At 34.5% G+C, this 53431-nt stretch carries 48 protein-coding genes and 2 tRNA genes; 29 read left to right on the top strand and 21 right to left on the bottom strand.

What is annotated here, in order from left to right; genetic code table 11:
• Nucleotides 1-152: 152 nt before the first annotated feature.
• The 7 genes from K8B81_RS18880 to K8B81_RS18910 form a co-directional block, all read right to left on the bottom strand.
• Complete coding sequence (locus K8B81_RS18880) at nucleotides 153-656, bottom strand: OmpH family outer membrane protein (protein WP_223683104.1); 504 nt, start codon at nucleotides 654-656, stop codon at nucleotides 153-155.
• A gap of 13 nt (nucleotides 657-669) precedes the next feature.
• Nucleotides 670-1662, bottom strand: a complete 993-nt coding sequence (locus K8B81_RS18885) for an OmpH family outer membrane protein (RefSeq protein WP_223683105.1) — start codon at nucleotides 1660-1662, stop codon at nucleotides 670-672.
• 39 nt (nucleotides 1663-1701) lie between these two features.
• The gene (locus K8B81_RS18890) at nucleotides 1702-4416 is read right to left on the bottom strand and encodes a BamA/OMP85 family outer membrane protein (RefSeq protein ID WP_223683106.1); all 2715 of its coding nucleotides are present in this window, start codon (nucleotides 4414-4416) and stop codon (nucleotides 1702-1704) included.
• Nucleotides 4349-5089 (bottom strand): isoprenyl transferase, encoded by a 741-nt coding sequence (locus K8B81_RS18895; RefSeq protein ID WP_223683150.1) that lies wholly within the window; start codon nucleotides 5087-5089, stop codon nucleotides 4349-4351. Before K8B81_RS18895 ends, K8B81_RS18890 begins: the two co-directional genes overlap by 68 nt.
• A 1-nt stretch (nucleotide 5090) precedes the next feature.
• Complete coding sequence (gene porG / locus K8B81_RS18900; RefSeq protein ID WP_223683107.1) at nucleotides 5091-5774, bottom strand: type IX secretion system protein PorG; 684 nt, start codon at nucleotides 5772-5774, stop codon at nucleotides 5091-5093.
• 172 nt (nucleotides 5775-5946) lie between these two features.
• Complete coding sequence (locus K8B81_RS18905) at nucleotides 5947-6834, bottom strand: NAD kinase (RefSeq protein WP_223683108.1); 888 nt, start codon at nucleotides 6832-6834, stop codon at nucleotides 5947-5949.
• Between the two features lie 85 nt (nucleotides 6835-6919).
• Complete coding sequence (locus K8B81_RS18910; RefSeq protein WP_223683109.1) at nucleotides 6920-7579, bottom strand: CBS domain-containing protein; 660 nt, start codon at nucleotides 7577-7579, stop codon at nucleotides 6920-6922.
• A 115-nt stretch (nucleotides 7580-7694) separates the two neighbouring features.
• On the opposite strand from K8B81_RS18910, the gene K8B81_RS18915 reads away from it, so the two are divergent.
• The 6 genes from K8B81_RS18915 to clpX all read left to right on the top strand — a co-directional run bounded on the left by K8B81_RS18915 (nucleotide 7695) and on the right by clpX (nucleotide 13475).
• Nucleotides 7695-8408 (top strand): pyridoxine 5'-phosphate synthase, encoded by a 714-nt coding sequence (locus K8B81_RS18915; protein ID WP_223683110.1) that lies wholly within the window; start codon nucleotides 7695-7697, stop codon nucleotides 8406-8408.
• 24 nt (nucleotides 8409-8432) lie between these two features.
• Nucleotides 8433-9197, top strand: coding sequence for an alpha/beta fold hydrolase (locus tag K8B81_RS18920; RefSeq protein WP_223683111.1), 765 nt, complete (start codon nucleotides 8433-8435; stop codon nucleotides 9195-9197).
• Nucleotides 9198-9243: 46 nt separating this feature from the next.
• Complete coding sequence (locus K8B81_RS18925; protein ID WP_223683112.1) at nucleotides 9244-9591, top strand: phage holin family protein; 348 nt, start codon at nucleotides 9244-9246, stop codon at nucleotides 9589-9591.
• A 111-nt stretch (nucleotides 9592-9702) separates the two neighbouring features.
• Nucleotides 9703-11028, top strand: coding sequence for a trigger factor (locus K8B81_RS18930; RefSeq protein ID WP_223683113.1), 1326 nt, complete (start codon nucleotides 9703-9705; stop codon nucleotides 11026-11028).
• A 362-nt stretch (nucleotides 11029-11390) separates the two neighbouring features.
• A complete protein-coding gene (gene clpP, locus K8B81_RS18935; RefSeq protein ID WP_223683114.1) occupies nucleotides 11391-12065 on the top strand; it encodes an ATP-dependent Clp endopeptidase proteolytic subunit ClpP in 675 nt (224 codons plus the stop codon).
• Between the two features lie 177 nt (nucleotides 12066-12242).
• Nucleotides 12243-13475, top strand: coding sequence for an ATP-dependent Clp protease ATP-binding subunit ClpX (gene clpX / locus K8B81_RS18940; RefSeq protein ID WP_031454477.1), 1233 nt, complete (start codon nucleotides 12243-12245; stop codon nucleotides 13473-13475).
• A gap of 238 nt (nucleotides 13476-13713) precedes the next feature.
• Here clpX and K8B81_RS18945 read toward each other — a convergent pair whose 3' ends face one another.
• Nucleotides 13714-14679 carry a GlxA family transcriptional regulator gene (locus K8B81_RS18945; protein ID WP_223683115.1) on the bottom strand — a complete coding sequence of 322 codons (966 nt, stop codon included), beginning with the start codon at nucleotides 14677-14679 and terminating at the stop codon, nucleotides 13714-13716.
• A 159-nt stretch (nucleotides 14680-14838) separates the two neighbouring features.
• Here K8B81_RS18945 and K8B81_RS18950 point away from each other — a divergent pair, with 159 nt between their 5' ends.
• The 5 genes from K8B81_RS18950 to serB all read left to right on the top strand — a co-directional run bounded on the left by K8B81_RS18950 (nucleotide 14839) and on the right by serB (nucleotide 18092).
• Nucleotides 14839-15243 carry an SRPBCC family protein gene (locus tag K8B81_RS18950; RefSeq protein ID WP_223683116.1) on the top strand — a complete coding sequence of 135 codons (405 nt, stop codon included), beginning with the start codon at nucleotides 14839-14841 and terminating at the stop codon, nucleotides 15241-15243.
• Nucleotides 15244-15357: 114 nt separating this feature from the next.
• Complete coding sequence (locus K8B81_RS18955) at nucleotides 15358-15765, top strand: VOC family protein (protein WP_223683117.1); 408 nt, start codon at nucleotides 15358-15360, stop codon at nucleotides 15763-15765.
• A gap of 2 nt (nucleotides 15766-15767) precedes the next feature.
• Nucleotides 15768-16205 (top strand): SRPBCC domain-containing protein, encoded by a 438-nt coding sequence (locus tag K8B81_RS18960; RefSeq protein WP_223683118.1) that lies wholly within the window; start codon nucleotides 15768-15770, stop codon nucleotides 16203-16205.
• 63 nt (nucleotides 16206-16268) lie between these two features.
• Nucleotides 16269-16715 (top strand): VOC family protein, encoded by a 447-nt coding sequence (locus K8B81_RS18965; RefSeq protein ID WP_223683119.1) that lies wholly within the window; start codon nucleotides 16269-16271, stop codon nucleotides 16713-16715.
• A gap of 147 nt (nucleotides 16716-16862) precedes the next feature.
• The gene (gene serB / locus K8B81_RS18970; RefSeq protein WP_223683120.1) at nucleotides 16863-18092 is read left to right on the top strand and encodes a phosphoserine phosphatase SerB; all 1230 of its coding nucleotides are present in this window, start codon (nucleotides 16863-16865) and stop codon (nucleotides 18090-18092) included.
• Between the two features lie 239 nt (nucleotides 18093-18331).
• Here serB and K8B81_RS18975 read toward each other — a convergent pair whose 3' ends face one another.
• The 3 genes from K8B81_RS18975 to K8B81_RS18985 form a co-directional block, all read right to left on the bottom strand.
• A complete protein-coding gene (locus tag K8B81_RS18975) occupies nucleotides 18332-19291 on the bottom strand; it encodes a Fic family protein (protein WP_223683121.1) in 960 nt (319 codons plus the stop codon).
• 298 nt (nucleotides 19292-19589) lie between these two features.
• Entirely contained in the window at nucleotides 19590-20483 is an 894-nt protein-coding gene (locus K8B81_RS18980; protein ID WP_223683122.1) for a restriction endonuclease, read from the bottom strand.
• Between the two features lie 52 nt (nucleotides 20484-20535).
• Nucleotides 20536-22044 (bottom strand): GH3 auxin-responsive promoter family protein, encoded by a 1509-nt coding sequence (locus K8B81_RS18985; protein WP_223683123.1) that lies wholly within the window; start codon nucleotides 22042-22044, stop codon nucleotides 20536-20538.
• A gap of 238 nt (nucleotides 22045-22282) precedes the next feature.
• Here K8B81_RS18985 and K8B81_RS18990 point away from each other — a divergent pair, with 238 nt between their 5' ends.
• Together K8B81_RS18990 and K8B81_RS18995 are read left to right on the top strand one after the other, a co-directional pair.
• Entirely contained in the window at nucleotides 22283-23077 is a 795-nt protein-coding gene (locus tag K8B81_RS18990; RefSeq protein ID WP_223683124.1) for a DUF2797 domain-containing protein, read from the top strand.
• A gap of 241 nt (nucleotides 23078-23318) precedes the next feature.
• Nucleotides 23319-24401, top strand: coding sequence for a glycosyltransferase family 9 protein (locus K8B81_RS18995; RefSeq protein ID WP_223683125.1), 1083 nt, complete (start codon nucleotides 23319-23321; stop codon nucleotides 24399-24401).
• A gap of 46 nt (nucleotides 24402-24447) precedes the next feature.
• Here the strand turns inward: K8B81_RS18995 and K8B81_RS19000 are convergent, their stop codons facing one another.
• From K8B81_RS19000 to sppA, 3 genes are all read right to left on the bottom strand, one after another.
• Nucleotides 24448-27075, bottom strand: coding sequence for an AsmA-like C-terminal region-containing protein (locus K8B81_RS19000; protein ID WP_223683126.1), 2628 nt, complete (start codon nucleotides 27073-27075; stop codon nucleotides 24448-24450).
• A 158-nt stretch (nucleotides 27076-27233) separates the two neighbouring features.
• Nucleotides 27234-28181 carry an alpha/beta hydrolase family protein gene (locus tag K8B81_RS19005; protein WP_223683127.1) on the bottom strand — a complete coding sequence of 316 codons (948 nt, stop codon included), beginning with the start codon at nucleotides 28179-28181 and terminating at the stop codon, nucleotides 27234-27236.
• A gap of 9 nt (nucleotides 28182-28190) precedes the next feature.
• On the bottom strand, nucleotides 28191-29948 hold the full coding sequence (gene sppA, locus K8B81_RS19010; RefSeq protein ID WP_223683128.1) for a signal peptide peptidase SppA: 1758 nt from the start codon (nucleotides 29946-29948) through the stop codon (nucleotides 28191-28193).
• A 137-nt stretch (nucleotides 29949-30085) separates the two neighbouring features.
• Here sppA and folK point away from each other — a divergent pair, with 137 nt between their 5' ends.
• Nucleotides 30086-31219 (top strand): 2-amino-4-hydroxy-6-hydroxymethyldihydropteridine diphosphokinase, encoded by a 1134-nt coding sequence (folK, locus tag K8B81_RS19015; protein ID WP_223683129.1) that lies wholly within the window; start codon nucleotides 30086-30088, stop codon nucleotides 31217-31219.
• Between the two features lie 35 nt (nucleotides 31220-31254).
• Here the strand turns inward: folK and K8B81_RS19020 are convergent, their stop codons facing one another.
• Both K8B81_RS19020 and K8B81_RS19025 read right to left on the bottom strand, forming a co-directional pair.
• Nucleotides 31255-31788: an RNA methyltransferase gene (locus K8B81_RS19020; protein WP_223683130.1), complete on the bottom strand. Its 534-nt coding sequence runs from the start codon at nucleotides 31786-31788 to the stop codon at nucleotides 31255-31257.
• Nucleotides 31789-31859: 71 nt separating this feature from the next.
• Entirely contained in the window at nucleotides 31860-32291 is a 432-nt protein-coding gene (locus K8B81_RS19025) for a DUF1573 domain-containing protein (RefSeq protein ID WP_223683131.1), read from the bottom strand.
• 161 nt (nucleotides 32292-32452) lie between these two features.
• Here K8B81_RS19025 and mutS point away from each other — a divergent pair, with 161 nt between their 5' ends.
• The 4 genes from mutS to K8B81_RS19045 all read left to right on the top strand — a co-directional run bounded on the left by mutS (nucleotide 32453) and on the right by K8B81_RS19045 (nucleotide 35945).
• On the top strand, nucleotides 32453-35059 hold the full coding sequence (gene mutS / locus K8B81_RS19030; protein WP_223683132.1) for a DNA mismatch repair protein MutS: 2607 nt from the start codon (nucleotides 32453-32455) through the stop codon (nucleotides 35057-35059).
• Between the two features lie 144 nt (nucleotides 35060-35203).
• A tRNA-Gly gene (locus K8B81_RS19035) sits at nucleotides 35204-35276 on the top strand.
• An 84-nt stretch (nucleotides 35277-35360) separates the two neighbouring features.
• A tRNA-Leu gene (locus K8B81_RS19040) sits at nucleotides 35361-35446 on the top strand.
• Nucleotides 35447-35567: 121 nt separating this feature from the next.
• Nucleotides 35568-35945 carry a DUF1508 domain-containing protein gene (locus K8B81_RS19045; protein WP_223683133.1) on the top strand — a complete coding sequence of 126 codons (378 nt, stop codon included), beginning with the start codon at nucleotides 35568-35570 and terminating at the stop codon, nucleotides 35943-35945.
• Nucleotides 35946-36056: 111 nt separating this feature from the next.
• On the opposite strand, the gene K8B81_RS19050 is transcribed toward K8B81_RS19045, so the two are convergent.
• Both K8B81_RS19050 and K8B81_RS19055 read right to left on the bottom strand, forming a co-directional pair.
• Nucleotides 36057-36284, bottom strand: coding sequence for a PG1828 family lipoprotein (locus K8B81_RS19050; protein WP_223683134.1), 228 nt, complete (start codon nucleotides 36282-36284; stop codon nucleotides 36057-36059).
• A gap of 329 nt (nucleotides 36285-36613) precedes the next feature.
• A complete protein-coding gene (locus K8B81_RS19055; RefSeq protein WP_223683135.1) occupies nucleotides 36614-37843 on the bottom strand; it encodes a 3-deoxy-D-manno-octulosonic acid transferase in 1230 nt (409 codons plus the stop codon).
• Between the two features lie 133 nt (nucleotides 37844-37976).
• Between K8B81_RS19055 and K8B81_RS19060 the strand changes: the two genes are divergently transcribed.
• Nucleotides 37977-39110, top strand: coding sequence for a DegT/DnrJ/EryC1/StrS family aminotransferase (locus K8B81_RS19060; protein WP_223683136.1), 1134 nt, complete (start codon nucleotides 37977-37979; stop codon nucleotides 39108-39110).
• Between the two features lie 63 nt (nucleotides 39111-39173).
• Here K8B81_RS19060 and K8B81_RS19065 read toward each other — a convergent pair whose 3' ends face one another.
• Nucleotides 39174-39953 (bottom strand): META domain-containing protein, encoded by a 780-nt coding sequence (locus tag K8B81_RS19065; protein WP_223683137.1) that lies wholly within the window; start codon nucleotides 39951-39953, stop codon nucleotides 39174-39176.
• A 264-nt stretch (nucleotides 39954-40217) separates the two neighbouring features.
• Here K8B81_RS19065 and nirB point away from each other — a divergent pair, with 264 nt between their 5' ends.
• From nirB to K8B81_RS19110, 9 genes are all read left to right on the top strand, one after another.
• Nucleotides 40218-42734, top strand: a complete 2517-nt coding sequence (gene nirB, locus K8B81_RS19070) for a nitrite reductase large subunit NirB (protein ID WP_223683138.1) — start codon at nucleotides 40218-40220, stop codon at nucleotides 42732-42734.
• Between the two features lie 249 nt (nucleotides 42735-42983).
• Nucleotides 42984-43361: a nitrite reductase small subunit NirD gene (gene nirD / locus K8B81_RS19075; RefSeq protein WP_223683139.1), complete on the top strand. Its 378-nt coding sequence runs from the start codon at nucleotides 42984-42986 to the stop codon at nucleotides 43359-43361.
• A gap of 34 nt (nucleotides 43362-43395) precedes the next feature.
• Nucleotides 43396-43980 (top strand): DUF4202 domain-containing protein, encoded by a 585-nt coding sequence (locus tag K8B81_RS19080; protein ID WP_223683140.1) that lies wholly within the window; start codon nucleotides 43396-43398, stop codon nucleotides 43978-43980.
• A 64-nt stretch (nucleotides 43981-44044) separates the two neighbouring features.
• Nucleotides 44045-45865 carry a sensor histidine kinase gene (locus K8B81_RS19085; RefSeq protein WP_223683141.1) on the top strand — a complete coding sequence of 607 codons (1821 nt, stop codon included), beginning with the start codon at nucleotides 44045-44047 and terminating at the stop codon, nucleotides 45863-45865.
• A gap of 634 nt (nucleotides 45866-46499) precedes the next feature.
• Nucleotides 46500-47660, top strand: coding sequence for a formate-dependent phosphoribosylglycinamide formyltransferase (gene purT / locus K8B81_RS19090; protein ID WP_394370727.1), 1161 nt, complete (start codon nucleotides 46500-46502; stop codon nucleotides 47658-47660).
• 2 nt (nucleotides 47661-47662) lie between these two features.
• Nucleotides 47663-47983, top strand: a complete 321-nt coding sequence (locus K8B81_RS19095; protein WP_223683143.1) for a DUF6370 family protein — start codon at nucleotides 47663-47665, stop codon at nucleotides 47981-47983.
• Nucleotides 47983-48558, top strand: a complete 576-nt coding sequence (locus K8B81_RS19100; RefSeq protein ID WP_223683144.1) for a Crp/Fnr family transcriptional regulator — start codon at nucleotides 47983-47985, stop codon at nucleotides 48556-48558. The genes K8B81_RS19095 and K8B81_RS19100 overlap by 1 nt, the downstream gene beginning before the upstream one ends.
• A 796-nt stretch (nucleotides 48559-49354) precedes the next feature.
• Nucleotides 49355-50071: a pirin family protein gene (locus K8B81_RS19105; RefSeq protein ID WP_223683145.1), complete on the top strand. Its 717-nt coding sequence runs from the start codon at nucleotides 49355-49357 to the stop codon at nucleotides 50069-50071.
• 228 nt (nucleotides 50072-50299) lie between these two features.
• The gene (locus K8B81_RS19110; protein WP_223683146.1) at nucleotides 50300-50833 is read left to right on the top strand and encodes a YceI family protein; all 534 of its coding nucleotides are present in this window, start codon (nucleotides 50300-50302) and stop codon (nucleotides 50831-50833) included.
• Between the two features lie 128 nt (nucleotides 50834-50961).
• Here K8B81_RS19110 and fabD read toward each other — a convergent pair whose 3' ends face one another.
• Both fabD and K8B81_RS19120 read right to left on the bottom strand, forming a co-directional pair.
• Nucleotides 50962-51837 (bottom strand): ACP S-malonyltransferase, encoded by an 876-nt coding sequence (gene fabD / locus K8B81_RS19115; RefSeq protein ID WP_223683147.1) that lies wholly within the window; start codon nucleotides 51835-51837, stop codon nucleotides 50962-50964.
• 71 nt (nucleotides 51838-51908) lie between these two features.
• Nucleotides 51909-52271, bottom strand: a complete 363-nt coding sequence (locus K8B81_RS19120) for a DUF983 domain-containing protein (protein WP_223683148.1) — start codon at nucleotides 52269-52271, stop codon at nucleotides 51909-51911.
• A gap of 170 nt (nucleotides 52272-52441) precedes the next feature.
• Between K8B81_RS19120 and K8B81_RS19125 the strand changes: the two genes are divergently transcribed.
• Nucleotides 52442-53296, top strand: coding sequence for an AraC family transcriptional regulator (locus tag K8B81_RS19125; RefSeq protein WP_223683149.1), 855 nt, complete (start codon nucleotides 52442-52444; stop codon nucleotides 53294-53296).
• Nucleotides 53297-53431: the final 135 nt, after the last annotated feature.

A 53431-nucleotide genomic window follows, 5' to 3' on the forward strand; every position in this document is an offset into this window, starting at 1 on the left:
ATCTTTAAAGACTACTTTTGAAGCTATACACACACCGCAATTTAATTAAATTGCAAGAATTAGGAAAGCGAAAACTTTCCTTTTTTTTATGCCACAAAAAAAGCTGCCTCACTTTTGAGACAGCCTCATTTTTGTAATAAGAAATTTGTTTCTTAGAATCCTAAATCTTTTTTCACATCAGCAGTAATGTTTGGGCCATCAGCTAATAAAAGAGTTGAACCGTCTAGTACGTATTGGAAACCTTTAGCTTTTCCAATTTTTTGGATAGAAGCTTTTACTTTTTCCATTAAAGGTTTTACTAAATCAGTTTCTTTTTGCTGCAACTCTTTTTGAGCATTATCTCTGTAGTCGCCAATTCTTTTTTGCATATCCTGAACTTCCTTAGCACGCTCAGTATTTACTGCTTCAGTTGCTGTGGTAGATTCAGCGTCATACTTTTTGATTTTTGTTTGATATTCCTCAATCATTTTTTTGTATTCCGCATCATATGTTCCGCTTAATTTTTGTAATTGAGTTTGAGCATCAAGCATAGCAGGCATCTTCGACATAATCTCGCTAACATCAACATGAGCTGTTTTAGCCTGCGCATTCATTGTATTGTTTGCAGTTAAAATAAGCACTGCAGCAATTACTAAAGTTTTGATTTGTTTCATCATTTTAAAATATTAATTAATTATTGGTCGTATTTGATTTTTCTGTTTCGGCTTCCTTAGCTTTTTTAGCCGCTTCTCTTTCTTCTAAAATTTTCTTCTTTTTTTCTTCTAACTCTTTTTTACGCTGTTCATAAAGTTTTTGTCTTTCTTCGGCTTTATTAACTGCAGGTTCAGTTGCTGGGGTTACTATAGTTGGAGCTGTTGTCTCAGTTTTTGTAGCTTCAGCTGGTTTTGCAGTTTCAGAAACCGTGCCATTTTTTTTGGCTGCTTTTTCAGCGGCTATAGCGTTCCTTTTATCTTCGTATTCTTTTCGTTTAGCTTCCTGTTCTAATTTTCTATCAGCAACTAATTTTTCTCTTGCCGCCTTTCTTGCATCAAGTGCTTTTTGCCTGTCTGCCATAGCCGGATTTTCGTCAATCTCGTTTTCAAGATTTTCCTTGGCCTCTTGTTCTTTTAATTGCTTTTTATTGAGCTGCTGTCTCTTTTCTGTTCTGTTTAGGATACGAATAACCTGATCACTTATGTCAAATCTTTTAGCCGAAAAAAGCATCGTCAAATCAGATGATTTATCAAAAATAAAATCATAGTTTTTGGCTTCTGCTATATCTTGTACAGCAGTAAAAACCTGATCTTGTATTGGTTTTGCCAAAGCTGCTTTTTGATGCATCAAATTTCCGTCAACTCCAAATTGTTTCTGCTGGTATTCCAGCATCTCATTTTCAAGGAACTTAATTTCTGTTTCTCTTTCCTCAATAAGTTCTTTTGTAAGCAGAGCCTTTTCCGTTTTAAGGTTTTCTTTTAATTTATTTATTTCTAACTTTTTGGTTTCTATTTCCTGCTTCCATTTAGTAGCTTTTAAATCTAACTGAGATTTTGCCTCTTTGTAATCAGAAACATTTTCTAAAATATATTCCATGTCGATGTAGCCAATTCTGGTCGACCTTGTCTGTGCCTCACTTGTATTTGCTACAATCAAGGCTAAAAATATAAATAAAAATTGTTTTCTCATACATTAACTTTATTTCAGATTTTTAACCAAATATATCTTTTAAAATTGCTGTCCAATAATAAAGTGTATTTCCTGACCATGTGCTTTGGTTTCGAGTCGCTGAGGATCAAATCCATAGCCAAAATCAATACCCAATAAGCCAAATGCAGGCATGAATACACGTAAACCAAAACCAGCAGAACGATAGAGATCGAAAGGGTTATAATTTTTAAACCCGTTATAAGATGCACCCGCTTCTAAAAACGTAAGGGCATAAATAGATGCAGATGGCTTAAGGGTAATCGGATAACGCAATTCCATAGAAAATTTATTATAAATTGTTGCTCCAACCTGCTGCTCTGCACTATTTACAGGAGTCAAAGAGTTATTTTCATATCCTCTTAATCCAATGGTTTCTCTTCCGTCCATAGAGTAGTTCGCCATACCATCTCCACCTAGATAAAAACGTTCAAAAGGAACAATTCCTCTATCCTGATTGTAAGCACCCATGAAACCAAATTCGGTTAATGTTCTTAAAACTAATTTTCCATATATTTTATTATACCAGTCTGCTCTAAATTTGATTTTATAATATTCTAACCAGTTGTATTTTTCCTGATCTACTTTTGCAGGATCTGCAGCAGCTTCCTGGTAAGTACTTACGGGATTATCGTTGGCGTCTAAATAAGTGTTTTTAGGAATTGTGTATCCGTTAACTGTTTGGTCTTGAGTAGTTTTTTTCTTATATTCTTCTTTTTCTCCTAAAGTAGCATAATCAATTCCATTAAACAGTGAATAAGGTGGTGTTACTTTTGCAGAAACACTAAATTCAGAACCGTAAGTTGGGAATATTGGGTTAAGACCTTTGTTGCTTCTGGTTAATCCAACCGTATAAGCTAAGTTTCTGGATGCTCCGTTTCCAAAGGTAAATAATCCGGTAAAATAATTATTCAAATCATAATGCTGGTAACTTACAGACTGAGATAACACGAAATAATCATCCGGGACAGTTAATCTTTTAGCAAGTCCAACTTGTACTGTAAAAATATTGAAGCTTTGACTTTTATCTACATTACGTCCATAACTATAATTGAACTGCTTACTGTAAGAGATAGAGGAACTAAATTGTACCGGTTTTTTACCTCCAAACCATGGCTCAGAGAATGACACGCTATACGTTTGGAAATAGGTACTTCCTTGTAAACGCAGGGATACTTTTTGACCATCTCCCATAGGCAATGGTTTATAGGCCTCTTTTTTAAACATATTCCTTGCCGAAAAATTATTGAAGGATAATCCTAAAGTTCCTATGAAGCCTCCGCCGCCATATCCACCTTGTAATTCTACCTGGCTGGAACCTTTTTCAACTAAATTGTATTCGATATCTACTGTTCCGGCTGCAGCATCTACATTTTTAAATTTAGGATCAATCGCTTCAGGGTCGAAAAAACCTAATTGTCCAATCTCACGAATAGTTCTCACCAATAATTCTTTACTGTATTTTTCACCCGGTTTAGTTCTTAATTCGCGATAGATGACATGGTCATTGGTTTTGTCGTTTCCTACTACCGATATTTTATTAAAATAAGCAATTGGGCCTTCAGTTATTCTAATTTCAAAGTCAATAGTGTCATTTACGGTTCTTGTTTCTACGGCATTAATGTTAGAAAATAGATAGCCGTTATTCTGATAAAGGTTTGTAATATCTTCCCCGTCAGGTTTAGTTTTGTCTGCAATACGTTTTTCAAGCATTACACCATTATAAGTTTCCCCCTTTTTTATTCCTAAATACCGATTTAGCTGTTGATCTGAATAAACCGTATTCCCTAAAAATTTAATATTTCCAAAGTAATATTTGTTTCCTTCTTCCAGATTAATTTTGATGGCCAACATGTTTTTTTTCTTGTTATAAGTGACTGAGTCATATATGATACGGGCATCACGATATCCTTTTTCTTTATATGCTGCAATAACTTTTTCTAAGTCGGTTTTGTATTTTTCAGGAATAAATTTTGAAGCTTTCAGGACACGGAGTACGTTTTTTTGTTTGGTGTCTTTCATGGCTCTTCTCAATTGGGTGTCCGTTAGTTGTTTGTTCCCTATGAAGTCAATGCTGCTTATTTTTACTTTGTCTCCCTTATCTACACGGACAAGCATGTTTACATTGTTCCCTGCAGTAGTATCTGGAGTGGTTGTAATGGTAACTTTGGTATTGTAAAAACCTTCTTTTTTGTATTTGTTTTCGATGTAGTTTTTTGTTGTAGTGATTAGATTTTCGTTTACGATCTTGCTTTTCGTCAGATTATTATCTTTTATTAACCCTTCAACTTTACTTTTCTTAATGCCAACAAATTTTACTTCGTTTAATTTAGGAAGTTCTACTATATTTAAGTCTAAATAAATGCTGTCATTTTCAACTTTATTTACATAAAAAGCAATTTCATCAAAAAGGCCAAGCTTTCCTAATTTCTTAATTGCCCCGCTAATTTCTTCGCCCGGGACAGTAATTTCCTGACCTTTTTGTAAGCCTGAAAATGTTACAACAGTTTGTTCATTGAAGCTTATTTTACCAACAACAGAAACTTTTGCAAGAATGTATTTTTTTCCCTGGTCAAAAGGAATTCTTTCTTGTGCTTTGATTTGAGAAAAACTACCCAAAAGAAGTAGGGTAAGTATTATTTGTATTCTATTTTGCAACACTAAAATATTATTTAATTTGTTCACTGGTTTTTCCAAATCTACGTTCTCTTTTTTGATAACTAATGATAGCCTCATATAAATCTTGTTCTTTAAAGTCAGGCCAGAGCACATCAGTAAAATATAATTCTGAATAGGCTATTTGCCAGAGCAGGAAATTACTTATTCTGTGTTCTCCACTTGTTCGTATTAATAAATCTACGTCAGGTAAATTTTGCGTGTAAAGATGCTCATTTATAATTGAATCGTCAATACTGTCTAATGAAATTATATTATTTTTAACTTTATCACTGATGAGTCTGACAGCGTTCACCAATTCTTCTCTGGATCCGTAACTTAAGGCCAGTGTCAGCGTTAAATGAGTGTTGTTTTTTGTTTTTTCGATAACATCCAACAACTCTTTTTGAGCAGATTTTGGCAGCCTGTCCAGATTTCCAATTGCATTCAGTCTTATGTTGTTCTCCTGTAAAGTCACAAGTTCTTTTCTTAATGAATTTATAAGAATTTTCATTAATGCCTGAACCTCTAATTTTGGACGATTCCAGTTTTCTGTAGAAAAAGCATATAATGTTAAGTATTCAATGCCAAGTTTAGCACAAATTTTAATGGTTTCTTTAACTGATTTGGTTCCATTTTCATGTCCAAAAGCACGAAGAAAGCCTTGTTGTTTTGCCCAACGCCCATTCCCGTCCATAATAATGGCAAGATGTTTAGGTAAATTTGTCTTATCTATAGATTCTAATAAATTCATTTTATTCTGCGCAATAGCAAGGTTTTTGTCCAAAGGTATATGTTAAGGTTACTCCGGTAAAAACATACCAATCGTTATTATTTAAATTCCCAAAACGATTATTCGCAAACGAATCATCTTTAGGGTTGCTTCCATCTATATTATCTGTAAAGGTATATCGTGCACCTATTTCGGCAGCTAAGATAAAATCACGACTAATATTTGATTTTATTCCTAATATTATAGGTATGGCAAATGAATTTCCTCCTTTGTCTTTTTTTGTCACTCCGTTTACTACATGTAATTCATCATATCGAAAATAACTTAAACCGGAAAATACATAGGGAGTTATTTTTAGATCTTCATCATGCAAATTAAAATCAAAGAAGTTAAATTCTAAACCGGCAGAAAGTTCTCTTACGTTATTTTTAAAACTAAATCCTCTTTTATATCTTGATGGTTCTTCTGATTGTCGGTCATTTCCTGTGATTTTGGATTGTGTGTATGAAAAACGATAAGAATGGCGTGGACTTTTATTCCATTTATACAAAATACCAATAGCAGGCTTTTCAGGAGCAATATATGTAGTGCTCCCAACATCTCCTATAAAGTTACTTCCGCCAAGAAAAACACCAATCTCGTTTATTTGAGCATTAAGTGTGATAAAGGGAAAAAAACATAACAATAAATTAAAAATTTTCTTCATTTAATTCAAAATTGCGTGCAAATATAATAATTATCGATACGAATCAACGTTCCTTTAGATAAATGTGTCTTTTTTTAAATTTACCGTATGATTTTGAGACATTTAATGAAGATTCGATATATGCAAAACGAGAAAGAGTATTAATATCGTATAGTTTAATCTGTAAAAAAATTTAATTCCTTTTATCTTCTCCCCAAAGCAATTTTTTTCTAAGTGTTTTTAAGAAAGTTTCGCCTGGAATTTCAACCATTTTAATTTTAAAATCTGTTTTTTTTATAGTTAAGACCGATTCATTTTTAATAGAAGCAATTCGTGAATCAAGTGATACTAAATATTGGTCTTCTCTTCCGGATACACGAAGTTTTATTTCGGTATCGTCAGGTATAACCAATGGTCTTGCGTTTAAGTTATGAGGCGCAATAGGGGTAACTACCAAGCTTTTTACATCCGGAGTCAATATTGGTCCGCCACAGCTTAATGAATATCCGGTAGAGCCTGTTGGCGTAGAAAGAATAAGTCCGTCAGCCCAATATGAGTTCAGGTATTCATTATTCAAATAAGTTTCAACAGTAATCATCGACGTTGTATCTTTTCTGCTAACAGTAACTTCGTTCATTGCAAAATTTAAATCGTCTTCGATAGCATCATTTTTTGGGTCACAGGTCAGGCTCAGCAGTGTTCTTTCAGAAATGGTGTAGTTTTTATCAATTACAAACTGCAAAAAACCATCAATGCCTTCTTTTGGGACAGTTGCCAAAAAACCTAATCTTCCGGCATTGATTCCTAAAATGGGTACACCGGAATTGCGAACTAAACTGGCGGCTCTTAAAATAGTTCCGTCGCCTCCAATACTTAGCAACATTTCAAAACTATTGTCAAGTTTTGTTTTTCCTGAGAAGGTTTTATATTCTTTTTTAATTAATTGTTTCTCGTAAAGCATTTTCAGAAAGTTTTCTTCAATGACCATTTCGACATTATTGTTGTTGAAAAACACAAAAATATCTTTGATAATGGGTTCGGTACTGTTTTGGTAATACTGTCCGTAAATGGCTACTTTCATTTTATTAAGTTAGATAATGAGAAAATTTGATAATGTGCCAATGTTTAATCATGTTGTTGACTCATTTTCTAATTGCTTATTATAATTATATGTTAAGGTATTTGTCTAAATAATCAGAACGTTCTTTTAGGCTGTTAATGTAAGTATCTTCCTGATGTTCTGAGATAATTTCGTAATTGTATCTTCTGAAGGTCTGGATAATTTCATTCATTGGTCCAACTCCAATTTTTACTGTAATGTGAACATTTTCTAAATCGGCTTCGGATACAAAACAACCCAGGATTTTACCATTATTGCTCTCAACGATTTGAGCTATCTGTGCCATAGAATAATCTAAAAGTCCTTTTTGAACGATAATAATACCGCCCTGTTCTTTTAAAAATGGAGTTTCCTGAAAAAATTTCATTATATCTTCCATTTCATAATATCCGATATAAGAATTGTTTTCGTCAAGAACCGGAATTACATTCGTATGGTTTTTGGCAAAAATTTCCAGAACGTCGAGCCAAATCATTGATTTTCTGGCAAAAAAACGTTCTAATGTGTATTTGTAATCAATTATTTTTTTATTCGTATCAAATGTTTCAATATCATCCGAAGCAATGCTTCCAATGAAAATTTCGTTTTCCACAACAGGAAAATGAGAAAAACTTAAATCAGCAAAAAAGTCCTGAACAGATGCTATCGTTTCCTGACTGTCGATTGCTCTAAAATCGTTGGTGATATAGTTGGTGATTTCTGTCATAAGTAGTTTGAAGATATTTGATGCAAAATAATCAAAAAATAGCAAAAAATGCTAGATTTTACTTTGTATTTTTGCTCTTACAAATATAATGCTACAGAATTAATAATCTATTTTTATGACGAAATTAAGTGTAAATATCAATAAAATAGCAACTTTACGTAATGCCCGTGGAGGAAATGTTCCTGATTTATTAAAAGTAGCCGCCGATATTGAAAAATTTGGAGGTCAGGGGATTACAATTCACCCGCGTCCGGATGAACGCCATATCCGGTATCAGGATGCCCGCGATTTAAAAGCGATTGTTACTACCGAATATAATATTGAAGGAAATCCTCAGCATAATTTTATTGATTTGGTCTTAGAATGTAAACCTGATCAGGTTACATTGGTTCCGGATGCAATTGGTGCAATTACTTCTTCTGCAGGTTGGGATACTATAGATAATCAGTCTTATTTGGCTGAGGTTATTCAGGAATTTCAAAGAAACGGAATCAGGACTTCAATTTTTGTTGATCCTGTTTTAGAAATGATCGAAGGTGCAAAAAAAACAGGGACTGACAGAATTGAGTTATACACAGAAGCCTTTGCCCATCAATATGATTTAGGGAATAAAAAAGGAATCGATCCTTATGTGAAAGCTGCAGAATTGGCAAATAAATTAGGTTTGGGCATCAACGCAGGACACGATTTAAGTCTGGATAATATTCAGTTTTTCAAACAAAACATTCCCGGATTATTAGAAGTTTCTATTGGTCACGCCTTAATTTCAGAAGCGCTTTATCTTGGTTTGGATAACGTGGTTAATATGTATTTAAATAAGTTGAAATAATTCTTCCGAATAAAAAATATAAATATGCTTTACTCAAAAATAGAAGGCGAAGGTAAACCATTCGTTATTATGCATGGTTTTCTTGGAATGTCTGATAACTGGAAAACCCTTGCCGGACAATATGTAGAAGCCGGATTTCAGGTTCATATTTTAGATTTGCGAAATCACGGCCGTAGTTTTCATTCGGATGAATGGAGTTATGAAGCCATGGTTCAGGATGTCTTTGAATACTGTCAGGCAAATAATTTAGACAAAATCGATTTGCTTGGGCATTCGATGGGCGGAAAAGTAGCAATGCTCTTCGCAGCAACACATCCCGAAATTGTAGATAAATTAATTGTAGCAGATATAGGCCCGAAATTCTATAAACAGCATCATCAGGATATTTTGGCTGGTTTGAATGCAGTCGATTTTTCAGTGAAACCAAGCCGTGCGGATGTTGAAGAAATTCTAGCCAAATATGTGCCTGATTTTGGAACCCGTCAGTTTCTTTTGAAAAATTTATATTGGGCAACCCCAGGGCAATTGGCTTTCAGGTTTAATCTGGAAGTTTTTAATAACAATCTCGATGCAATTGGGAAACCTTTGGCAGAAGGTTTGGTTTTCGATAAACCAACTTTGTTTATCCGTGGCGGAAATTCAAATTATATTTTGGATTCGGATGTCGATGCAATAAAACAGCATTTTCCGGATTTGCAATTAGAAACTATTCCAAATGCAGGACACTGGCTTCATGCTGAAAATCCAAAAATGTTTTTTGATCTCACAACTGCTTTTTTGAAATCGTAATTGAAAAATATACTGTACTTTTAACTGAAATTTAAATCAGAAGACTATGAAATTATTACTTAGACTCCTTGTAACTGCAGCTTTGGTTTTGTTACTGTCGAATCTTTTGTCTGGTGTGCATGTTGCCAGCTTAGGTACAGCCGTAATTGTTGCAGTAGTTTTAGGATTGTTAAACCTGTTTATCAAACCTATTTTGGTAGTACTGACCTTGCCGGTGACAGTTATTACGCTGGGCTTGTTTTTACTTGTTATCAATGCGATTATTATTTTGTTGTGTACGAAAATCGTTGGTGGTTTTGCGGTCGATTCGTTTTTGACGGCATTAATTTTTAGTGTGATTTTGTCTATACTGCAATCGATCACCTATAAAATAGTAGGAGACGATAAAAAATAAAACGCGAAGTTGTTCTAAAGCACTTCAAATACAATAGATTAAAAACTTGGCTGGGTTGCAAAAATTTTATAATTTTGCAACCCAATTTTATTATGTAAATTAAAGAAGAAGATGGATATCAAAAGAGTAGCAAAAGACGCTGTGAATGAAACAATTGTAATGAATGTTGTTCACATGGATTATAAAGGTCAGGTGGCAAAAAGAATTAACGAAAAAATGCCTTTAGCACAAGTAAAAGGTTTTAGAAAAGGACAAGTACCTAAAGATCTTGTTGAAAAACAATACGGAAAAGCTATTAAGCAGGAAGAGATCAAAAAAGTAGTTGATTTGGCTTTGGAGCGTTATATTCAATCTGAAAGATTAAACCTTTTAGGAACTCCTATTGCTAAAGTAAACGAAAACTTCGACTGGGATGCTGAAGAACTAACTTTTGAATACGAAATTGGTTTAGTGCCAAACTTCGAAATTGATCTTGAAGCTAAAAATGATATCGTAAAATATGTAGTAACTGCTGATGATAAATTAATTGACGGACAAGTCGAGCGTATCCAAAAACAATTCGGAAAAGCAAATCCAGTTGAAAAAGTGACTGCAGATGCTGATATTACAGGGACTTTCGCAAATGCTGAAAACGGAATTGAAAACAAAACAACTTTTTCATTGTCAGTTTTCAAAGACAAGAAAACAGCTGATTTGTTTATCGGTAAAGAAGTGGGTGATGTAGTTACTGTAAACACTAAAGGTTTATTCGAAGACGATCACCAATTAATGGATTACTTAAAAGTGCCTCACGATAATGTACATGATTTAGCAGTTGATGTAGATTTTACAATCGAAGCAATCAATGTTTCTGAGCCTGCTGAATTAAATCAGGAATTGTTTGACAAACTTTTTGGAGAAGGAAAAGTAGCTTCATTGGAAGATTTAAAAGCAAAAATAAAAGAAGATGCTGAAGCACAATTCGCACAGCAGGCTGACCAAAAATTATTATTGGATGTTCAGGATTTCTTAATCGAAAATACAAAATTCGATTTACCAGCTGAATTCCTTAAAAAATGGTTGCAGACTGTAGGAGAGAAAAAACTCTCTGCAGAAGAAGCAGAAATTGAATACGCAAGATCTGAAAAAGGTTTACGTTTTCAATTGATCGAAGGAAAAGCGATGGCTCAAAGCAATATCCAAATTACATTTGAAGATTTGAAAGCTTTTACATCAAACGCAATCAGACAGCAAATGGCTCAATTTGGTCAAACAAATCCAACTGACGAAGAAGTAGAAGGAATTGTGGCAAGAGTTTTGTCTAATCAGGAAGAAGTAAAAAGACTTTCTGAGCAGGTTGTAGCGGCTAAATTGTTAGATTTGTTCAAAGAAAAAGCAAATCCAACAACAAAAGAAGTAACTTATGATGAATTTATTGCTGCGTCTTACGGCGAATAATTTCTGAAAATTAAGCATATAAAAGGAGCGTCACGGATATTTTTCCCTGACGCTCTTCTGCTTTTTTATTTCAGTTAAAGAAAATATTTTTTTGATGTGGGTTTCAATTTATTTTTTATTACTTTTCAGAAGCTAATCCAGCTATTCGTTACAAGTTTTTTCATTGCTGCCTTTTTTTGTAAGGTAAAAAAAGAGCTTCCGCCGGTCGCTTTTTTTTACCAACAAAAAATAGTTGCCATTTCAAAAAGCTTTTCACTGCTATCTGGGCTAAATAAGACAAATTGACACATAAGTAATAAAGGTACAACCTTTGATGGAAGGAATAATATATAGATATAACATAAACTTAGAACACTTAAAATATGAACTACGGTAAAGAATTCAAAAAATTTGCTACAAAGCACCAGGGAGTAAACGCCATGTACTATGACAAAATCGTAGCGGCAATGAACCCAACCAATATGACTCCATATATTATTGAAGAACGTCAGCTGAATGTTTCTCAATTGGATGTTTTCTCAAGATTAATGATGGACAGAATTATCTTTTTAGGAACAGGTATCGATGATCAGATAGCCAATATCGTTCAGGCACAATTATTATTTTTAGAAAGTGCCGATGCTTCAAAAGATATTCAGATTTATCTGAATTCCCCTGGAGGAAGTGTTTACGCAGGTTTAGGAATTTATGACACCATGCAGTATATCAAACCAGACGTGGCAACAATTTGTACAGGAATGGCAGCTTCTATGGGAGCCGTTTTATTATGCGCAGGAGCAGCAGGAAAACGTTCGGCTCTTCCACATTCAAGAGTTATGATTCACCAGCCATCCGGAGGAGCTCAGGGAGTTGCTACAGATATGGAAATTAACTTACGTGAAATGCTGAAATTAAAAGAAGAATTATACAACATCATTTCGCAGCATTCAGGACAATCTTTTGAAAGAGTTCATAAAGACAGTGAGCGCGATTACTGGATGAAAGCTGACGAAGCAAAAGAGTACGGAATGATCGATGAAGTATTGAGAAGAGGATAGTTTTAAAGTTAATTTTAGTTTTAGGTTTCAGGTTTAAAGTTACAGCTGTTAACTTGAAACCTGAAACTTTAAACTTTAAACGAAGAATAAAGGTTAATAGGTTGCTAAGTTTTTGACGTTTAAATATTAAAATCTCATAAACTTAGTATCTTTGCAGCTTAGTAACTTAAATAAAGAATGGCAAAAGTAGTATTAGAATGTTCGTTTTGTGGAAGAAAAAAGCCAGAAACTAATTTATTAATCGCCGGAATCAATGCGCACATTTGTGATAAATGTATTGAGCAGGCGCACGGAATTGTTTTAGAAGAATTAAAATCCAGCGGAAGTGCCAAACTGGTTGGGGATTTAATTTTAAAGAAACCAAAAGAAATCAGAGCTTTCCTTGATCAATATGTTATTGGACAGGATCAGACTAAAAAAGTAATGTCGGTGGCGGTTTACAATCACTACAAGCGTTTAATGCAACAGCAGTTAGACGATGAAGTAGAGATTGAAAAAAGCAACATCATTATGGTGGGTCAGACCGGAACCGGAAAAACGTTGGTAGCCAAAACGATTGCAAAGATGTTAGACGTTCCTTTGGCTATCGTTGACGCGACTGTACTTACAGAAGCCGGTTATGTTGGTGAAGACGTTGAAAGTATTTTAACCCGACTTTTGCAAGCTGCTGATTATGATGTAACCAAAGCTGAACGCGGAATCGTTTTTATTGATGAAATTGATAAAATTGCCCGTAAGAGTGATAATCCATCGATAACACGTGACGTTTCTGGTGAAGGAGTTCAACAGGCTTTATTGAAATTATTGGAAGGAACAGTTGTAAACGTACCACCAAAAGGAGGACGTAAACATCCGGACCAGAAATTCGTTGAGGTAAATACACAAAACATTCTTTTCATTGCCGGAGGAGCTTTTGATGGAGTTGAACGTATTATTTCTAAACGTTTAAACCGTCAGGCAGTTGGATATTCTACTTCTAAAAATGCGGATAATATCGACAAAGACAATTTGTTACAATATATCATTCCTAAAGATATTAAAGATTTTGGTTTGATTCCTGAAATTATTGGTCGTTTGCCGGTTTTGACACATATGGATCCATTAGATAGGGAAACTTTGCGTGCCATTTTGACTCAACCTAAAAATGCACTGGTAAAACAATATCAAAAGCTGTTTTTAATGGATGAAGTAGAATTTAGTATTACGGATGAAGCTTTAGATTTTATTGTTGACAAAGCTTTAGAATACAAATTAGGTGCCCGTGGATTACGCTCGTTATGCGAAGCAATTTTAACAGACGCTATGTACGAATTGCCAAGTTCTGACGATAAAGTTTTATCAATTGATAAAGATTATGCAGAACATACTTTGAGCAAAAATTTATTGAAGCGCATGGAGATTGCTTCATAAATTAAATCATATTTATTCTAAAGCCTGTTCATTTTGAACAGGTTTTTTTATATGAATTTTTATAGTTGAATTACAATATATAAATAAGTGATAAACAACTTCATATTATGAAAAACAAAATTTCTGGTTTAGCCCTGATCGAAGCGGCATCCTCTGGCTGCAGGGTTTGCAGGCAGAGATATAGCGGAGAGCAGGACTATTGGTGATGAAAAAACTAATTTTCTGCTTCTGAAAAAAATTACTGCACCCTAAATTTTTCCCGATATTCAATAGGCTTCATACCGACCATTTTATAAAATACTTTTCTAAATGCTTTTGGGTCATTATAACCGGTTTTTTCAATAATTTCTGAAATCGAAAGCTGGGTTTGTTCCAGATATTTCTTTGAACTCTCCACTCTTATATTTTGCAGATATTCGATAGGCGGAATCCCTGTTACTTGTTTGAATCTTCGTGTCATGTTTCGGGCACTTGTCGGAATATCTTTGGTGATTTCTTCGAGTGTTTCGATGCTGTGATACTGAGTTTCGATTTTTTGCTGGAGCATGGCAACCAAAGCATCATTATGCAGATGATTGGGTCTGAAAGTACTGAAATAGCTTTGTTTGTATCGGTTTAAATCGATAGAGAAAATTTTCGCAATTTGTACGGCAATTTCATTTCCGCAATATTTTTGGACCAAAAGAATCAATAAATGAAAAGTTGAGGTTGATCCGCCGCTGGTGTACAGACTTCCGTCTGCAGTCAGGGTTTCCTCAGGTTTTAGTTTCACAAGCGGAAAAGCTTTGGTAAATGCACTGCAGGCATCGACATGGGTAGTCGCCAGTTTTTCGTTGAGCAATCCGGAAGCAGCAAACAAAAACGCTCCGGTGCAAAAGCTTGCCAGTTCAGCACCTGTCTGATGGTGTTTTTGCAGCCACGGAATAAATTTTCGATTTTTGGCAATCATTTCACTCATATTATCGGAGGTAAAAGCAGGAATCAAAATGAGTTCTAAATTTTTATCAGAATCCTCAATTGAATTCACTTCATAACCAAATAATTTTTTCTCATTGATTTGCTCAGCCGATTGAAAAACCATAATCTCAAAAGGTTTTTCAATTTCGTCATGTAATTTATTCGCTGTTTCAAAAACTTCTAAAATTGCCGCTACGCTTAGTAATTTGTAGTCATGCCCCAAAATTAAACCTACTTTCCTGCTCATAATTTTAGCTTTATCGATATTACGAAGATATACATTTTGTCTTAAATGACCCTAAAGTTGGCTTTTATTATATTTTAAAGCTTGTTTTAATATTTTAAGTTTGTATTAAATAATTTGTATTTTTATAAAAAAGGAACTTTAATTTTAAATAAATAACTAATGATAACAGTAAAAAATACGATTAAAGCATCTTTGAAGAAAGTTTGGAATTTTTGGAATTCTCCTGAACACATTACCAAATGGAGTTTCGCATCTCCGGACTGGCATACACCTTATGCAGAATCCGATTTAAGAGAAGGAGGAAAATTTAAATCGACCATGGCTGCAAAAGACGGCAGTATGAGTTTTGATTTTGAAGGTGAGTTTACGCTTGTAAAACCAAACGAAGCTTTGCAATATGTCATAGCAGACGGAAGAAAGGTTGAAATCACTTTTACAGAAACATCAAACGGAGTAGAAATAATTGAAAGTTTTGATCCTGAGACACAAAATTCCGAAGAAATGCAGCGTGGAGGCTGGCAGGCAATCCTGGATAATTTTAAAAATTATGTTGAGAATAATTAATTTTTAACTCCAGGCTTTCAAAGTCAAAAAGGTTCAGAGTTCTTAGATATAGGTTTATTTTATATCACTTTACATAGTTCAAAAAATAATTGTTTAACAAATAAAATATCAAAAATGACAAAACAAATTTGGTTGAATCTGCCTGTGAAAAATGTGGCAAAAGCAAAAGAATTTTTCTGGAAAATAGGTTTTTCGTTTAATGAGCAACATGACACGCCAACTTCGACTTGCATGCTAGTAGGCGAAGGGCATTTTGTGGTAATGCTTTTCGAAGAATCGATTTTTGCAGGTTTTTCACAAAACGGTATTACAGATACTAATTCGGGTTCTGAGGTTTTGATTTCGATTGATGCTGAGAACAAGGAGGAAGTTGATGAATTAGCCCAAAAAGTGAAAGATGCCGGAGGAACTATTTTTTCAGAGCCGGCGGAAAGTCAGGGCTGGATGTACGGTTTTGGTTTTGCAGATTTAGATGGCCATCGTTGGAATGTATTATTTATGGATTTTAGTAAATTATCATGATTATGGAAACATTAGAATTTAAAATCAGAATCAAAGCTACGCCTGAAAAAATCTGGTCAGTTTTATGGGATGACGAAACGTATAGAAAATGGACAGCCCCTTTTTGTGAAGGCTCCTATGCCGTAAGTGACTGGAATGAAGGCGATAAAATACACTTCATGGCTCCAAACGGAGAAGGAATGAACAGCATTATCGAAAAAAAAGTCCCAAATGAATACATGGCTTTTAAGCACATAGGCGAAATCAAGGATTTTAAAGAATTGCCTGTAGATAAATATGCTGAAAATGGGAGTGGTTATATGGAAACGTACCGTTTAATTCCTGATGACGAGTTTACAGATCTTGTTTCTCAGGTTGATGTAATCGAAAAGCACAAGGAGTATTTTGAAGAAGCTTTTCCAAAAAGTTTAGAAGCGATTAAGGAGCTTTCGGAGGAGTAAATATCAATTACAAAAAACAATTGCAATAACAATAAATAATATTAATAAAAATAAAAAAGTATTATGGCAAAAGCAATAAATACCTATTTAATATTTAACGGAAACTGCGAAGAAGCATTTCAGTTTTACAAATCTGTTTTCGGAGGAGAATTTCAATATGTCGGAAGATTTAAGGATGCACCTCCGGAACATGATACTGAATCACTTTCAGAAGAAGTCTCTAATCGCATTATGCATATTTCGCTTCCAGTTGGCAGCTCTGTTTTAATGGGAAGTGACAGCCATCCAAAATTTGGAGATGTAGGTTTTGGGGATAATTTTTCAATTTCTATCAGTGCAGAAAGTACCGAAGAAGCAGATAAAATATTTGGCGGTCTTACAGCTGGCGGAAGAATAGATATGCCAATGCAGAAAACTTTTTGGAGTCCTTATTTCGGAATGCTAAAAGATAAATTTGGAGTAAACTGGATGATAGATCTTGCGAATTGTGATGAAGGCAACGAAAGTTAGATTATTTTAATACTTGAACATTAATTGTTAAATAACCTGAAAAAGCACATTGATTTGTGCTTTTTCGTTATAAAAAAACAAACAATATACTTTTATATCAACAATAGATTGCCGATTTTTGTCGCTTCTTAAATCAACAAGGATAAAATGGCAAAAGAAGATAAGGAAATTATATTATTAAAAGTTTCAGGACACGACAAACCGGGTGTTACCGCAGGCTTAACCACAGTATTAGCAGCTTATGATGCTGTTATCTTAGACATAGGTCAGGCTGATATTCACGATACATTATCTTTGGGAATTTTATTCGAAATCGAAGCTGGTTCCAGTTCAGGGCCTGTTTTAAAGGACCTTTTGTTTAAAGCATATGAACTCGAAGTAAAGGTTAAATTCATTCCGATTTCTGTTGAAGATTATGAAACCTGGGTAAAATCGCAATCCAATCAGCGTTACATTATCAATATTTTAGGCGAAAAACTAACAGCTGTTCAATTAGCAGCCGTGACCAAAATAATGACGGATCAAAACCTGAACATCAATTCTATTATCAGATTAACAGGAAGGACTTCTGTTGTTGAAAAAGAAGAATACCCACGTTCCTGCATTCAGTTATCCGTTACTGGTGAAATTGTAAACAAGATCGAAATGACGGCCAATTTTATGGCAATTTCCAGAACACTGGATGTCGATATTTCGTTCCAGGAAGACAATATATACAGACGAAACAGACGTTTGGTTTGCTTCGATATGGATTCCACTTTAATCCAAACTGAAGTTATTGATGAGTTGGCAGAACTAAATGGAGTAGGAGAGCAGGTAAGAGCGATTACAGAATCTGCCATGAATGGCGAAATTGATTTCAACGAAAGTTTCAAAAAACGTATGGCTTTGCTGGAAGGTTTGAGCGAAGACGTTTTGCAAAAAGTAGCCGAAAATCTGCCTATCACAAAAGGAGCGCATCGTTTGATGAAAGCGTTAAAATATTACGGCTATAAAACCGCTATTCTATCTGGAGGATTCACTTATTTTGGCGAATACCTGCAAAAAGAATTAGGCATCGATTACGTTCATGCCAATCAGCTGGAAATTAAAGACGGTAAATTAACCGGTAAATATATAGGCGATATCGTTGACGGTATCAAGAAAGCAGAATACCTGACAGCGATTGCCGAAAAAGAAGGAATTCACATCAACCAGACCATTGCCGTTGGTGACGGGGCAAACGATTTACCAATGATTAACCTTGCCGGTCTCGGAATCGCTTTCCACGCCAAACCAAAAGTAAAAGAAAGCGCCTCAAATTCGATTTCGAGTTTAGGACTTGATGGTGTATTGTATTTATTAGGATATCACGATCGATATATTGATATGATGTAAAGAATCGAATAATACAATGTTTATCATTCTGAGGAACGAAGAATCTCCGCAAGTAATTCTATAATCAAAATAAAAAAACCTTAGTTCATCATTTGGACTAAGGTTTTTTTTAGGGCATGCCCCGCAGAAAAAGCGGGTTGGGCTATTCGTTGCAATCTTTTGTGCCTCCCGATAGCTATCGGGAGGCACAAAAGGATTTCCACTGCTATCCCTCATGCGGTATTGATGAATGAATGATTTTATAATTCTTTTTTACGGTAAATGGTGGTCTTTTTATCACCTTGTTTAGTAAGGATTCCCATTTCAACTGCTTTTTTTAAATCCCTGCTGGCTGTAGCTGAGGATAGATTTTTAAAATAAAACAGATAATCTTTTCTGGTGAAGTTTTCCGAATTAACATTAGTGAAAATTTTTATGCGATCTTCATCAGAAAGTTTTTTTGTTGTGTTTTCTAAAAGTTCGCTTAACGATTCATTAATTATGCCTAGCATATATTCGATAAACTTCGTTGATTTTCCTTCTTTATCACTAGCGGAAAGGGAATTATAATAAGCGGATTGATTTTTAGAGATTAAGGTTTCAAAAGGTAAAAATTCGAAAACAGGATATTCGTTCATAAGAATTAAAGTTTGCCACAATCTTCCCATTCTGCCATTTCCGTCCATAAAAGGATGAATGAATTCCATTTCATAATGAAAGACGCAACTTTTAATGAATGAGATTTCAGATTTGTCTTTTAGATAATCAAATAAATCTTTCATTAAAAAAGGTACATTAGCATAAGGGGGGGCAATGTGTTCAACTTTTGTTCCTTTTACAATCGCGACACTTTTTGTTCTGTATTTGCCAGTATTTTCAATAAGATCTTTCATTAGTATTTTATGTGCTTTTAAAAAATCTTTTTCGGAATGATATTTTAATGAACTTAAGTTTTTATAAACTTCCAATGCATTCAGGACTTCCGAAATATCCTTTTTAGGTCCGATAACTTTTTTATTTTCTAATAGTGCTGTTATTTGATCCTCTGATAATGTATTTCCTTCAATATTTAAAGAGGAATGTATCGTTTTGATCTGATTTTGTTTTCGTAAACGGGGATTAGTTTTAAGTAAATAAGTAGCATTGACTTCTCCAATTTTTTCAGAAATAGAAGAAATGTGTTTTAGAATTAAAGAAGTGATTTCGTATGGTGGTTTCATGATTGATACTATCATTTGATACTATCAAAAATACTAATTTTATTTGGTTGATCTTTATTTTCTTCTGCTGTTTTGTACTGTTATGAGCATTCCGGTTATATACGCAAAGAAAATAATTTTGGATTGATTACGTTGGCGTGGGACAGTTCGTTTTATCATTAATGTTATTAGATTTTTATTTCGATAAACGAGAAATCACAACCTCATATTTGCTATGAGCTATCAGCGTGTGATTTCTCGCGAAAAGGTCGAATTGACAAAATTTACTTAAATAATCTGTAAATATTAAGAAGCAAAATTATTGTTCTTCAAAGAAATCTTCATCTAGCTGTTTTATTTCATAAGTTGCCTTTATTTGAATTCCAACATTAAATTCGTGCATCAAATCAACTAATTTATTTCCGTCTAATAGAATTATTTTATGATGAGCATTTTTTGCTTTTTCAATCGCTCCCAAATCAAATAACGATGTTGTTACAAAGACACCTTTATTCGTATCTCCACTCATTGCACCAATAAAATTTCGAATATCTTTTTCGCGGACTTTATTTTCACTAAATCTTTTTGCCTGAATATAAATTTTATCGAGACCAAGTTTGTCTTCATTTATAATTCCGTCAATTCCTCCATCACCTGATTTAGAAGTTTCAATAAATTCTCCGTAACCCATTTTCTTAAGTAATATCAAAATTACTTTTTCAAAATAATATGGATCAATAGTTTTTAGTTTTTCTAGTAGATCATTTTTAACTTCTTTTTCTATTTGAGAAAAACCAGTATCAATTAAATCTTGTGGTGATGAATTTATTATCCCTTTCAATTCATCTTTTTTATTACTGTTTTTTAGATTCTCTTCAGCATAGAAATTTACAATACCAGAATCTTCTACAACGTTCTTTAATGATAATTCTGATTTTTGTCTCAGACCTTTGTCTGTAATTTGGACATTTGCTCTTTCAGGATAAAATATATATCCACCTTTTTTTAAATATGATTTTCCCCAAGCAATTCTATTATTTACCAAATTTTCTCCTGATTTTGTTTTCTCTGCAAGTTGTTCATCGCTTAGTTGATGAAAGAATCTTTCAATTACCAATTTTTGTAATTCTCTTGTGTGAATTGTTTTTCCATCACTAAGTACTTCTAATATAGGGTTAAAGGTTTCGTGGAATTTTGGTATTTCAATCATCATTATTGTAAATAAATATTTTTATTGGTGTAGGGGTTATAATGCCAACCTAATCCTACATCCCCTTCAACTGTTCCAAATAATCTCTCTGATTCGAAAGCCTCGGAATCTTATGCTGTCCGCCCAGTTTATCACGTTCCTTCAGCCAGTCGTAAAATAAATTTTCTCTGGCAACATTAATCACCAAAGGATTTAACGTCATATTATTGTAACGTTTGGCTTCGTAATCAGAGTTTAAAGTTTGTAACGTTTCGTCCAGTACTTTCTGGAAAAGGCCAACATCGGCTGGCTTTTGTTTGAATTCAATCATCCATTCATGAGCGCCTTTTTCTTTGTCCTGCATAAAAATTGGGGCAACAGTATAATCAATGACTTCGGTTTTGGTGATTTCGCAGGCTTTGGCAATCGCCTGATCCGTATTTTCGACCATGAGTTCTTCGCCAAAAACATTGATATGGTGTTTGGTTCTTCCCGTAACCCTTATTCTGTAAGGGTTTAACGAGGTAAACCGAACGGTATCACCTATTAAATAACGCCATAATCCTGAGTTGGTGGTAATAACGATAGCGTAGTTTTTATTCAGTTCGACATCGGCCAAACGGATTACTTTTTGATCTGGCGTTCCGTAAGTGTCCATCGGAATAAATTCGTAGAAGATTCCGTAATCCAGCATCAGCAATAAATCACTGGAATTGTTCAGATCCTGAATGGCAAAAAAGCCTTCGGAGGCGTTGTATATTTCGTAGTATTTAAAATCCTTGCTTGGCAGGATTTTTTTGTATTGTTCTTTGTAAGGAGAAAAACTCACCCCACCGTGAAAATACACTTCAAGATTTGGCCAAAGCTCCAATAAGTTTCCTTTTCCGGTGTTTTCTAGAACCCTGTTCATCAGAACCAGCATCCACGAAGGAACTCCGGCAAAACTGGTTACATTTTCATTTTTGGTTTCATTAATGATGGCGGCAATTTTGGTTTCCCACTCACTCATCAGCGAAGTCTTGCTGCTTGGCGTACTGCTGAATTCGGCCCAAATAGGCATATTTTCAATCAGTATTGCTGATAAATCGCCAAAAAAAGTATTGTTGTTTTCGTAAATCTGGGAGCTTCCTCCTAAGCGAAGACTTTTCCCTACAAACAGCTGTGAATCTTCGTTGTTATTCAGATACATGCAAAGTAAATCCTTACTTCCTTTGTAGTGACAGTCTTCAAGGGCTTCACTGCTTACCGGAATAAATTTACTTTTAGCGTTGGTAGTACCGCTCGATTTGGCAAACCATTTTATAGGACTTTCCCAAAAAACACCCTGTTCTCCCTGTCGTGTACGTTCAATTAGAGGCTGTAATTCTTCGTAACCTGAAACCGGAACTCTTTCAGCAAAAGTTTTATAAGAGCTGATTGAAGCAAAATCATATTGTTTTCCAATAATCGTATTTTCTGAAGCCGTCAATAAATTATGAAGCAGCTCTTCCTGAACTTCATTTGGATATTTTAAAAAAAGTTCAATTTGATGTATTCTTTGTTTGAGAACCCAGGATGCAAAAGAATTTATTATGGATAGAGGCATGAAGAATGTATTTAGATTTTAGATTTTAAGTTACTAATATTTACTATAAATGCAAATACCGGAAATTTAAAATTTGAATATCGGCAGACAAAAATGTAACTTTGTTGCTATTCAAAAATAGTGTTTTTTTGCAAAAAACAATTTATTTAGAATAAAGATTCCATTTCAAAAATTCCATTTCTAATAATGAAAAATCATTTTTTTCTAAGAAAAAATCTAAAATCAGCAATAAAAATCTATGACCTACGAAGGAGTACTTACAAAAATGCAAACCGAATTCGGTGCCCCAATTCAATATTATCTGGTTTTTGAAGATAGTTTTTTAAACATGAATCAGTTATTGGATAAGGAAATCGAAATTAATTTCGCAGGTTATCAATGCTTGAATTGCTGCAAAAAGAAAAAAATATTCCGTCAGGGATTTTGTTATGATTGTTTTTATTCAAGTCCAGCCGTTGGTGACTGGATTATGAGACCAGAACTCAGCACGGCACATTTAGGAATCGCAGATCGTGATTTGGAATATGAACAAAGAGTTCAGTTGCAGCCTCATGTGGTTTATCTGGCTGTAGCAAGCGAAATAAAAGTGGGCGTTACCCGTAAAACACAAGTGCCAACCAGATGGATAGATCAGGGCGCAAGTCAGGCAATTGCTATAGTTGAGGTTCCGAATCGATATCTGGCAGGAATTACTGAGGTTGCTTTAAAAAATCATTATACCGATAAAACGAATTGGAGAAAAATGCTCCAAAATCCAACAGAAACTTTCGACTTAATTGTTGAGAAAGTTAAAGTCCAAAATCTGATTCCGGATGAAGCTAAGGAATACTTTTACAGCCAAAAAGAGGATGTGTATGATTTGCATTATCCGGTCTTACACTATCCGGCAAAAGTTGCAAGTTTAAATCTGGACAAAACACCTTCTTTTCGGGGAAAGTTAGTGGGTATAAAGGGGCAATATTTGATTTTTGAAAACGGAACTGTTTTTAATATCCGCGGTTCCGAAGGTTATATCGTTACAATAAACGTCTAGCATACTGCCTCATTCGTATATTCTTATTAATAGCTTGTATAGTAATTAGTTAAAAGATTAATTAGTATTGTATTTTTGGCTTTAAGAATAGGTCATGTGAATTTTAATAAATTTTATTACAATTTTATAATAATTTGATATTGATCGATTTATATTTTTAGAAGCTTTGGCGAATTAATTTTGTCAAGATTTATAAAAAAGCTTTTTAAAATAATGCAAATCAAAATAAATTAATTATAAAATGGGAATTTTAGGTAGAATAAATGTTTTGAGACGTGCATTAATGCGAACTCTGACAAAGAATATTGGAAAATCAAATGCTGAGCAAGGCATTACTCTGGTCAACAAAAACGAAATCAAAAGAATTTTAATTTGCAGACCAAATGCAAGATTAGGTAATCTTTTACTGATTACCCCTTTAGTTCAGGAATTAGAGGAAATGTTTCCAAATTGTAAAATTGATTTGTTTGTAAAAGGTTTTTTGGCTCCGATTATTTTTGAGAATTATGATTGTGTAGACAGGATAATAAAATTACCTAAAAAACCTTTCAGTAATCTTTTCCAATATTTTAAAGTCTGGGTTTCTTTAAAAAAGTATAAATACGATATTGCTATAAATGTAGATCAGGGTTCTTCTTCTGGGCGTCTTGGAGTCAAATTCTCTAATTCTAAATTTAAGTTTTTTGGTGATTTGCCTTTTTCGGCTAATTTATATCATGATGATTATGCCCACATTGCTAAATATCCTATTTATCATTTACGGGATTATTTAACCAAATTAGGATTTGAAAAAAGAGAAGATCCTATTATGCCTTTAGATCTTAAATTAACGCCTGTTGAAATTGCTGAAGGAAAGAAAAAATTGCATACTCTGCTGGTGAAGAATTATAAAAAAACGATCTGTATATTTACTTACGCCACAGGATCAAAATGCTTATCAGAAGCCTGGTGGGAAAATTTTTATACCAGTTTAAAATCCCAATATAAAAATTATAATATTATAGAAATTCTCCCAATAGAAAACGTTTCTCAGATTGGTTTTAAAGCGCCAACATTTTATAGCAAGGATATTCGCGAAATTGGATCTGTAATTGCAAATGCTGATTTGTTTATAGGGGCTGACAGCGGAATCATGCATCTTTCGAGTGCCGTCCATACTCCGACAGTAGGGCTTTTTTCAGTGTCAAACCTAAAAAAATATGAACCTTACGGCAATAATAGTATTGGAATAGATGTAAATAGCTTTTCTGAAAAAGAATATTTTAAAATTTTCAGTACCATTTTAGAGAATGGAAAATCAGGAATCTATTCCAAAGCAATTTAAAAGATAAAAAAAAGGTCAATCTAATCCGATTGACCTTTCTTATTGATTATTTTTTCTTTTTAAACAAACCATTTAATAAATCGCTGGCTTTAGCTTTGACTTCTTCATTCGTCTTTGCCTTATTTTCAGCATCGGTTTTTGTAGTGTCTTTTGATTTACTGTTTTTGTTGAGTAAATCGTTAAGTGCAGCAGCACCTTTTTGTGTTAATTTTTCTTTTTGTTGACTTACCACCTGACTGGTAAGATTATTAACCGCTGTTTTAGTATCAATAGCCACTTTTGGGTTTGAAAAATTACCCGTTATCAAACCTGAAATTGGAATATTTTCCAGTTTTGCGGCATCAGCAGGCGATAATTTAGAAAGAAAAGCATTTGCCTCCTTGCCTAAATATTTGGCAGGAACATCTAACTTTAAATTATAATTCATGGTTTGATCAAAACCGTGAGTTCCGTCAACAGTAACTTTAATATCCTGATATTTAATGTCAAATGGTTTTACTTTTACTTTGCCATCTTCAAAAGATAAGGCCATTTTCAGGTCATTCAGATTCAGTTTATTGACATCAATAAAATTTACTTTCGAACTCAAAGAATTCAATAAAGTCGAATTTTTGGCATTTACAGTTGTTGAAAGCAATTGCCCTAATAAATCACCAGAAATGGAAGCTAGGTTTGGAGTCAGTTCCTTCGCATCTAGATTTCCATTTAATTTAATTGTCGAATTCAGTTTACCATTAATAATTCCTGCAATTGGCGCAATTTTTTTCATCATATCCAGTTGCGTAAAAGTCTGGGCAATATCAACCTGATTGAAACCTAAATTCATATCAAAAGTAGGAACTTTTGTTTTCGTGGAAACCGTTCCGGTCAAACCGATAGATCCACCAAAAATAGAAGTTTTGAAATTTTCTAAAGTGGCTTTTTCATCTTTAATGATTAATTTTCCTGAAACCGCAGTCAGTTTTAAATTATCATATAAAACAGTATTTGCTTTTGCATTTAAAGTGCAATTTAAAAACGCAGGAATTTTCATTGCGTCTGCAGGTTTTGCAGCCGTTTTTGTTTCAGTTTTTGCTTCACCACCTGCAGTTGTAGCTTTTGCAGGTTCTCGGGAAGTCATAAAATCATCAACAGCTAATTGGTTTGAACTCATATTGAAGTTTCCTTTCAGTTCTTGTTTCTTAAACATAAAACCATAGAAATTCTCCAAAATCCCATTAATAGCAATATCACTTCTTCCGGTAGTGGCATTAAACTGTTTTAAGTTAATTTTACTTGGGTTGAACTCCACCATTGCTGTGCTTATGTTCATCGATTTGTTATTCTCATCTGTATATTTAAATCCGGACAGACTCATTGTTCCTGCATTTTTGATGTTTTGATACTGGCTTTTTTCTACAGAAGCCATATCAAAGTTGGTAGTTACATCCGCTTTTAAAATACCTGCCAAAGGTTTATCCAGTTTGATTGGATATGCTTTTGAAAGATTGGCCAAATTGATGGTTCCTTTTAAAGCGGCATCAACAATAGGATTTACGGTTACGTTTTTTACATTCGCTTTTGCACTGAAAACATCCTGATCAATTCTAAACGAAAGTTTGTCCAGGTTTACATAAGTGTCGTTCAAAATACCGGTTTCATTGATGATTTTGGTATCAATTACGATATTCTGAACTGATTTTGGTAAGTTAGGATATTGGAATGAAGCATTATTAGATGCAATCGCAATATTGAATTTTGGAACCGTTGTGTCTGTCAGTTCTCCTTTAGCAAAACCAACAACGGTAAAATCCCCGGTTGTTTTAACGCCATCAAGACTTGCAGCATACGCTGAAGGAATTAATCCTAAGAAATTGGTGAACGATGATGTTGGGGTTTTGAATTTCAAATCATAAATCTGCGCTTTTTCAGCCATTTGAATAAAACCGTCAAACTCTAAAGGCAGCTGATTGATTAAAGCTTTGTTTTCTTTAAAAGTGTATTTGCTTTGCTCTAAATCAATCCCTAAAACAGCATCCAGAGTCAGCTTTACATTTTTAAGATAATTCATTTTATCCATGTCCAAAGAAACGTTGGCTGTAGATTTTGTAGTCAGATCAAGTTTTGAATTGGTAAAATCTCCTGTCCCTTCGTGATTCAGGCTGTCGATTACCATTTTTATTTTTGAACCCTGATCGATATATCTGAAAGTGAAATTTTCAATTTTATAATTTTGGATTTTTAAAGAAAGAGGATCGCTTTTGCCATCTGATTTGGTTTCTTTTTCATCTTTCAAAGCGATATCAAAGTTCCCAACTCCGTCTTTATTGAAAATAATATTAATTAAACCATTTTGGGAACTGATTCCTTCAATGTTCAACGGTTCTTCTTTTCCTTTAAAAAGTTCCTTGATGCTCATTTTTAAATCCAGTTCCCCTAAGGAAACCAAAGTATCTCCTTCAAAAGGAGCTTTGTTGATGATCAACAGCTTTTCAATCGAAACATTCGCGTTTGGAAAGTTTTTAAACAAACTTAAATCTGCGTCAGCAAAACTTACTTTTGCATCGACGCTTTTGTTGATGGCTTCGGCAATTTTAGCTTTGATCTGATCTTTGAAAAGATACGGAACAGCAAATAGTGCAGCAACTAGAACTACAAGTACAATTCCTGTGATTTTTAAAATTTTCTTTAACATAACTATTTAATATTTGGGGTTTGAATAGACAAAAATGATAAATGATTATAGCAAAAATAGCTTTTTATACCGGAGCTTTTTTGTAATTTTTTGATAAATTCAATAAAAAAATCCGTTTGAGTTTATTATTTCAAACGGATTTAATTTAATTTTTATTGTCATTTCTGAATAAATGAAACTATTTTGGAAGTCAGAGTTTCAGAAATCGGGAGTGTTTCATTATTATAACTTTCAAAATTGGCCTGCTGGTCGCCTTCAATAACTTTCAGTATATGATTCATTTTGTCAATGATTAGCAATTCAGAATTTGGATTGGCTTTGGATAAATTTTCAGCATCCTGTACGGTTACCTGCAGATCTTTGTTTCCCTGTAGAATTAAAACCGGAATTGAAAGTTTCTTTATTTCTGTCTGCGGATTGTATTTGAACCACGAAATTAAGTAAGGCTGGATAGCGGGTCTGAAAAGCGAATTAAGCATTGGGTCGACATTTTTTACTGTTTTGCCGTTCTTCAGGCTGTCGATAACAGGAAAAGTCATATCTTCAATCTGCTTCATTCCTTTGGAAGAAATTTGTGTCTTTAAAATTTTATCGGCTGCATCACCTGCCCCGGCAATTGAGATAAATTTGTCTGCTTTTGCTCCGGCAATCATTCCAATTAATGATCCTTCGCTATGACCAATTACAATTACTTTAGAAAAACGTTTGTCTTGTTTTAGTAAATTAATCCAGCTTTTTGCATCTTCAGTATAATTTTCAAAAACCAGACCTGCTTCTGAAGGGGCAGCTGCTTTGCTTTCAGCAATTCCTCTTTTATCATAACGTAATGATGCAATTCCGTTTTTTGCTAAAACTTCGGCTAGCATTTTTAACGAATTGTTTTTCATCATCGGATTATTTCCGTTTCTGTCTGTTGGTCCCGAACCGGCTATTATTAAGGCAACCGGACATTTTTTGGATACATCCGGAACAGTCAGGGTGCCGTGCAACTGATCGATATTTATTTTTAAGACAATCGGAGACTCCTTAAATGTGATTTCTTTTTTATCCTGTGCACTAACAAAACTTAGAATAAAAACGGTAAGAAGAAGAATTATTTTATTCATTTTTTGAAATTATTTAATGTTGATGCTATACGGCATTATGGCCTGGGCGCCTTTTAATTTTTGAAGTCTTTTGATGTGCTCAATAAGTAAATAATTCTCTTCGCCAATTTCTTCTTTTATGAAAGTTTCTTTAGACTGAGCAAATGGAAGACCTGACAGAAGATCATTTAAATTCTTCTCATATTCGGGATAATTTTGTGTACTGTAGGATTTTATTTTGGCAATTTTGGCTGCTTCGGCAATAGCATCATTGAGACCGCCAATTTTATCCACTAAACCAATTTTTAAAGCTTCAGAACCTGACCACACTCTTCCCTGGGCAATTGCATCTACTTGTGTAAAAGTCATTTTTCGGCCTTCGGCAACGTGGGTTACGAAAGTATTGTAAATGTTCTCAACACTTTCTAATGTAAAGGCTTTGAAATTTTCATCCACTGGTACAAACGGGCTGTAATTAGCCGAGTTTTCATGCGTTTTTACCTGCTCGGTATTGATTCCTAACTTGTTTGCCAATGGACTGAAATTCGGCAAAACTCCAAAAACGCCAATTGAACCTGTGATTGTGTTTTTTTCAGCAAAAATTTTATTCGCATTACAGGCAATGTAATAACCACCCGATGCAGCATAATTACCCATAGAAACCACTACAGGTTTTACTTTCTTTGTAATCTCAATTTCTCTCCAGATCAAATCAGATGTCAGCGCACTTCCGCCTGGACTGTCAATTCTTAAAACAATGGCTTTTACATCTTCATTTTCTCTCGCTTCTTTTAATGAACGGCGCATCGACCCTTCACCAATTTGATTCACATCACCTTCACCGCTTCCAATTTCACCCTGAGCGTAGATTATTGCAATCTCATCGGTTGCAGTATTGGTCAAAGCTGTAGTGATGTAATTTTGTGTATAATCTGAAATGGATATTTTGTTATACTCCTCATCGCCGGTTACCTTTAAAGCTTTTTTTATGGCATTGTGATACACATCTTCATAAGCTACAATATCAACCAAATGCTGAGTTTTTGCCATTTCTGGAGTCCGTGCTAATAATCCGTTTGCAATTTCGTTTAATTTAGAAACAGGAATATTGCGGCTTTTTGAAATATCAGTTACAACAGTTGACCAAATCGAATTTAAAAGAGCGGTAATCTGCTCTCTGTTGGCATCGCTCATTTTGTTTTCAAGAAAAGGCTCAACAGCGCTTTTGTATTTTCCATGGCGAATGACTTCCATATGAATACCTGTTTTTTCCTGAAAATCCTTAAAGAACATTACTTCAGAAGAAAGTCCTTTAAAGTCAAGGTCACCAACAGGATTCAGATAAATGGTGTTGGCCACGGAGTTCAGATAATATTCTTTTTGAGAATACGTATTGGCATAAGCCCAGACAAATTTGCCTGATTTTTTGAAACTTTCCAACGCATCTCTCAAAGCTTTATATTGTGCCAGTCCTAAGGAAGACTCATCGTTTAGTATCGAAATCCCTTTAATTTTATCATCGGTTTTTGCCGCTTCAATAGCATTGACTACATCCGTTAAACCAATTTTTCCATCTTTTGAGAATTGCGTTACCCAAGGGTCTGTAAATTTTCCGGCGTAGTCATTATTGATTCCTTTTAAATCTAATTCAATAACCGAATCAGCCTTTACTGATACGCTGTCGTCACCTCCAAAAATAGTTCCGATAAGTATTACTCCAAAAAAGAATAACATGATAAAAACAAAAATACCAATTACAGTGGCAACTACATTTCCTAAGAATTTCATAAATATATTTTTTTAATAAGTAGCTAAAACAGACGTTTCGTTACACATTTTTTGACAAACAAATCGAATTCACTTTTGAACCCGTTACACAAATATATTGCTAATTCTAAAATAGTTTTAGTTAATTTGCATTAATTATGAAATCACAGCATCAGGTCGTATTATCTATAGGCAGCAATCAGGGAAACCGGTTGGAGAATATCCAAAGTTGTATTAATTTGATACATCAGGAGATTGGGACTGTAATTCAGGTTTCAAAATTATATGAGACGCCTGCGTGGGGTTTTGAAAGTGATGCTTTTTATAATTGTGCATTGCTTTTGCACAGTAATTCTTCAGCACAAAAGATACTCAGTCAGGTGCTGAAAGTAGAAAAACACTTAGGCCGGATACGTACGGATCAACAAGGATATCAATCCCGGATTATTGATGTTGATCTGATTGTTTTTGACGATCAGATAATTGAAACAGAAAAGTTACAGATTCCGCATCCGCTGATGCAAAACCGGAAGTTTGTTTTATTGCCGATGCAGGATTTGAAATTGAACTGGAAACACCCGGCTCTTCAAAAAACAGTTTCCGAATTAATTGCCATTACTCCAGATGACAGCGTTTGTACAGTCGTTCAGGATTTAAAAAATCCATTGGAAGAAATCCCGCTGGAACAATTTAACTATATCGCCTTTGAGGGAAATATTGGTGCAGGAAAAACCACTCTGGTACAAAAAATCGCTGAAGATTTTAATGCAAAAACCGTTTTGGAACGATTTGCAGATAATCCGTTTTTGCCAAAATTTTATAAAGATCAGAACCGATATGCCTTTCCGTTAGAGATGTCTTTTCTGGCGGATCGTTATCAGCAATTGTCTGATGATTTGGCGCAGTTTGATTTATTTAAAGATTTCGTAATTGCCGATTATCATATTTTTAAGTCGCTGATTTTTGCAAAGATTACACTTGCTGAAGATGAGTATCGCCTGTACCGAAACTTGTTTGATATCATTTATAAAGAAATGCCAAAGCCGGATTTGTACGTTTATTTATATCAGAATACAAGCAGACTGCTTCAAAACATTAAAAAACGAGGCCGAAGTTATGAACAAAATATTTCAGCTGAATATTTGGATAAAATCAATAACGGCTATTTAGAATATATTAAATCCCAAACCGATTTGAATGTTTTGATCATTGATGTTTCAGATCGTGATTTTGTAAAGAAACATGAAGATTATCTTTTTATACTGAATGAAATTCAGAAAGTAATCAAATAATTATAAAATTTGTCAATCAGATTATCTGCAAATATTTAAATAAAGCTAATTTTTTTAAATAAATCCCAAACAACAATCCCTGCACTTACTGCTATATTTAAAGAATGCTTTGTGCCTAATTGCGGAATTTCAATGCATCCATCGCAAATTGCTACGGCTTCCTGTGCAACTCCATATACTTCATTTCCGAAAACTAAAGCATATTTCTGATTCTTCTCTACTTTAAAATCCTGGAGAAAAATAGCACTTTCTACTTGTTCAATAGCAAGAGTTACTATCTTTTCTTTTTTTAGGTTTTCAATCACTTCCAAAACATTTTCATGGTGTTCCCAGGCAACAGTTTCAGTAGCGCCAAGAGCTGTTTTGTGGATTTCTTTATTTGGAGGTGAAGCTGTAATGCCGCACAAAATTATTTTCTCTACCAGAAAGGCATCAGCAGTTCTAAATACTGATCCGATGTTGTGTAAACTCCGAATATCATCTAACACTAAAATCAGGGGTGTTTTCTCTGATTTTTTAAAATCAGCAATCGATTTTCTGTCTAGTTCACTATTTTCAAGTTTTCTCATGGAGTTCAATTATGGTCATAAAAAAAGCTTCCAAAGATAAGGAAGCTTTTTCGATTATTTTATTGTTCAGATTAGCTTTTTACAGGATCTGGTAAAACTGTACCTTTAATAGTTAAAGTTTTTGTTGGCTGCCCTTCAGCATTAGAAGTAACAGTTACAGTTTTTGTAAAAGCACCAACTCTGTCAGTAGCATATTTTACACCAATTACACCTTTAGCTCCCGGAGCAATTGGTTCTTTTGGTGTAGTAGGTACTGTACATCCACAAGATCCCTGAGTATTAGTAATAATCAATGGTTTTGTTCCGTTGTTTACAAATACAAACTGACGGTTACCATCAGCATTGTGAGCGATAGTTCCGTAATCAATTGTTTCGTTTTCAAAAACCATTCCGGCTCCCTGAACTTTAGCAGCTTTTGCTGTAGCAGCCTTTTTAGTAGTTTGAGCATTAGAAGCTGTAATACCAGCTACAGCTAACATAGCGAATAAAATTATTTTTTTCATCTTTAAAGTGTCTTTGTTTTTAATGATGAAACAAATCTATGTAAAATTCTGATATCTGTGCTTAAAAATTTCTTAAAATATTTTAATTTTTGAAGCCTTCTATATTCCTTCAAAAAATCATAAATTCGCTGTCTTAATTTTTCATTTAAAATACAAATAATTTGGCAGCTAAAGAGAAAGTGGTTAAAGAGACACCTTTGATGAAACAGTACAATGAAATCAAGAGGAAATATCCGGATGCATGTCTGCTTTTCAGGGTAGGCGATTTTTATGAAACATTTGGTGAAGACGCTATCAGGGCATCTAAAATCCTCGGAATAACATTAACGAAAAGAGGTGCTGGTTCTGATACTGAAACTGCTCTGGCGGGTTTTCCGCATCACTCTATCAATACTTATCTGCCTAAATTAGTAAAAGCCGGACTTCGTGTTGCGATCTGTGATCAGCTTGAAGATCCTAAAATGACCAAAACAATCGTGAAACGCGGAGTTACAGAATTGGTAACGCCGGGAGTTTCTTTGAACGATGAGGTTTTACAGTCTAAAACAAATAACTTTCTGGCCTCAGTTTATTTTGCCAATAAAAATATCGGGGTTTCATTTTTGGATGTTTCAACAGGCGAGTTTTTAACCGCTCAGGGAAATGCCGAATATATTGATAAATTACTGCAGAATTTTAATCCGAGTGAAGTCCTTGTTCCTAAAACCTGTAAAACCGAATTTATGGATGCTTTTGGGGATGATTTTCACAGTTTTTATCTGGAAGACTGGATTTATAAGGAAGATTATGCCCTGGAGACACTGACAAAACATTTTCAGACCGTTTCTTTAAAAGGTTTTGGAGTTGAAGAATTAAAAGAAGGAATTATTGCTTCCGGAGCTATATTGTATTATTTGTCCGAAACGCAGCATAATCGCGTACAGCATATCACGGCGATTCAGCGTATTGCTGAAGATGCTTACGTTTGGATGGATCGTTTCACCATCAGAAATTTAGAATTGTATCACAGTTATAATCCAAACGCAGTAACACTTTTGGATGTGATAGACCGTACGCTTTCACCAATGGGTGGCCGACTGTTAAAACGCTGGCTGGCACTTCCGTTAAAAGATGCCAATAAAATAAAAGGGCGTCATGATGTGGTTGCATATTTGAAATCTAATCCTGAAATTCTCCATAATATTCAATACCAAATCAAACAAATTTCAGATCTGGAACGTTTGATTTCTAAAATCGCTGCCGGAAAAGTTTCACCTCGCGAAATTGTCTATTTAAGAGAATCCCTTGATGCTATTATTCCAATTAAAACTTTGGCACTCGAAAGCCCACAGGAAGCTGTAAAGGTTATTGGGGATAGTCTGCATGCCTGTGATTTGCTGAGGGAAAAAATCAAAGTCACTTTAAATCAGGATGCGCCTGTTGCGATTGCAAAAGGAAATGCAATTGCAAAAGGGATTAGTGAAGAATTAGACGAGCTGCGTGCTATTTCAACTTCAGGAAAAGAATTTTTGGAAGGAATTGAGAAAAGAGAGTCGGAGAGAACCGGAATCTCCTCTTTGAAAATTTCTTTTAATAATGTTTTCGGATATTATATTGAAGTACGAAATACTCATAAGGATAAAGTTCCTGAAGAATGGATTCGTAAACAGACTTTGGTAAATGCCGAACGTTATATTACAGAAGAACTAAAGGAATACGAAACAAAAATTTTAGGTGCTGAAGAAAGAATTCATAAAATTGAAACTGACCTTTTTGAACAATTGGTAGCCTGGATTGCAACTTATATCAAACCCGTTCAAATGAATGCTTTTCTGGTGGCGCAATTGGATTGTTTATGTTCTTTTACTCAGCTTGCCGTAGAAAATAACTATGTGTGTCCCGAAATTGATGAGACGTTTGAATTGGATATCAAAAATGGAAGACATCCAGTTATCGAGAAACAACTACCAGTTGGAACTCCTTATATTGCGAATGATGTGTATCTGGACAGGGATGTGCAGCAGGTTATTATGATTACAGGCCCAAATATGTCTGGTAAATCGGCTATATTGAGGCAAACGGCGCTAATTGTGCTTCTGGCTCAAATGGGAAGCTTTGTGCCTGCAGACAGCGTGAGAATGGGAATTGTAGATAAAATTTTTACCAGAGTTGGGGCTTCAGATAATATTTCAATGGGTGAATCTACTTTTATGGTAGAGATGAATGAAACTGCTTCGATCCTGAATAATATCTCAGACAGGAGTTTGGTTTTATTGGATGAAATCGGGCGCGGAACGAGTACTTATGACGGAATTTCGATTGCCTGGGCGATTGCCGAATTTTTGCATGAGCATCCGGGAAGAGCTAAGACATTGTTTGCTACGCATTATCATGAATTAAATGAAATGACAGAATCGCTGCCAAGGATTCAGAATTACAATGTTGCAGTGAAAGAATTAAAAGATACGGTTCTTTTTATTCGTAAACTCGTAAAAGGAGGCAGTGCACATAGTTTTGGTATCCATGTAGCAAAAATGGCCGGGATGCCGCAACTGGTAATTTCGAAGGCACAAAAACTTCTGAAAAAACTGGAGAAAAACCATTCCAGCGATGCCTTAAACGGAATCAAATCTGCAAATGATGAAATGCAGATGAGTTTCTTTAATCTGGATGATCCTTTATTGGAAGAGATAAAAGAAGAGATTATGAATCTTGATATAAATGCGATTACTCCGGTTGAAGCATTAATGAAGCTGAATGAGATTAAGCGAATGCTGGTTAAGAAATAATTTCAGATTTAAAGTTTAGGTTATCAGAAAGTTATAAAATAAGTGTGATTTTTTTTGAAAAAAGGCTTGTTTAATTGAATAAATGTCCTAAATTTGCACTCGCAATACAGAACAAGTGTTGCTGTTCTTAATAAAATTTGAAACGCGAAAATAGCTCAGTTGGTAGAGCGCGACCTTGCCAAGGTCGAGGTCGCGGGTTCGAGCCCCGTTTTTCGCTCAAAATCATACAATGCTTAGATGGTGTTATGTTTGATTAATTTTTTTAAAAAAATTAGCTAAAAAAACATTAAAAAGTATTATTGCTCGGATGGTGAAATTGGTAGACACGCTGGACTTAAAATCCAGTGAACAGCAATGTTCGTGCGGGTTCAAGTCCCGCTCTGAGTACTAAAGCCTCTTCTTTTTGAAGAGGCTTTTTTTATGCTGCAAACTTGCAGGTAATAAATTTACTAAGTAAATTTATGTAAGAGAGTTTTAAAAATCTGAATCAACAATCTAAATTTTATAAATGGGTGCTTTTGTAATTAGCAGGCGGTTTAATGATGAATATAAATTTGTGTTTACTTCCAGAAAAGGAAAGGTGATCTTTACAAGTTTGAGTTATGAGTTGAAGTTTGAATGTGAGGAGGATATTGAGAAGTTTAAACTAAATACTGAGCAGGCTAAGTTTTTAAAATTTAAGGGCTCTGGAGGTAAGTATTTCTTTAAACTGATGTTAGGGGATGTTCATTTTGCAACAAGTCGAAAATACACAACAGAATTGCTTTTGCAGAAAGGGATAAAGGAGATTGTTTTGTATGCTTCAAAAGCAGAGATTTTAGATTTTTCTTCGAATGAATCTATTTTTGAAGACGAGGCGGTAATGGAGGTTATGGAAGAGGAATAAAAAAAAGCGTTTGTCAAACAAACGCTTTTTTTTATTTATCAAATATTTAGAATTTGATCAAAAAAAAACCATCTCTTGGATGGTTTTAAAATTTTCAGAACTTAGTTCTAATTATTTTTTTACTTCTTTAGCAGCTTCTTCAACTTTTGCAGCAGCAGAATCAACAGTTGCAGCAGCAGAATCAACAGTTGCAGCAGCAGAATCAACTACAGCAGCAGCAGAATCAACAGCTACAGCTGAAGAATCAGTAGCAGTAGCATCAGCAGCAGCGTCAGCTTTTTTACAAGATACAACAGTTAAAACAGCAACAACAGCTAAACTTAAAAATACTTTTTTCATCTTACTTTATTATAAAAGGTTAATTATTAATTCGAGGCAAAGATATAAATTTTTTAATACGTAAAATATTTTTTTATTTTTTTTTTTAAATATTTTCCTTTGTCACTCGATGGTTTTATTTATCAAATAATATGCCACAAGTGTTGTTGTTTAATTATTTGTTGAATTTTTTGTAAATTTTGTTTTTTAATGAAGATTATGAAACCATTTCTGTGTTTTGAATATTGGTCATTGCAATTTGTTTGGTATTTACTAATTATTTTTTATTGTAGAAAATCATTTGTAATGCTTTTAAACAGTATAATCGAACAGTAAATTTACTTTAAATGTTAGGAGATGGTATTTATAATTGTACTTGTTGCTCCTTTATTGTTCTGTATGTAAGATCTGCAAATTTTGCCTTTTTCGCTTAGGAAATTTTGATCAGAAAGTAAACGGTCAAAGATTTGTTTTAATTCTTCTTTATCTGAAACCACCATACATCCGCCAATGTTCACCAATTCAATAGCTTCAGCAAATTTCGAATAATTGGGCCCAATAACAATTGGAATTCCAAATGTTGCCGGTTCTAAGATATTATGAATACCAGAATTTCCAAAACCGCCACCCACATAAGCGATAGTTCCATAGCTGTAAATTTTAGTTAATAGACCAACTGTGTCAATTATGAAAACATTGTAATCAGCTAAATTTTTGTTTTCCTTTTCAGAAAATAAAACGGTTTGTTTTGTAATGGCTTTTTTTAGATTTTCAATTTGTTCTGCTTTTATATTGTGAGGGGCTAAGATAAATTTCACACTTGCAGCTGCCTGATTGATATATTCAATTAATATTGTCTCATCTTTTGGCCAGGAACTTCCAATAATTATTGTTGGCTGATTTTTTTTGAATGCCTCAATAAATTCAAGTGAATTATCTCTTTCTAAAATAGCATTTACCCTATCAAATCGGGTGTCGCCTGAAACAATTATGTTTTGAAACCCAATTGTCTCAATTTTTATTTTAGAATTTTCGTTCTGAACGAAAAAGTAAGTAAAAGTTTCCAGCGCTTTTCTGTAAAACCCGCCATACCATTTAAAGAACATTTGATTGTCTCTAAAGATTCCTGAAATCAGATAAGTAGGGGTTTTTAATTTTTTTAGTTCGTTTAAGTAATTAAGCCAGAATTCATACTTTATAAAGAATGCCAATTCTGGATGAACTAATTTTAAAAACTGTTTTGCGTTGCTCTTCGTGTCCAGAGGGAGGTAGATGGTTATATCAGCGACGTTATTGTTTTTTCGGACTTCATAACCTGAAGGCGAAAAAAAGGTAACAATGATTTTATGTGCCGGATATTTTTCTTTAATTTTTTCAATAACAGGAAGGCCTTGCTCGTATTCACCTAATGAAGCCGAATGAAACCAGATTGTTTTGTCTTCAGGATTTATTTTTTCTTTTAAAAGTGCAAAAACATTTTTTCGGCCATCAATAAATAGTTTCATTTTCGGGCTGAAAAGTGCTATTATTTTAAGAAAAAAACCAGTAATTATAATGAGTAAATTGTATAGAAAAAGCATCTGTTTAATTTTGGTGCTAAAATACGTTTCTTTCAACTATTTTCATTGTTTGAAGGTATAAATAACTATTTTTGCGGTTCGTTTTAAAGATTTTGGTGTAAATCCGGATCTTCAGATTTAAATAAGAAGATAAATGAAAAAAATTCAAATGGTTGACTTAAAAAGTCAATACGAAAAGATAAAATCTACTGTTGATGCTTCAATTCAGGAAGTTTTAGATACGAATACTTATATAAATGGCCCTTTGGTTCACCAGTTCCAGAAAAATCTTGAAGAGTACTTAGGAATAAAACATGTTATTCCCTGCGCAAATGGAACCGATGCTTTGCAAATTGCGATGATGGGACTTGATCTAAAACCCGGTGACGAAGTAATTACTGCCGATTTTACATTTGCAGCAACTGTTGAAGTTATTGCTTTATTGCAACTAACGCCTGTTTTGGTAGATGTTGATTTGCATAATATGAATATCGATATTGATGCTGTTAAAAAAGCCATCACACCAAAAACAAAAGCAATTGTTCCTGTTCATTTATTTGGACGTGCTGCCAATATGGATGCGATTATGGAAATTGCGGCAGAACATAATTTGTATGTGATTGAAGATAATGCACAGGCAATAGGGGCTGATTATATTTCGAAATCAGGCGCAAAAAGCAAAGTAGGAGCTATTGGCCATGTTGCGGCAACATCGTTTTTTCCGTCTAAAAACTTAGGCTGCTACGGAGACGGAGGAGCAATTTTTACAAATGACGATAAATTGGCGCATATTATACGTGGAATTGTAAATCACGGAATGTATGAACGCTACCATCATGATGTTGTGGGGGTTAATTCACGTTTGGATAGTATTCAGGCGGGGGTTCTAAATGCAAAACTGCCTCTTTTGGATCAATACAATTCGGCACGACGTTTAGCAGCAAGTAGATACAATGCAGCGTTTGCCGGAAATGAGAAGATTGTTACACCTGAATTTGATGCAAATGAAAATAATCACGTTTTTCATCAATATGTGTTAAGAATTCTGGATGCAGACCGAAATGCACTGATGCAGTATTTATTGGACAAAGGGATTCCATGCGCAATCTATTATCCGATTCCATTACATTCCCAGAAAGCTTATGCTGATTCACGTTATAAAGAAGAACAATTTTCGGTAACGAATCAATTGGTAAAAGAGGTAATCGCATTACCAATGCACACTGAACTTGATGATGAGCAAATTAAATTTATTACGGATTCTGTTTTAGAATTTCTGGCTAAATAATTTTAATTTTTTAAAATAAATGAAACCCAAATCGTCTTTTTTAGATGATTTGGGTTTTTTGCTTTAATCTACTTTCTTAAATACCAAAAGTTTTCCTGAAGGGCTGGAAAGTGAAAGCCGGTTGTTTTTAATCGAATAAGTAGTAGTGTTTTGGAGTGCTTTAATAAACTTATCTTCTTTGTTATTTTTTTCCGGACACGCCATTAAAGTTGAAATGATGTTGTTGAATCTGAGCAAGTCTTTTTCAAAAAACAAACTTCCGCTAATTGAGTTACAGCCACTAAATCCAATAAATCTGTTTTCTTCTGCATAAATCTCAAGGCGGGGTAATTCTTTTTGAAAATCTGCTGCAAAAACTTTATTTCCTTTTAACTCTTCTAAAACCCAAATATCGTGTAAGCGATAATCCGTAATGTATTTTCCACATCCCTCTATTTTTTGAAACGTGGCTTCTGTACTATTCTTGATTTCAATAGAAACCTTATAAGGAGAAATTATACCAGACATAGAATTCTGACATTCAATTTGCTGTATAGAAACTATAATATTTGATTCTCCATTGCTGGCTTTGTATGTTTTAATATTAGCGTCCATTGCCCTGATGGATTTAACGGATAAAAAAATCAGCTTTTCTTTTCCTTGTATTAATGAGGTAAATACAATTTTTTCGGTTCCAATTTTTAATTCCAAAAAAGGTTCGTTTCCGGTCGCTCTAAAATAAGTTGTAATCTCTTCTTCTAATGAGTTTGTGTAGGCGGTATCAGTATTTGAATCTTTAGGGGGTATGGATTTACAGCTATATAAGAAACAGCATGTGATAAATATATTGAAGTACTTTTTCATACGACGTGATTTAGATTTATAAAGGTTTTGCCAGACTATACTAAGTACTAAATATTTGTATGAAGGCATATACTCAAATTTAATAAAAATGGTACAGATAAGTAATTTATTAAATGCTTATGAGCCGATAAATTTGTTTACTTATATGATGTACGGTAAACTACGTATTTAGAAGAATTCTATTTAATAAAAAAATACGTAAATAAGTATTTTATATAAGTATTTATACTTATATTTGCGTAGTAATACTTAATTAAAGAAATCATGATTAAAGTAATAGTAGTTGGAAACGGGATGGTAGGTTATAAATTCTGTGAAAAATTTATAGCAAAATCGGGACAGGAGAATTATCAGATTACCGTATTTGGGGAAGAACCAAGACGTGCTTATGATCGTGTTCACTTAAGTGAATACTTCGGAGGTAAGACGGCTGATGATTTGTCATTGTCAACAAGTGAATGGTACGCAGATAATAATATTACTTTAAACACTTCTGAATTAGTTACTGATATTAACAGAGAAGAAAAAACAATTCATACGCATTTAGAAAAAACGCATAAGTACGATTACTTAGTCCTTGCGACTGGTTCTTCTGCTTTCGTGCCGCCAATTGACGGTGTAGAAAAAGAAGGCGTTTTTGTTTACAGAACCATTGAAGATCTGGATGCAATTATGGCGTATGCTAAAAAAATAAAACAAAAAGGCGCTACTGAAGCTGCAGTTTTAGGGGGAGGTTTATTAGGTCTGGAAGCTGCAAAAGCAGTTCGTGATTTAGGACTGAATCCTCATGTTGTGGAATTTGCTCCGCGTTTGATGCCAAGACAATTAGACAAAGGTGCCAGTGATATGCTGCAGGCAAAAATTGAAGAACTAAATATTGGAATCCATCTTAATAAAGCGACTCAGTATATTGATGGAAAAGAATGCATAACGGGAATGATGTTTGCCGATGATGAGTTGTTAAAAGTAGACATGTTGGTTATTTCTGCCGGAATCAAACCGCGTGATGAACTGGCCAGAGTTTCGGGACTTGAAGTTGGTTTGCGTGGCGGAGTTGTGGTAAACAATCAAATGCAAACATCAGATCCTTCTATTTTTGCTATCGGTGAGGTGGCTCTTTACAATCAAAATATTTATGGTCTTGTTGCTCCTGGTTATGAAATGGCCGATGTTGCTGCAGAGCAAATCTTAAATGGTTCTGGTTCTAAAACCATGAGAGAAACCATCGATATGTCAACGCAATTGAAATTGATTGGTGTTGAAGTGGCGAGTTTTGGTGATCCTTTTATCGAAAATGATGAGGTAACCGCTATTATTTATGAAAATAAATTATCCGGAGTTTACAAAAGAATCAATGTAACTAAAGATTCTAAAACCTTATTAGGCGGAATTTTAGTGGGTGATTCAAGTGATTATAATTCACTTTTCCAGATTTATAACAATGGAATGGCCTTGCCGAAAAACCCTGAAGATTTGATTTTAGGCTCAAGAGACGGCTCTGAAAGCTCAGCTGTAGGAGCAATGGATTTGCCTGATACTGCTGTAATTTGTTCTTGTGAAAATGTAACTAAAGGCGCCATCTGCTGTTCTATTTTAGATGAAACCTGTTCCAGTTTTTCAGATGTTGTAAAACTGACCAAAGCGACTTCAGGTTGTGGAGGATGTAAGCCAATGGTTTCTGATTTGGTAAAAGCAGCTCAGAAATCTATGGGTAAAGAAGTAAAAGATGTGATCTGCGAACACTTTAACTATACACGTCAGGAGTTGTTTGATTTAGTTAAAATCAATAAATACAATAATTTTTATGATGTAATCGATCATCACGGAAAAGGTGATGGGTGTGAGGTTTGTAAGCCTGTAATTGCTTCGATTTTCTCAAGTATTTACAACGATACGGCAAATAAACACGTTACGACTCAGGATACAAACGACAGATTTTTGGCGAACATTCAAAGAAATGGAACATATTCTGTGGTGCCAAGAGTTGCGGGTGGAGAAATTACTGCCGAGAAATTAATCGTAATTGGAGAGGTTGCTAAACAATTTGATTTATACACCAAAATAACAGGAGCACAACGTGTGGATTTATTTGGTGCACATTTGGATGATCTTCCTAAAATTTGGAAAGTATTAATCGATAATGGTTTTGAAAGTGGGCATGCCTACGGAAAATCTCTTAGAGCTGTTAAAAGTTGTGTTGGAAATGCGTGGTGCCGTTACGGAATGGATGACAGTGCCGGATTTGCCATCGAACTTGAAAACAGATACAAAGGAATTCGTTCTCCTCATAAATTAAAAGGAGGAGTTTCGGCTTGTATTCGTGAATGTGCCGAGGCCCGAGGAAAAGATTTTGGTTTAATTGCGGTAGAAGGCGGCTGGAATTTATACATCTGTGGAAACGGTGGTGCTAACCCAAAACATGCAGTTTTACTGGCTGAGCAAATTGACAAAGAAACAGTTATTAAATACATGGACCGCTTTTTAATGTACTATATCCGTACTGCTGGTCCGCTAATCAGAACATCAACCTGGCTTGAAAAACTGGATGGAGGTTTAGATTATTTAAAAGAAGTAATTATCGAAGACAGTTTAGGTATTTGCGAAACCTTAGAAGCCGAAATGCAGACTTTGGTTAACACATTTGAATGCGAATGGAAACAGGCTATTGAGAATCCAAGATTGCTGAAACGTTTCAGTCACTTCGTGAACTCTGATGAAAAAGACGATAATATCGCTTTCGTTCCTTTAAGAGATCAAAAAATGCCGAAAGCATGGTCATAATATTTAATGCATAGAAACATAGATTTTATAAACTCAAAAAGACATTTATTATACAAATAGCTATGTATCAGAAACCACTTTCTTTTGAGTTCCTTTTCCAATGATTAAAATCTATGTTTCTGTGTGTTAAAAAAAAATTAAAAAACAGAATTAACGTTTGCTGTCCTCTTACCCTCTTTTTTACTGCGCCATCAAACTCTCTTGATTGTAAAAAGAGGGATAAGAATACAGATTATAAATACAACCAAAATGGAAGAAATTTTAAACCAATACGAAACGGTGCATCCAAGCGATGCCAAAATATGGTTCAAAGCCGGTAATGTGAGTGATTTTCCAACTAACCGTGGCGGTTGCATCAAATACAAAAACAAACAAATTGCCGTTTTTAATTTTGCACGCCGTAACGAATGGTATGCCTGTCAAAATGCCTGTCCGCATAAAATGGAAATGGTATTGTCAAGAGGGATGACTGGTTCTACAGATGACATTCCTAAAATTGCGTGTCCAATGCACAAAAAAACGTTTTCATTGATTGATGGTTCCAACCTGAATGGCGATGATTTAAAAATTGCAACCTATCCGGTTAAAATTGTTGAAGACGAAGTGTTCGTTGGCTTTTTAGATTAATTATGTATATTTGAAAATATATTTTCAATAAAAAATGAGTACACCATTTCAGAAAGCAAGTGAATGGATTGATGCCGAAAACGCTCAGGATCCAAACATAGAAACAGATCAGAATATTGAATATCCAAAAGAGCTTTTATACTCAAACAGGATGTATAAAAAACTGATGCAGTTTTGCCCTGAAGCTTCAGAAGAAGTTCAGATTGCATCAAAAGCACAGCATATCTGCCGATGGAAAGTTGCCCGCGAATCCTATCCAATGGATCGTGTAGGGTATTTGAGATGGAGAGAAGACCTGAAAAAATTTCATGCCAAAACTACTGCTGAAATTCTGGAAAGAGCAGGTTATGAGCAAACTTTTATTGATCGTGTTTCGTTTTTAATTGAAAAAAAATTACTTAAAAAAGATGCTGAAACCCAATTGCTGGAAGATGTAATTTGTCTGGTATTCTTAGATTATTATTTAGAGCCGTTTGTTGAAAAGCACGATGATGAAAAACTAAAAAATATCATCAAAAAAACCTGGGATAAAATGTCTGAAAAAGGACATCAGGAAGCCTTGAAAATCAACTACTCCGAAGAAAACTTAAATTTGATAAAAGCATCTTTAGGATTATAATCTGATTTTATGAAATGAGCGGAAGCAAATTCTATTTTCCGCTATAAACAAATATGATCTTCGAATGAAAAAAGGCAATCACGAAGTTGCAGAGAAAATTACATTCAAAAATTTACGTCGTTTGTATTTTTTTGCACTCTGGACTATTGCTATAACCATCATTTTAAGTCAGCTTTTAATTCAGTACAACTTAAAACAACAGCTCAGCGATTCTAAAATTATCAATATTTCGGGAAAGCAAAGAATGCTGAGTCAAAGGATTACCAAAGAAGTCTTAATTTTAAATTTCGTTTCTGATACTTCCCCAAAGAAAGAAATTGCACATGTCCGAAATGTTTTAGCACTTTGGAAAACCAATCAGAGTGCATTAGAAAATGGCAGTGACAGCCTTGCTTTTCCTAAAGAAAAAAGTGAAGCCCTGTCTAAGTTATATGCAGAAATAAAACCGAGCTTCAATACTATAGTGGAATCGGTGAATCTGTTTCTTTTAAATCTGGAACAAAAAAAGAACAGCTACGATAACCAAAAACTGGTACAGGAAATTCTAAAAAACGAAGGAATCTTTCTTTCGAAAATGAATGAAATTGTAACCCAATACGATAAAGAAGCACATGAAAAAGTAACAGAACAGCGCAAAACGGAATATTGGATTTTCGGGTTTACATTGCTGGTACTGATTCTGGAATTCTTTTTTATCTTTAAGCCTACCAATAAAAAAATTGAAAAACTCATAGCTAAACTTTTAGCTTCTGAAAAGAAGGCCTTAAAACTGGCTTATGACACCGAAATCATCAGTGAAATAAAAGAAAACTCTGTAAAAGAACTGAAATCGCTGAATTATGCGATGGAAAATACCCTTCTTTATTGCCGTATTGCACCCGACGGCTCTATCATTCACGTAGGTGAAAAATTTGCCAAACTTTTAAATTATACCAAATTTTCTTCGAATAAAACTTTTTCACAGATTTTAACGACTGATGAAAAAGAACAGCGCAATATAGACCGTATTGTTTTTGAGAAACAAAGAAGCGGCTGGCAGGGCGAAATCAAAATTCATAATAGGGAAGATCAGACGATCTGGCTGGATTTATCCATGGTTCCGGTAATGATTAAAAAGGATGAACTGGAACTTTTGATTGTTTGTTTCAATATTACCGAACGTAAAAAAGCACAGCGCGAAGTAGAGCGTCTGAATATTGAAAACAGTACCGAAAAAATCAATCAGCAAAAGATTATTTCGAGCAAAATTGTCGAAAATCAGGAAAACGAACAAAACCGAATTGCCAAGGAAATTCATGACGGAATAGGGCAGATGCTGACGGGATTAAAGTTTAGCCTCGAAAGTATTAATCTGGATGATAAGGAAAAATCTGCTCAGAAAATTGAATACCTGAAAAAATTATCACTCGATATTATAAAAGGGGTACGAACGGCAACTTTTAATTTGATGCCACCCGAATTAAGTGACCACGGAATCGTTTCTTCAATCGCAAAACTCACGCAGGAACTTTCAAAGCTAACAGGAAAAGAAATTCTTTTTTACAATAAAACCGATTTTGACCAGCGCTTAGATTCCTTGATTGAAATCAATATTTATCGCCTGACTCAGGAAGCGATCAATAATGCGATAAAATATGCAGAATCAACCCACATCATTGTCCAGCTTTCTCACAGTGAAACTTTATTAAGCATTATCATTGACGATAACGGAAAAGGCTTTGACAAGACAGCGGTTGAAAAAAAGCGAAACAGCGAATCCGGAATGGGATTATTGTTTATGAACGAAAGGATTCAGTATATCAATGGACGTGTGTTTATAAACTCCATTCCTGGAGAAGGAACCAGGATTACGTTTAATATTCCGATTTCTAAATTAGAAAATTAGAAAATTTGGAAATGTGTCAATTATAAAAATTAATTTTTTATTTTGGCGTGACCACAAGGGTCGGGCTATCCGTTTCAAGTCCTCGCACTTCCTTCGTCAGGCTCCGGGCTTTCCACTTCAAATAAATTCACTGAACTCCGATTAAAATAAAATTTAGTGAAGTAATCCCTCACGCAAACGGGTTAACGAGAATTTTTCGCTCAACAACAGATTTATTCACATTCAACTTTCCACAATTTTGTCATTTCGAGGAACGAGAAATCACACTCGGGATTCCGCAAAGTAAATCCCAATCTTTTTCGAGTTCCTAGTGTGATTTCTCCCTTCGGTCGAAATGACAAACTTTGTGATTCGTAACTAAAAAATCCAATTTAAATCGACAAATCCGTCGAATCTGCAACTCGAGCGAAAGCGAAAAAACGAAGTGAATCTGCGAGAAAACTCTTTACGCACCTTTTTTTAATTAAAAACAAAACTTTGCGTGCTTCGCGTAAATCTTGGCGAACTTTGCGGTTAAAATACATATTTTGTAGACGTATGGCAGTGCGCCTCTATATTCAAACACGTTAATAGAACTTTGCGGTTAAAAACATTTTTCCCTACTTTTACTTCTCCAACATTACAACACTCCAAAATGAAAATTTTACTCCTCGGTTCAGGTGAATTAGGCAAAGAATTTGTCATTGCAGCACAACGAATCGGACAAACCATAATTGCAGTTGATAGTTACGAAAATGCACCAGCCATGCAGGTTGCTCACGGTTTTGAAGTCATCAACATGCTCGATGGCGAAGCCCTTGACCGAATCGTAGCCAAACACAATCCAGATTTCATTGTTCCCGAAATAGAAGCCATTCGTACCGAACGTTTTTACGATTACGAAAAACAAGGTATTACCGTTGTTCCTTCAGCGAAAGCGGCCAACTTTACCATGAATCGTAAAGCAATCCGTGATTTGGCAGTAAAGGAATTAGGTTTAAAAACAGCCCAGTATCAATACGCCACTTCGGCAGAAGAATTACAAAAAGCAGTTCAGCAAGTCGGAATTCCTTGTGTGGTAAAACCATTAATGTCTTCATCAGGAAAAGGACAATCAACAATTAAAACTCAGGAAGATATTTTAAAAGCCTGGGAATATGCTGTTGCAGGTTCCCGTGGTGATGTAATAGAAGTGATTGTTGAGGCATTTGTAGATTTCCATTCGGAGATTACGCTTTTAACGATTACTCAAAATAATAATCCAACTTTATTTTGTGCTCCAATTGGCCACCGACAGGAAAGAGGCGATTATCAGGAAAGCTGGCAGCCGGCTTTGGTTTCAGAAAAAGATTTGTACGAAGCGCAGGATATGGCAGAAAAAATTACCGAAGCGCTTGGTGGCGCCGGACTTTTTGGTGTTGAATTTTTCCTGACTAACGAAGGCGTTTATTTCTCTGAACTTTCACCGCGTCCGCACGATACCGGAATGGTAACTTTAGCCGGAACGCAGAATTTCAACGAATTCGAATTGCATTTACGGGCAATTTTAAGCCTTCCTATTTTCGAAATTACTTTAGAGAAGGCCGGAGCAAGTGCCGTGATTTTGGCTTCAGAAAATTCTGCAAATCCAACATTTACCGGAATCGAAAAAGTAGCAGCTTTACCTAAAACTGATTTCAGGATTTTTGGCAAACCAACTTCAAGACCTTACCGAAGAATGGGGGTCGTTTTAAGTCATGATTCGCTTTCGACTCCAATCAATGAAATAACGGAACGCGCCAAAGAAACGGCGAAATTAATAACTGTAAATTCTTAACTATGAAAAATATTTTATTAGCGACTTTCCTATTTATTGGAATCGCAGTTCAGGCTCAAAGCAAAAAGAAATTTGATAAACCAACAATCGTGGAAGCTTCCTGCGGAGAATGCCAATTCGGAATGAAAGGTAAAAGCTGTGATTTAGCCGTTCGCATTGACGGGAAAAGCTATTTTGTAGACGGAACAACCATTCATGATCACGGAGATGCTCACGCTGAAAAAGGCTTTTGTAATGCCATCAGCAAAGCTTTAGTTACCGGAGAAATCGTGAACAATAGATTCAAAGCAACTTCATTTAAACTAATAGAGGAAAAAAAATAATGACATTGATTCTTGAAAATATTGACAAACATGTTTCGCTGACTCCGGAAGAACAGACACTTTTTCTGTCCAAATTAGAAACGAACACTTACAAAGCCAAAACGATTTTATTAAACGCCGGCGAGGTCTGCAAACATTCGTATTTTGTCAATTCGGGAATTTTAAGAAGTTTCAATATCAACGATAATATTGTAGAACACGTCCTTTCTTTCGCCTGCGAAGGCTGGTGGATGAGTGATATGTACAGTTATTTTTCGCAAAAACCGGGACAGCTTTTTATTGAAGTTCTGGAGGAAGCCGAGGTTGTTTCGTTATCCAAAGAAAATCAGGAACAATTGTATCTTGAAATTCCGAAGCTGGAACGTTATTTCAGGATTTTAATTGAAAACTCATTAGTTGCCAATCAGCAGCGATTGATGGACAATTTAAGCTTGCCTGCCGAAGAACGCTTCGAGAAATTCTGTGCTAAATACGGCACTCTGGTGCATAAAGTGCCTCAAAAACAAATCGCTTCGTTTATTGGTGTGACTCCCGAGTTTTTCAGTAAAATGAAAGCGAGGCTTTTAAAGAAGTAAAAAAGTTTTACCATTCAGTTTATTAAGTTTCATAAAGATTTAAAATTTAATTTTTCTAGTAAATTAGAAACAAGATGAAATATTTTACTTTATTAATACTCTTTCTTATCAACTTTAACAGTCAGGAAAACAATAAACTTCGAGGCACTTATTATTGCATTGTTGAAAATGAATATTATCACATTCAGAAGTATAAAATTACATTCAACGATAGTACTTACGTTTTCGATAACAAGTTTATGCCAAAGACAAAATCTCTTACAACAGCATAATTGTATTAGATAACTTTATCAATCCGGATTTAATCGTAAGTGTTTTTAAAGATCAAATAGCAAAAGATACTATTCAATTTTCTATACATAATAGGAAAGATGGGGGCAACTATCTTGACATAGCTTCGGCAAAAGGAAAATTCGTTAAAATTAAATGAAGCTACTTAATCTCATTACACAGAAGTTCGTTTTCTATATAAGGATGGCATTTAATAAATAAAATCTCTAATGCAGCCCTGATAGCAGCGGGCATCCTATTGTTGCGGGGTTCGCAACAATAGATAGAGCGGATAGCAGGACTAAGGGCCTTGTTATAAATACTTTTCTGCTACAAAAAAACAAAATTTCCAAAAATTGTCGAGTTACTTTCGGGGATCCTTCCTTCGTCAGGATGACAAGATTATGGAAAAAATCTTAGAATCTTAGCTTTTCAGGGCCTCAAAATCTTTCTTAATCTACATTAAGTGCTTTTCATCTATGACGGTGGTATCTTTGTACTATAAAAATAACAAATACACAAAATCATGGAAAATATAGTATTGCACAAAGCAGAAACAAGAGGAAATGCAAATCACGGATGGTTGAACGCTTATCACAGCTTTAGTTTTGCAAGCTGGTACAATCCGGACAGAATTCAGTTTGGGGCACTTCGTGTTTTGAATGATGATACGATTGCAGGCGGAATGGGTTTTGGAACGCATCCACATGATAATATGGAAATTATTACCATTCCGTTAGAAGGTGATTTGGCTCACAAAGACAGCATGGGAAATACCGAAATTATTAAAAATGGAGACATTCAGGTAATGAGCGCCGGAACCGGAGTTCAGCATAGTGAGTTTAACCCAAATGCTGATCAGCAGACTAAATTGTTGCAAATCTGGCTGTTTCCAAACAAAAGAAATGTAGCGCCGCGTTACCAGCAAATTACTTTGAATGTGGCAGACAGACACAATAAATTATCCCAAATTTTGTCTCCAAATGCAGATGACGAAGGGGTTTGGATTCATCAGGATGCCTGGTTTAATATGGGGAATTTTGATGCCGAAGTTTCAACAGAATATAAAATCAAAAAAGAAGGAAACGGCGTTTATGCTTTCATCTTAAAAGGAAATGTAACCATCAACGGTCAGGAATTAAATACGCGTGATGCTGTTGGAATTTCAGGAACTGATACTTTAACTATTAAAGCCAATACAGATGCTGAATTTTTATTGATGGACATTCCGATGAACTATTAATTCAGTAATAAAACATAATACCTGTACCCCGAAACGATAATTAATCTGAAAATCAGATTGTTATCGTTTCTTTTTTTTGTAACTTCAACAATAAGAAGTTAAAAAAGACAAAAAATCACAATTTTGGTTGACATTTTTTCTTTCTTAATCTAGGTTAAGTGCTTTCGACTTATTGTGACCGTAACTTTGTCTTATCAAAATGAAATTAATTATTTAAAAAATAAAATTATGGCAATTACAAAATGGTCAATTGACCCAACTCACTCAGAAATTGGTTTTAAAGTTAAACACATGATGTTTACTAATGTTTCAGGAAAATTTTTAACTTATGATGCGACCATCACTACAGACGGCGATAATTTCGAAAATGCAGCAATTGAATTTTCTGCTGACATCGCTTCTATCGATACAGCAAATGCAGATAGGGATGGTCATTTAAAAAGCGGTGATTTCTTTGATGCAGAAAATCATCCAAAATTAACTTTCAAAGCTTCTTCATTTAAAAAAATCAATGATGAAAAGTATGAAATTACAGGAGATTTAAACATCAGAGGTGTTGCAAAAACAGTAACTTTTCCGGTAGAATTTAGCGGAATCCTGACTGACCCATGGGGAAATACAAAAGTAGGTTTGAGTATTGAAGGAAAAATCAACCGAAAAGACTGGGGTTTAAACTGGAACTCTGCTCTTGAAACCGGTGGTGTTTTGGTTGGCGAAGAAGTAAAACTGAATATTGAATTGCAATTTGCTAAACAGGCTTAATTATTATTTATTCTTTTGATTGTTTATTTTTATTAATTGATTAACGGAATATTTACATACTAAAAACCCTTCTTAAACGATTTGTCTAAGAAGGGTTTTTTATTTTATAACTCTTAATTGAATAAAAATTAAGCATTAGCCGTAGCAGCTTCTTTATCAATTTTATTAATTAAACCAGCTAAAACTTTTCCAGGTCCAACTTCTGTAAATAAAGTTGCTCCATCAGCGATCATTTGCTGTACAGACTGTGTCCATTTTACAGGAGCAGTCAATTGGATGATTAAGTTCTTTTTGATTTCGGCTGCATCAGAAACTGCATTTGCTGTAACATTTTGGTACACTGGACAAATAGGAGCAGAAAAAGTAGTTGCTTCAATAGCTGCTGCCAGTTCTTCTCTTGCTGGTTCCATCATTGGCGAGTGAAAAGCACCTCCAACAGGTAAAATCAATGCACGTTTTGCTCCCGCAGCTTTCATCGCTTCGCACGCTTTTTCAACAGCAGATGTTTCTCCTGAAATTACCAATTGTCCAGGGCAGTTATAATTTGCTGCAACCACAACCCCGTCAATAGAAGCACAAACTTCTTCCACAATATTATCGGCAAGTCCTAAAACCGCAGCCATTGTAGATGGTGTGATTTCGCAGGCTTTTTGCATCGCCAAAGCACGTTGTGAAACTAATTTCAAGCCATCTTCAAAAGATAAAGTTCCGTTGGCAACCAAAGCTGAAAATTCCCCTAAAGAGTGTCCAGCTACCATTTCAGGTTTGAAATCATCACCTAACGTTTTTGCCAGAATAACCGAGTGTAAAAATACGGCTGGTTGTGTAACTTTTGTTTCTTTTAGCTCTTCGGCAGTGCCTTCAAACATGATATCTGTAATTCTGAAACCTAAAATTTCATTCGCTTTTTCGAATAATTCTTTGGCCAAAGCCGATGTTTCATATAAGTCTTTACCCATTCCTGTGAATTGAGCACCCTGACCCGGAAATACGTATGCTTTCATTTGTCTAACTTGTTTTTTTATTTTTTTGGAATTGAAATTAGTTTCAATTGAAAGGCAAAAATAGCATTTTTTTAGCTCGTATAATCCTTAAACATGTAAATCCATGCTAATCTTGAGAATCGGAGATTGAATGACGTAAATAAGATAATGACAACCGCAATAATCGGAATGATTCTTAGATCGAATGTGTTTTCAAAGAAAAATTGGGCGATACAATATGTTGCAATTCCCTGGGCTACTGTTAATCCGTAATTTACATACATAGCTCCAAAAAAGAAGCCAGGTTCTTTTTGGAATTTATAATTGCAATGGCTACAACTCTCATTCATTTTTGGAAAGCCAAAATTCAGGAAAATATTCTTGTCTTTAAAAACTTTTCCTTTATGACAATGTGGACATTCGTTTTTTAAAATATGGACTAATGTATTTGACATGACTTTATTTTTTATTTATACAAAGGTAAATCAGATTCTATTGAAACCTTTTTTATATCTTCGCTACTTATAGCACAATAAAGACATTTTGAGTTAAATTTCAAAAAATAAATTCCAAATTCCAAATTTTGAAAAGGTGATTTTATAATCTAAAAAGAAATTTTCTGCGTATGAAAAAATATCCGGTTTATAGTGTGGAAAATTTTAGCTGTAATGATATTCATCGTGAATTTTATGTGAATACTTTTAAGGAGCATTTAAAAAGCCACAGTTTTGTAGAAGAACCGCATCGGCATGATTCGTATCTGATGGTCTTTTTTACGAATGGTTCCGGAATACATGAAATTGATTTTGACCGTTTTGACATTAAGAGGGGAAGCTTGTTTGTGCTGCAGCCCGGGCAAATGCATCATTGGAGCTTGTCTGAAGATGTTGAAGGCTTCGTGATTATATTTTCACAGGAACTTTACAATTTATATTTCGGCAAAAAAAACATCAATGACTACAACTTTTATCATTCGATTTATAACCGTCCGGAATTGCTTTTTGAAACAGCTGAAATTTCTAAAATCTTACCTTATTTCAATCTTTTAATTGAAGAAAATAGCCAGAAGAATAATCTCCAACTGGATAAAATGCTGAATTTACTGGATTGTATTCATATTGAAATTTCACGGAAATACAGTGAAACCTATTCACATAAAACACATTCATACAATATTAAAATAAGTGCCTTCGAAAAGCTTTTGGAAGAGCATTTTAAAAAAGAAAAACTACCGTCTTTTTATGCAAATAAACTAAACATCACCCTGAAGCACCTCAACCGGATTTGTAATGAAATTTTACAAAAAACAGCGACTGAAGTTATTATGGATCGAGTAGTCCTTGAAATCAAACGAATGCTAACTGACAAACAATTAGCGGTTAATGAAGTCGCTTCAGCAGTTGGGTATGATGATTACTCTTATTTTTCAAGGGTTTTCAAAAAACAGACAGGGGTTTCTCCGACAACTTTTCGGGGCTAAAAAATTAAACCATATAAGATTCTGTGTTGATTTCCAACTAAAATCTTATTTTTTATTAATTTTGTTGCTCAAGACAGTCATAGAACTAGTCTCTATAGCGTGTTTAAACCATTTGTGTTTGCACGCTATTTTTTT

Origin of the sequence: Flavobacterium hibisci (genome assembly GCF_020026925.1) — a bacterium.
GTDB classification, from domain to species: Bacteria; Bacteroidota; Bacteroidia; order Flavobacteriales; family Flavobacteriaceae; genus Flavobacterium; species Flavobacterium hibisci.

Coding starts and splice junctions, on each gene's coding strand:
- K8B81_RS18925 (WP_223683112.1), top strand. CDS start 9,244: ATGAAATTATTACTTAGACTCCTTGTAACTGCAGCTTTGGTTTTGTTA.
- K8B81_RS18915 (WP_223683110.1), top strand. CDS start 7,695: ATGACGAAATTAAGTGTAAATATCAATAAAATAGCAACTTTACGTAAT.
- purT (WP_394370727.1), top strand. CDS start 46,500: ATGAAAATTTTACTCCTCGGTTCAGGTGAATTAGGCAAAGAATTTGTC.
- K8B81_RS19125 (WP_223683149.1), top strand. CDS start 52,442: ATGAAAAAATATCCGGTTTATAGTGTGGAAAATTTTAGCTGTAATGAT.
- clpX (WP_031454477.1), top strand. CDS start 12,243: ATGGCAAAAGTAGTATTAGAATGTTCGTTTTGTGGAAGAAAAAAGCCA.
- K8B81_RS18895 (WP_223683150.1), bottom strand. CDS start 5,089: ATGAATTTATTAGAATCTATAGATAAGACAAATTTACCTAAACATCTT.
- K8B81_RS18880 (WP_223683104.1), bottom strand. CDS start 656: ATGATGAAACAAATCAAAACTTTAGTAATTGCTGCAGTGCTTATTTTA.
- K8B81_RS18955 (WP_223683117.1), top strand. CDS start 15,358: ATGACAAAACAAATTTGGTTGAATCTGCCTGTGAAAAATGTGGCAAAA.
- nirB (WP_223683138.1), top strand. CDS start 40,218: ATGATTAAAGTAATAGTAGTTGGAAACGGGATGGTAGGTTATAAATTC.
- K8B81_RS19025 (WP_223683131.1), bottom strand. CDS start 32,291: ATGAAAAAAATAATTTTATTCGCTATGTTAGCTGTAGCTGGTATTACA.
- K8B81_RS19105 (WP_223683145.1), top strand. CDS start 49,355: ATGGAAAATATAGTATTGCACAAAGCAGAAACAAGAGGAAATGCAAAT.
- fabD (WP_223683147.1), bottom strand. CDS start 51,837: ATGAAAGCATACGTATTTCCGGGTCAGGGTGCTCAATTCACAGGAATG.
- K8B81_RS18980 (WP_223683122.1), bottom strand. CDS start 20,483: ATGATGATTGAAATACCAAAATTCCACGAAACCTTTAACCCTATATTA.
- K8B81_RS18905 (WP_223683108.1), bottom strand. CDS start 6,834: ATGAAAGTAGCCATTTACGGACAGTATTACCAAAACAGTACCGAACCC.
- K8B81_RS18985 (WP_223683123.1), bottom strand. CDS start 22,044: ATGCCTCTATCCATAATAAATTCTTTTGCATCCTGGGTTCTCAAACAA.
- K8B81_RS18930 (WP_223683113.1), top strand. CDS start 9,703: ATGGATATCAAAAGAGTAGCAAAAGACGCTGTGAATGAAACAATTGTA.
- serB (WP_223683120.1), top strand. CDS start 16,863: ATGGCAAAAGAAGATAAGGAAATTATATTATTAAAAGTTTCAGGACAC.
- K8B81_RS19110 (WP_223683146.1), top strand. CDS start 50,300: ATGGCAATTACAAAATGGTCAATTGACCCAACTCACTCAGAAATTGGT.
- K8B81_RS19065 (WP_223683137.1), bottom strand. CDS start 39,953: ATGAAAAAGTACTTCAATATATTTATCACATGCTGTTTCTTATATAGC.
- K8B81_RS19085 (WP_223683141.1), top strand. CDS start 44,045: ATGAAAAAAGGCAATCACGAAGTTGCAGAGAAAATTACATTCAAAAAT.
- K8B81_RS19005 (WP_223683127.1), bottom strand. CDS start 28,181: ATGAATAAAATAATTCTTCTTCTTACCGTTTTTATTCTAAGTTTTGTT.
- K8B81_RS19060 (WP_223683136.1), top strand. CDS start 37,977: ATGAAAAAAATTCAAATGGTTGACTTAAAAAGTCAATACGAAAAGATA.
- K8B81_RS18950 (WP_223683116.1), top strand. CDS start 14,839: ATGATAACAGTAAAAAATACGATTAAAGCATCTTTGAAGAAAGTTTGG.
- K8B81_RS19020 (WP_223683130.1), bottom strand. CDS start 31,788: ATGAGAAAACTTGAAAATAGTGAACTAGACAGAAAATCGATTGCTGAT.
- K8B81_RS18910 (WP_223683109.1), bottom strand. CDS start 7,579: ATGACAGAAATCACCAACTATATCACCAACGATTTTAGAGCAATCGAC.
- K8B81_RS18960 (WP_223683118.1), top strand. CDS start 15,768: ATGGAAACATTAGAATTTAAAATCAGAATCAAAGCTACGCCTGAAAAA.
- clpP (WP_223683114.1), top strand. CDS start 11,391: ATGAACTACGGTAAAGAATTCAAAAAATTTGCTACAAAGCACCAGGGA.
- K8B81_RS18890 (WP_223683106.1), bottom strand. CDS start 4,416: ATGAGGCTATCATTAGTTATCAAAAAAGAGAACGTAGATTTGGAAAAA.
- K8B81_RS18975 (WP_223683121.1), bottom strand. CDS start 19,291: ATGAAACCACCATACGAAATCACTTCTTTAATTCTAAAACACATTTCT.
- K8B81_RS19100 (WP_223683144.1), top strand. CDS start 47,983: ATGACATTGATTCTTGAAAATATTGACAAACATGTTTCGCTGACTCCG.
- K8B81_RS19000 (WP_223683126.1), bottom strand. CDS start 27,075: ATGTTAAAGAAAATTTTAAAAATCACAGGAATTGTACTTGTAGTTCTA.
- K8B81_RS18965 (WP_223683119.1), top strand. CDS start 16,269: ATGGCAAAAGCAATAAATACCTATTTAATATTTAACGGAAACTGCGAA.
- folK (WP_223683129.1), top strand. CDS start 30,086: ATGAAATCACAGCATCAGGTCGTATTATCTATAGGCAGCAATCAGGGA.
- K8B81_RS19080 (WP_223683140.1), top strand. CDS start 43,396: ATGAGTACACCATTTCAGAAAGCAAGTGAATGGATTGATGCCGAAAAC.
- K8B81_RS18995 (WP_223683125.1), top strand. CDS start 23,319: ATGGGAATTTTAGGTAGAATAAATGTTTTGAGACGTGCATTAATGCGA.
- K8B81_RS18920 (WP_223683111.1), top strand. CDS start 8,433: ATGCTTTACTCAAAAATAGAAGGCGAAGGTAAACCATTCGTTATTATG.
- K8B81_RS19045 (WP_223683133.1), top strand. CDS start 35,568: ATGGGTGCTTTTGTAATTAGCAGGCGGTTTAATGATGAATATAAATTT.
- K8B81_RS19120 (WP_223683148.1), bottom strand. CDS start 52,271: ATGTCAAATACATTAGTCCATATTTTAAAAAACGAATGTCCACATTGT.
- K8B81_RS19055 (WP_223683135.1), bottom strand. CDS start 37,843: ATGCTTTTTCTATACAATTTACTCATTATAATTACTGGTTTTTTTCTT.
- K8B81_RS19095 (WP_223683143.1), top strand. CDS start 47,663: ATGAAAAATATTTTATTAGCGACTTTCCTATTTATTGGAATCGCAGTT.
- K8B81_RS18945 (WP_223683115.1), bottom strand. CDS start 14,679: ATGAGCAGGAAAGTAGGTTTAATTTTGGGGCATGACTACAAATTACTA.
- nirD (WP_223683139.1), top strand. CDS start 42,984: ATGGAAGAAATTTTAAACCAATACGAAACGGTGCATCCAAGCGATGCC.
- sppA (WP_223683128.1), bottom strand. CDS start 29,948: ATGAAATTCTTAGGAAATGTAGTTGCCACTGTAATTGGTATTTTTGTT.
- K8B81_RS19050 (WP_223683134.1), bottom strand. CDS start 36,284: ATGAAAAAAGTATTTTTAAGTTTAGCTGTTGTTGCTGTTTTAACTGTT.
- porG (WP_223683107.1), bottom strand. CDS start 5,774: ATGAAGAAAATTTTTAATTTATTGTTATGTTTTTTTCCCTTTATCACA.
- K8B81_RS18990 (WP_223683124.1), top strand. CDS start 22,283: ATGACCTACGAAGGAGTACTTACAAAAATGCAAACCGAATTCGGTGCC.
- K8B81_RS18885 (WP_223683105.1), bottom strand. CDS start 1,662: ATGAGAAAACAATTTTTATTTATATTTTTAGCCTTGATTGTAGCAAAT.